This window comes from Kordiimonas lipolytica, from assembly GCF_042651265.1.
GTDB lineage: Bacteria > Pseudomonadota > Alphaproteobacteria > Sphingomonadales > Kordiimonadaceae > Kordiimonas > Kordiimonas lipolytica.
In genome coordinates this window covers 1-57671 of sequence record NZ_JBHSCR010000005.1, presented here as the reverse complement: position 1 = coordinate 57671, position 57671 = coordinate 1, and the positions used below count along the sequence as shown (strand labels likewise).

The following is a 57671-nucleotide window of genomic DNA, read 5'->3' as shown; positions in this document are numbered from 1 at the left end:
TCTTGTTCGATGATTTCCATCACCTTGAGGCCTGCCACACAGCCAAGCGGGGAACCGCCATAAGTGCCGCCAAGGCCACCGGGTGCAGCCGCATCCATGACATGGGCCTTGCCCACAACGCCGCTGATCGGGAAGCCGCCAGCCATGGCTTTGGCCACAGTCATCAGGTCAGGCTCCACGCCGCTGTACTCAGTCGCGAACAGTTTGCCTGTGCGGGCAAAACCGGTCTGGATTTCGTCACAGATCAGCATGATGCCGTGTTCGTCACAAATGCTGCGCAGGCTTTGCATGAAGGATGGGCTGGCCGCATAGAAGCCGCCTTCGCCTTGCACAGGCTCAAGGATGATGGCCGCCACGCGGGATGGCTCGATATCCGCCTTGAAGAGGGCGTCGAGCGCGTTCAGGCTGTCTGCTTCGGTGATGCCGTGATACTCGATCGGGTAGGGCGCGTGGAACACGTCTGACGGGAACGGCCCGAAGCCGATCTTGTATGGTGCCACCTTGCCCGTAAGCGCCATGCCCATCATGGTGCGGCCATGGAAGCCGCCTTTGAAGGCGATGATGCCGGGGCGGCCAGTCGCTGCGCGCGCGATTTTCACCGCGTTTTCAACGGCTTCCGCGCCAGTTGTCAGGAAAATGGATTTCTTCGGCGTGTCGCCAGGCGCTGCCGCATTCAGCTTTTCCGCAAGCGCGATGTAGCTTTCATACGGGTTTACCTGGTAGCAGCTGTGTGAAAATTTATCGAGCTGGTCCTTGACCGCCTCAACAATACGCGGATCGCTGTGGCCGGTGTTGTTCACGGCGATGCCTGTGGCGAAATCGATATAGCGATTGCCTTCAACGTCCCACAGAACCGCGTTCTTGGCGTGCGAGGTGAAGCGGGCGTGCATGGTGCCAACGCCGCGGGCAACGGCGGCCTCGCGGCGCGCCCAAAGGTCTGCGTTACTCATATTAAAGGCCTCCTAACAGACAGTATTTGATTTCAAGATAGTCATCGATGCCGTAGCGCGACCCTTCGCGCCCCAGCCCGCTTTCCTTGACGCCGCCAAAGGGCGCCACTTCGGTTGAGATGATGCCTTCATTGATGCCCACCATGCCGTACTCCAGCGCTTCCATTACCCGGAACACGCGCCCGAGGTCGCGGGCATAGAAATAAGCGGCAAGGCCGTAAGGCGTGTCGTTGGCCTGTGCAACCACTTCAGCTTCGTCCGTGAAGCGATAAACAGGTGCCACCGGGCCGAAAATCTCGGCCTGGGTGATCGCCATGTCGTGGCGAACGTCCCGAAGCACGGTTGGGGCATAGAAGTTGTCGCCGGCATCGTGGCGCATGCCGCCGGTGACTGCTTTGGCTCCGGCTTCAACCGCGCCCTCAACAAGGCCGGTCACTTTCGTGACAGCAGCCGTATTGATCAGCGGCCCACAGGTAACGCCGTCATGGGCACCGTTACCCACCTTCAGCTTTTCCACAGCTGCGGCGAACTTCTCGACAAAGGCGTCATAAACGCCGTCCTGCACATAGAAGCGGTTCGCGCACACGCAGGTTTGCCCTGCATTGCGGTATTTGCTGACCATGGCACCGGCGACAGCGGCGTCGATATCGGCGTCATCAAATACGATGAAAGGTGCGTTGCCGCCCAGTTCCATCGAGGCTTTCTTGACCGTGCTGGCGCACTGCACCAGAAGCTGTTTGCCAACGGCGGTTGAGCCAGTGAAGGAAAACTTGCGGATGGTTGGGTGTGTGGTCAGGATTTCGCCAACCTTTTGCGGTTTTTCTGACGTCACGACCTGCAGCACATTCGCTGGAATGCCGGCTTCAAGTGCGAGCACTTCAAGCGCGATGGCAGACAGCGGCGTGCTTTCAGCAGGGCGCACAATCGCCGTGCAGCCTGCGGCCATTGCAGGCGCCACCTTGCGGGTGATCATCGCCACCGGGAAGTTCCAGGGCGTGATGGCGCTCACGACACCGATCGCCTGCTTGATCACCATGATCCGCTTGTTGGGCAGCGTTGCGGGCACCATGTCGCCGTATACGCGCTTTGCCTCTTCCGCAAACCACTGGATGAAGCTGGCCCCATAGGCCACTTCGCCGCGTGCTTCCGCCAGCGGCTTGCCGCATTCAGCAGTGATGATCTGTGCCAGGTCTTCCTGGTTCGTCATGATCAGGTCGTACCAGCGCATCAGCGCTGCGGCCCGTTCCTTGGCCAGGGCATCGCGCCATGCGGGCAGGGCGACTTCGGCGCGGTCAATCGCGGCCAGCACGTCTGCCTCATTCATGTCCGTCACGCTGGCGATCACATCGCCCGTGGCTGGGTTTGTCACTTCAAAACTTGTGGCCCCGCTTTCACGCAGCAGGGATTTGTTTTCTATATTCAGCATAGTCACCAGATACTCCCATGGAATTCTGGTGAGTGTCGCGCAAGTCGCGATTTTGGGAAATACCCCCTTGGGGGGATGGGTAGACTAAGGACCCAGGTAAGCCTTGAGCGGGTCCTCGCCGGACGCGGTGTCTGTACCCTCAAGGGCCGCAAGGAACAACGAGAACAGCTCGGCATGGGTGCCGATATCCAGCTTGGCATAAATGCGCTTGCGGTGGACCTTCACGGTTTCCATGGAGATATTCAGGCGGTCGGCGACAGACCGTGCAGGGTGGCCGTGCATCAGCATCTGCATGATTTCAAATTCGCGCGGGGTGAGGATGTCGCGGCCAAAAGCTCCAAGGGCAGACTGCAGTTCAGCATGCAGTCGCTTCCCCTTTTCGGTTTCCTTGTGGCCGCCACTGCAACGCGTGGCCAGTAGGCCGCATACAACGGGCGCGATCATGCGCATGTCTTCCAAGTCCTTTTGGGAAAAACGCGGGGCATCAATTGTGCGGGCGAGCGAAAGGGCAACTACATTGCCGTCTTTCAGGCGAGCCATGAAATTGACTTCGTCATTGAGGCCTGATTGCTGGTACCAGGCTTCGAAATACTCACTTTTGTGGAAGTCTGGCGGCGTGATTTCTTCAAGCCCCAACAGGCCGTCTTCCTTGAGGCTGAGCGCGGCCTGATAGAAGGGGTCCAGGATATAGAAGGCGGCGATATAGTCGTCGAAATTATTTTTGCGCCAGTTGTGGCCGGTGTCGTTATGCAGGAACACGGGGCTGCTGTCCGCCCGGTAGATCATCAGGATGACGCTATTTGACCGGAACAGTCCCTTGAGGTGGGCGACAAGTCCAGACAGCGCCTTATCATCATCGCTTTCGCGCAGAATGTCGCCAAGGCACTCATGCCAAAATGTCAGGGCTTTCCGGTCCATAAGTCGTGCACAGTTCCTCTGGTGATGTGGCATGGGGCGAACCCCATGCGCTAACCTAGAGCTGATTTATCGTTTGTGCGACTGACTTTTCAAGCTTTTCGACCATTTCATCCACTTGGGCTTCAGAAATGATGTAGGGCGGGGCCAGAATCACATGGTCGCCCTTGATGCCGTCGATGGTGCCGCCGTTGGGGTAACACATCAGGCCGTGTGTCATGGCCGTCTTTTGTAGTTTGGCCCAAAGCTGCTTTTCAGGTGGGAAGGGTTCCTTTGTTTCCCGGTCCACGACGAATTCGAGCGCCTGCATCAGGCCACGACCACGAATATCACCTACATGGGCATGCTGCCCGAAGCTTTCTTCAAGCCGGGCACGCAGGTAGGCGCCTTGCTTGGCGACATTGGCGATCAAATCCCGGTCGGCAATCTCCTGCTGCACCGCGAGGCCTGCCGCGCAATTGAGCGGGTGGTTCATATAGGTATGGCCATTCGCGATATAGCCGCGCCCGTCCTTTACGGCATTGATGATCTTTTCCGAGATCAGCAGCGCGCTGATCGGCTGGTATCCACCGCCCAGGCCCTTTGCCATAACCAGAAGGTCAGGCAGCACGCTGTCCTGCTCGCAGGCATGGCGCGTGCCGGTTCGGCCCATGCCGCAGAAGACCTCGTCAAGAATCAGCAGGACGCCATACTGGTCGCAAATTTCCCGGATGCGCTTGAAGTAAACGTCATCTGCGGCCACGCAGCCGTTGGTGGCCCCCACGACGGGCTCTGCGATGAAGGCCGCGACGTTTTCCTGCCCAAGTTCGAGGATCTTTGTTTCAAGCTCGTTGGCGACACGCAGGCTGTATGCTGCGGCTGTTTCGCCTTCGCGCCGCTCGCGGTAGGCATAGTGGGGCGCAATCAGGTGTGTGGGCGCAAACATGGGCGTATAAAGCTGCCGCCGCCCTATGTGCCCGCCAACATTGAGCGTACCCAGGGTCATGCCGTGATAGCTTTGCCTGCGGGCGATCATGATGGTGCGCGAGGGCTCGCCCCGGTCCACATGATATTGCCGCGCGATCTTGAGAGCGCCTTCAACCTGCTCCGATCCGCCGCATCCGAAGGTGGCGTATTTCAGGTCACCGGGTGCGCCTTTCGCCAGTACTGCGGCCAGTTCTTCGGTCGGGTCATTGGTATAGAAAACCGAACTTGCGAAGCACAGCTTTTCGGCCTGTTCCTTGATGGCGCTGATGACGCGCTCATTGCTGTGCCCAAGGCAAGAGACGCCCGCGCCTGAAGACCCATCCAGATATTTGTTGCCGTCAGCGTCAAAAACATAAATGCCTTCACCGCGAACTGCCTTGCGGTAAGTCTCCTTGAGAGAACGATGTGCCACAAAACTCATGCAGCTAACCTTTCAAAAACACGCGTCCCGATTTTCTTTTGGGCGCATTTGCTGAAAACACAGTATTCATGATTTTCCGATTTCACACCAGCGGCTGATAAAGAGCGCATAGGTCTTCAGCGTTTGGCGGATGGACTCGATGTCCACGCATTCATCCACACCGTGGATGCGTTGTGCCACGGGGCCATAACAGGTGCCTGCCGTCTTGTTATAGAAATGGAAGGCGCGAAGGTCGGTAGTGCAGGTGGCATAGAAGCGCTCGGGCTCGGCGTTTGTCAGCGCATGATGGCAGCTGGACAGAAGCTTGATGCCCGGGTCCTTGAGGTCAACCAAGTGCCCTTCCGAACGGAAGCCGTGGAAGCGCAGTTTGGGTTTCTTGCCCGCGAAGGCCGCAAGCTTGTTCGTCGCGCCTTCAATGCAGTCATTGACCATCTGCATGATTTCTGATGCCGCCATGCCCGGAGGGAAGCCAATGCGGGCTTCCATTTCGGCGTAGGAAGGCACACTTGATGCCCAGTTGCCACCGTTGAACTTGCCGATGTTCAGATTGAAGGGATGGTCAAACTCGTCATAGGGCGGCGTGCGGTATTTCTCATTAAGCTCGGCTTCAAGATATTGCAGGAAGGGGATCAGAAGCTGAAGTTTCTGGATCGCATTTTCGCCAGCTGACGTGTCCAGCACGTGCACAGGCGTGCCTTCAATTCCAACCTTGAACCACAACACACCCACTTGTCCCGCGAATATCTGCGGGCCGAATGGTTCCGGGATCAGAACAAAGTCACCATCATAGCCGCGCTCAAGGCAGGCCAGCGCGCCGTTGCCGGTGCATTCTTCCTCAACCACTGCCTGGATGGTCAGAGGAGACTGGATATCAAAGCCTGCGTGGCTGATGGCATGCACGGCATAAATCATTGCCGCCACACCCGACTGCATATCGCCGGAGCCGCGACCATAAAGCCAGCCGTCCTTCTCCCAGGGCTCATTCGGGGGTCGGGACCACATGCTGAACGGCGTTGCGTCCACCACATCCAGATGGCCGTTCAGCACCAGCGTTTTGCCGTCCGCGCCAGGGTTGAGGGGAGAGACCAGATTATATTTCTTGTCATAACCCCATTCAACAGGGGCGAACAGGGGATGCTTGCCAAGGCGCTTGACGTCGATCGGTACGCGCTGAACGGGCAGGTTCAGGTCTTTCATCTGGCGTTCGACAACATCCAGAACGCCTTCTTCCTGGTTCAATACGCCATACTGCTTGACCATATCCTTGGTGAAATCGATGACGCGCGGGAAGATGGTGTCGCAGCTCTCGAGGATTTTCTGTTCGGTTGCTGTGATCATTTAAAATCTCCCAATCTCTTCGCCCAGGATAAGGTCAGCATCTGTGGCCTGAACCACTTGTTCGATTGTCAGTCCGTCTGCGATTTCCTTGAGCAGCAGGCCTTCCCGCGTGACATCCATCACTGCCATATCTGTAATGATGCGGGTCACGCACTTTTCCGCGGTCAGTGGCAGGGTGCATTTCTTCAAAATCTTCGAGTTGCCGTGCTTGTCCTGGTGTGTGCACAAAATCAGGATGTTCCTGGTTTTTTGCGCCAGTTCCATGGCGCCACCGATGCCGGGCGAAAATTTTCCAGGGATTTTCCAGTTGGCCAGGTTGCCTTCCTGGTCCACCTCGAACGCGCCCATCACAGACAGGTCCAGTTTGGACCGGCGGATCATGGCAAACGACACAGCGCTATCGAAAAAGGCGGCGCCGGGACGTGAAGTGATATAGGTGCCGCCCGCATCAATCAGCGACGGGTTAGCGGTTTCGTGCGTGGCTTTGGCGCCCGAGCCCAGAATGCCGTTTTCAGAATGGATCATTACGTCCCGTTCGGGTGGCAGATGGTTCACCAGCATGGTTGGCAGACCAATGCCCAGATTGACGGTCTGGCCATCGCAGATTTCCTGCGCCGCGCGTGTCAAAATGCGATCAAGGCTCATAGCGTCCCTCCATCAGGCCATATTCGTTACCGCTTGTGTCAACCTTCACAACCGACGTGACAAAGGCGGAAGGCGTGTGCACCGTCTCGGGCACGATGGTGCCGGGTGTCACCAGGTTGGGGGTTTCTGCGATTACTACGTCAGCCGCCATAGCCATCAGTGGACAGAAGTTCATGGCCGTTGCCCGGTACTGGAGGTTGCCGAAAAGGTCAGCCTGGTGTGCGTGGATAAGGGCGACATCGGCGTAAAGCGCAGATTCTACCTTCACCTTGCGGCCCTGCCATTCGATCACGTCCTTGGGATTGGTGATTTCGCTATGAAGGCCGATATCGGTCAGGAACCCGAAGCTGCCAGACCCTGCGGTGCGGATTTTTTCCGCCAGGATGCCCTGCGGGAAGAAGGATACCTGCAGGCTGCCATCGTTCATCATTTCGACAATTTTCTTGTTCAGCCCGATGTGGGTGGTGATCAGCTTGTCAACCTGACCGGCTTCGATCAGGCGGCTGATGCCAAGACCTTGTTCGTTGGCGTCATTCTTGACCAGTGTAAGCCCTGTCTGACCCTGCCTTAACAGTTCATCCAGCAGGCTGAAAGGGGTACCGGGAGGGCCGAACCCGCCCACCATGACGGTCGCACCATTCGGTACCTGTGAAATCGCCTCTTCGATAGTTGCTTTCTTGCTCATTCGCGTAAAAACTCCAGGCGGTACTTATTCCGCGGGGACAGAGGAATAGGTTCTTTTGCTCTCGATATCGCCTTCGCGGAACATGCATGTGTTTGTAAGGGCAAACACAATTGTAACCGCAGGCACAATCAAGCCAAAGAAGGTGTAGGGCAGGTAGTCCAGCGTCGCGACGCCAAGTACCGACGTGTAGTAAACTCCGCCGAGCCCCCAAGGCACCAGCGGCGACGTGGCGGTGGCGGAATCCTCGCTGACGCGGGAACAAACCTGGGGCAGCAGTTTTTGCGCCCGATATACCGGCACCAGCATCCGGGCCGGAATGATAAGCGCCATGAACTGGCTGGCAGACAGAAGGTTTACGGCAAAGGATGAAAAGACGTGGGTGACCACCAGCCCGCCGGTGGAATGCACCAGGTGGCGGATTTTGGTCAGGATCACTTCCAGCATGCCGGTTTTTTCCATCACGCCGCCCATCGAAAGCGCAATGAAACCAAGCGACACGGTCCACATCATGTTCTGCAGTCCGCCACCCGACAGGATCTTATCCACTTCCGGGATGCCGACCGAAGATTCAAAGCCAAAGTTCATGAACACAAGCATCTGATCCAGTGTGTATCCCTGCAGGCCGGTAGCCAGTGCCATGCCCACAAGGGAGGCGATGATCATGACTGCGAGCCCGCTCATCTTCCGCATGATCAGCACCACGACCAGCACAGGCGGCAACAGCGTTATGGGATTAAGCGAAAAAGTGCCGGAGATGCCGTCCAGGATGGATTGTACCTTGGTGTCATTCACGATAGCGCTACTGTCGAACATGAGCCCCATTACCAGATAGATGACAAGTGCAATCAAAATGGCGGGCACAGTGGTGTAGATCATGCTCTTGATATGGTCGAACAGCTCCGCCTGCGCTACGGCTGATGCGAGATTGGTGGAGTCGGAAAGCGGCGACATCTTGTCCCCGAAGATAGAGCCGGAAATAACAGCGCCCGCTGTATATTCAGGGGGGATGCCAAGCCCCAGCCCAATGCCCATGAAGCCAACGCCGAAGGTTGCTGCTGTTGTCCAGCTGCTGCCGGTAGACAGTGAGCCGATGGAGCAGATCAGGGCGGCGGAAAACAGGAAATAATCGGGGTTCAGAAGCTTTATGCCGAAATAGATCAGCGCAGGGATGGTGCCGGCGGCTGTCCAGCTTGCGATCAGAAGCCCAACCATCATCAGGATCATCATCGGCAGCATTGCCATGTTGCAGCCATAAAGGATGGCGTTCTGGATTTCGTGCCAGCTGTATCCGCTTGCCATGGCGACAATGGTCGCGAAGGCCGTGACGATGATAAGGGTAACCTGCGTGGAGCCGGTGTTTCCCAGAACAAAAACCTGTACGCCAATGGCAACCAGGAGGAACAGCACAACGCTTACAGCACCAATAATGCCTACGCCTCTGCGGTGATTGTCTTCGGTTTCCATCGGGCCTCCTGAATTATGTATCTGCAGTGGTCGTCACCCCCCCCCGCGGCGACTCTGCCGGATATTGGGCATGAATATACACTTGAAGGGTAGGGTATAACAACATATGATAATTTTACATCATATCATGAGTATCTATTATGCCTGAGCTCAATCTTACGTCTCTCAAGTCTCTGACGATCTTCAAAACCCTGTATGAAACCGGGTCTGCCACCAAGGCCGCGAAAGCGCTTGGAATTACGCAGTCTGGCGTCAGCCGGTCGCTCGCGGTGCTGGAGGAAAATCTGGAGCTTTCGCTTTTCATTCGTGACAAGAACAGGCTGGTCGCCAAGCCTGAAGCAGAGGAGCTTTACAAGGCGATTCTGGGTCTGATGTTCAATCTGGATGAGCTGAAGCATAGCATTTTTGCGCTGAGGGAATTTGGCGTGTCGCGCATTCGCATTGCGTCAATTCCTGGGCTGGGTTTTGGTTTTGTCCCACGGTTGGTTGCCAGCATGCTCAAGGACAACGCCAAGCTGAACGTCTATTTCGATATTATGTCGACGCCTGAGGTGGTGCGCGGCGTGGAGGCCGGGCAATTCGATGTCGGCTTTGTCACCATGCCGATATCGAGCGAACAACTGCAGACCGACCGGATCGCACAGACAGAGGCTGTTTGCGTCATGCCACAAGGACATGCCCTTGCGTCAAAGAAAACGGTTTCTGTGGATGATCTGGCGGGCCAGCACATGATTTTTGCCAACCAGCCCAATATTGCTGCGGACAAGGTGCTGAAGCTGATTGAGGAAAGGCAGATCAGCCTGGCCGCTAAGACAGAGGCGAATATCGCCAGCATTTGCAGCCTGGTGGAAAACGGCGTGGGGCTGAGTGTGATGAACCCTATCACGGCAGCGGATTGTGTGGGGGAAGGTACGGTTATCAAGCCATTCAGCCCTAGTATCAGTTATTCGTTCGGGATGGTTTACCAGAAGCGCTGGCGCGACAATCAGATCATAAAATTGGTGCATGCCAACCTTGCTTCCTGAGAGGTGCGCAGGGCACTGGCGCCCCATGGTCCTGTTGGCAAGGCTGTCCTAATTGATGGTAACCCTATGTCCGTGGGTTGCAAAAATATTTTATGCAGCTATAAAAAAATATGTGAGTTAAGAATTTAAAAGAGGGACTGGAGAAAACCATGGTGGGGCTCAGGGAAAGACAGAAAGCGCAGCGCCGTGCACTTATTGAAAAGGCAGCAGCGGACCTGTTCGTTGAGAAAGGGTTTGCCGATACCACAATAGAAGAAATCGCCGAAAGGGCGATGGTGTCGGCTCCAACTGTCTATAATTACTATGGCACAAAGGGCGACCTGTTGCTGGCGCTGGTGGCGCGCGGCGAAGAAGGAATCGAAGAAGCGCAGGATGACTTCTCCAAGCAGACGGGAGATCATACGCCGTCTGAGTTGGTGGCCAAGGTTATCCATTCCAACGTCAACGATACTTTGTCGGCCTTGTCGCGCGAATTGTGGGGCCATGTGGTTGCGTTCGTGGCAACCGCGCCGGACCCAGAGGTAGCGCCGCGGTATCTTGAAACCATTGCAAGCGGGTTGGGGACAGCCATCGAAAGCGTACTGACCAAATATCAGGAACAGGGGAGACTGCGTGCTGGCGTTGATATGCATCAGCTTGCTTTTCTGCTGACGCGGATGGAACGCATTCATTTCCTTAACTTCGTTTATTTGAAGGAAATGACGGTGGAAGAGCTGCACAAGGCCATTGCGGTGGATGTGGCAATGATTGTGGGTGCTTACGAGATTTGAATAACTTTTAGTCAACTAAAAAAATAGTCATAGATAAAAAGATAGTTGACTATAAAAAATTAGCCTGCCATAAATTTGTCAAATGACATCGAAATGGGAGGAATAGCCATGAAGGCTATGGGTACAGTTTCAACATTCGCTTTGCTTTCAACCACAGCCCTGTCCGCAATTGTTGCTCCGGTGGCAACTGCACAGGATACGGCGGCTGAAGAGCTTAATTTTGAGGAAATCATGGTTACGGCGACCCGTCGTAGCCAGTCGGTTCAGGATATCCCCTACAATATCTCTGCGGTTTCTGGCGCTGCTATTGACGCTGCCAAGGTAATTGATGCCTCTGAACTGCTGCGCAACATTCCTGGCGTGGCCGTCAGCGACAAGGGCGCGCGGAACGCGGGCCAGGTGAACGGCATCCGTATCCGTGGCCTGAGCGTGGATAGCGCCAACCGCTCTGACGTACCTGTAACCAGCGCGCCAACGGTTGCCACCTACATCAACGACACGCCGGTGTTCGGCAACATGATGATGAGCGACCTTGAGCGCGTTGAGGTGCTGCGCGGCCCGCAGGGTACGCTCTATGGTTCCGGCTCGCTTGGGGGCGCGGTTCGCTATATCACGAACAAGCCGGTTTTGGGCGAATTCGAAGGGTCTGTTGGCGGTACGCTGACGACCACAGCAGGCTCCAGTAGCCTAAGCTGGAGCGGCGAAGCCATCGCCAACATCCCGCTTGGTGACACGCTGGCGCTTCGCGTGGTGGGCAGCAAGATCGATGCTGCCGGTATTATCGACTATGTGAATGTCTATGAACTGGATGCGAACGGTGCGCCTGTGGTGCCTGGTGATGTTACTGACACCGATGCGGTCTTCACGTCGGTCAAGGATGCCGACACGGTGGATATCGACTTCTTGCGTGTCAGCGCGCTGTTTGCGCCAAGCGATGCCTTTGATGCAGTGCTTACATACACGCGTCAAAGTGACGAAGTGGGGGCTCGCCGTGGCTCCGCAGAGGGTTTCCTGGACGGTTTTGGTGATGAGTATGGTCGCTATGAAGCCGGGTCTGTGCAACTAGAGCCTTCCCACTCGGATCTCGAACTTGCAAGCCTTGAAATGAACATAGATCTCGGCTTCGCGACCCTCACTTCGTCAACCTCCTACTATGAGCGCGATGGCCGTTCCGTCAGCGAGAACACGGGCTTCTATGCCCAGAAAAACTGGCTGTCGGGCTTCTATTATAACTCGCCGCGTCCTCTGGCGCGGGCTGACCGCGGTTATTCCGACGAAGCCTTTATCCAGGAAGCGCGCCTAGTGTCCCAAAGCGACGGACCGTTCAACTGGGTTGCGGGCATCTATTATCACGATCAGGAACAGACCGCTGACCAGATCTCAACGCTGGCGGGCTACAAGGCCTGGGCGTCCACAGTTTTCGGCTGGATGTCTGATGGCTATGGCTACTCCGACATCGATAATGATTTCGATTTCGACAGTGTAACCAAGATCAAGGAAACCGCTCTCTTTGGTGAAGCCACCTATGATGTTTCAGACAGGCTGAGCCTGACTGCCGGCATCCGCTATTTCGATAGCAAGGTCACGGCTGATGCCACCGTTGACCTGCCTTTCTGGAACTCGCTGTTCCCGGCTGCCGTGATCGAGGGCGAGACATCCGGCAAAAAGGATGCGCTGTTTAAATTCAACATGTCCTATGACGTGAACGACGACACCATGATCTATGCAACGGTGTCGGAAGGCTACCGCCGCGGTGGTGCGACAGCTGTTCCGCTCACGGGCAACTTCGCCGAAGATCCAAGATGGCTCTCCTACGGGTCTGACACGACCCGTAACTATGAGATTGGTATCAAGGGTGCGACCAATGATATCCGCTATACAGTCAGCGGCTTCTATGTGGATTGGTCCAACCCGCAGATCAACACTGCGACCAGTAACTGGGGCTTCTTCACTGTTGCAAACGGCGACAGCGCCCGCTCGATCGGGATTGAAGCCGAAGTTGAAGGCTATATCGGCAACGCGCTGCACTATAACCTTGGATACGCCTTCTCTGATGCCAAGCTGACGAGCGACTTCCTGTCGCCGACCGGCAGCCTGATTGCCGAAGATGGCAACCGTCTCACCGGCGTGCCCAAGCATATGCTGAACATCGCGTTTGATTACACCACAGATATCACCAGTGATATTGTGATGGTGGCACGGGTGAATGGCTATGTTCAAAGCAACAGCCAGAACTATATCAACAATGATAGTGAAACCCTGGGCGCAACGCTTGATGGCTTCTCCATCTGGGGCGCGGGCCTGACCTTCACCAAGGGTGATGTTGATGTGACGCTGTTCGCCAAGAACATCTTCAACAACCGCGGCGTTACCGCGGTGTATGGCGAAGCCTACATGGGTACAGACGCAAGCCAGAACTATCTGGGGAGTGGCGCCAAGAGCGAGATCACGCTGCCACGCACCTTCGGCCTTGCGGTCAGATACAACTTCTAAAGCCTCAAGTGGGAAGGGGCTTCCCTTCCCACCCTCAATTGCCGCATGCTTGGGCGCAATATGTGTCCAGGCAGCGGAGAGAGCCCGTGGAAATCATGACCGCACTTCAACAAATAGATGCCCTGATGAAGGAGCGCCGTCTGGCTGAGGCCGGAGACCTGGCAAGCCTTCTGGCAGAGACGCATCCAGCCAACCCCGACGGGTGGCGTCGGTTGGGGCGGGTTCAGGAAGCTTCGGGGGATTTTGACGGTATGTTGGTCAGTTTCCAGAAGGTAACTGAGCTGGCAGGCGATGATCTCCACGCACACCTCAAGGTCGCCCAGGCACTGATCCAGAAGGGCGATCTTGAAGCCGCGACCGCAGAGCTGAACCGGCTTCGTGTCCTGGCGTGGGACGATAGCTATCTTCTGCTGCATGTTGGCCAGCTTTACACACATCTCGCGATTTATGATCTGGCCTATGAATGTTTCGCGCGCTCGGTCGAGCTTGCGCCCACGGATGCCCAAGCCCTCTATAACCTAGCCACGGCGGCTACGGCAGTGGGCAGGCTTGAGGAAGCGCTGGCGCTTTTCGATCAGGTGATCAGCCTGAAGCCAGACGATTATGACGCCTACTATAACCGCGCCACGCTCAGAAAATGGACGCGGCAGGAAAATCATATTGCCGAAATGGAAGGCCTTCTGAAATCCGGTGTGCCCGATATGAAAGGCGCTGTGCAGCTTTTCTATGCGCTGTCGAAGGAATATGAGGATCTTGGCGAACCCGGCCCCAGTTTCGCGCACCTTAGGCGCGGTGCGGACCTGCGCGCATCCATGATGGCCTATCATGTCAGTACTGACACAGATGCGATGGCGGATATCGAACGCGTTTTCGGCGCAGACTTCTTCGAAGCTGGTGTGGCGCGGTCCGATGAACCTGGCCCCATCTTTATTGTTGGGCTGCCGCGCACGGGCACAACGCTGGTGGACCGGATTTTAAGTTCGCACTCAAGCGTTGCCAGCCTTGGTGAAATCCACGACTTCGCACAGTCTCTGATGCGGCATGCGGGCGCGGCCAAGAACAAAACAGATCTGATAGAAAAATCAGCAGAGCTGGATTTCAAAGCCTTGGGTGACGCTTATCTTGCGAGTACCGCAGCCCGCGGTCAGCCCGAAGCCTTCCTGGTGGACAAGACACCGGCGAATTTCCTTTATCTCGGCTTGATCGCACGGGCGCTGCCAAACGCGCGGATCATTCACCTGACGCGGAACCCGATGGACAGCTGTTTCGCCATTTATAAAACGCTGTTCCGCCTTGGCTATCCCTATAGTTACCGCCTTGAAGACCTGGCGGACTATTATGTGGCCTACCATAAGCTGATGGTGCATTGGCACACGATGATGCCGGGGCGCATTCTGGATATTTCCTATGAAGGGCTCATCGCGGATACCGAAGGACATGTTCGGGCAATGCTGGACCATTGCGGCTTGCCGTTCGAAGAGGCCTGCCTGTCGTTTCACAAAAACACAAGCGCTTCTGCAACCGCGAGTGCCGCTCAGGTGCGACAACCGATTTATGCGTCGTCTATCGGGCGCTGGAAAGACCATGCCGAGGGGCTTGCTCCCCTCAAAGCACGTCTTGAGGCTCACGGAGTTGCTTTGTGAGGATAGGCAAAGTCATATCGCTTTCTGTTGCAGCCTTTCTGGGCTTCGTGGGGCTGACATCATGTGCTGCCCAAAGCGACATTAATAGCCTTTTTGGCGGTGCTGCTTTTACCAAACCGCTGGATTATTCAGCATTCGCGCCGCCGGAAGGCGCGCGACCCACGAACCAACTGATTGACGGGCACCTGACCTTTAAAGGAGGGCAGGTGGCCAGCGGTTTTGAAGTGCTGCACGACCCAGACGGGATAACGGGCAACGCTAAAAACCGTGTCAGAAGATTGCCAGCAATGGACATCTGGCTGGTGCAATCTGGTGATGCCATCGTGCCTGTGGTTCGCGGCATCATCAAGTCGCCGCACCCATATTTTGACTTGGTCTTTTCACCCGGTGCGGTGTGGCAGGATGATAGCGACTACAGTCGAATCTCACTGCCCATGGCGTTTATGGAAAAGAATGCCAACTGCATCCATAACGGTGTGCTTACAGCGCGTATCAGTGGCACGGGGCAGCTGTCGAAAGTGCTGCTGCAGGTGGCAAGTGAAACTTGCGGCTATTTAAAATTCAACATGTGGGGCAGCTATGATGCTGCTTGGCAAGGTGTGCCTCCCGCTGGCGCTGATACGGTACGTGAAGCGTATGAAGAAGAAGTCGCGAACAGGATGCCTGTGGCTCCTCTATCCAGGCTTGAAGGTACGGATGCGACCGTGTTTGCCCAAGCAGGCACCATCGATCCTACGGATATGACCGCCTACGGCGTTGTGCATGAAGACACGCATTATGTAGGCGGCTGCGACACGCGCTTTGGAACCTATCCTTATTGCGACAGCATGGTATTGCCGTCCTATTCCTTGGCCAAATCGCTTGCGGGCGGGATTGGCCTGATGCGGCTTGAGAAGCTGTATCCCGGTGCTAGGCATGCCCTGATGCGCCACCATGTTCCGCAGTGCGATAGCCGCCGTTGGCACGGCGTGAGGCTTGAGCATCTCGCCGATATGACAACAGGTAATTACGTCAGCCCGGACGCGCATGTGGACGAGGGATCAAACGGCTATCTGCCTTTCTTCCTTGTGACCACGTCGGCCGAAAAGACCGAGTTTTCCTGCAGCTACTTCCCGCGCAAACGTCGGCCCGGCGAGGCCTGGGTTTATCACACGTCGGATACCTATCTTTTGGGCGTGGCCATGAACGGATTTCTGGGAAAACGTCGCGGGCAGGGCGCGGATTATTATGATGATCTGGTGGCGCCGCTATGGCAGGCCCTTGACCTGGGGCCGCTTACAAAAGAAATCAGGCGTACAGTACGCGCTAACCCTGAGCCCTTCAGCGGTTATGGCATGCTATTTTACAGGGATGATATCGCGCGCCTTGCCACAGCCCTCGCCGGGCGTGACCAGCGCCTTGAAGATGCCCTCGATGCTGACCTTCTTGATGGCGCCATGCAGCGCAACCCGATGGACCGAGGCCTTGAGGCAGGCAGTAGCACGCTTCGCTACAATAACGCCTTCTGGGGCTGGAACGCCAAGGACACGCTTGGCTGCGCAGACGATGCGTGGCTGCCCTTCTTTTCAGGCTATGGCGGCATTACGGTGGTGATGCTGCCCGGAGGCAGCGTCTATTATTATTTCAGTGACGGTTACAACTTTACTTTCTCTGAACCTGTCAAAGAGTTGGCCAAGGTCAGCCAAGTATGTGGAGTAACCGAATGATTGATACCGGCAACAAGACGCGTTTTCCTGTAGCGGCACCTGACGGCCATATTGCGAGCGTGCTGCTGGCCTTCCTGACCACTGCCGGCCTCTTTTATGTGAATATCATGCCGGCGCTGGTGAGCGGTCTTGTTGAAGGGCTTGGTTTTTCGAAACAGGCGGCAGGGCATGTGGCATCTGCAAATGTTTACGGTGCAGCGCTCGGTGCGTTTGGGTCTGTTTTCGCCATCAAGCATTTTCACTGGCGTCCAACCGCGATCACCGCGCTTTTGATGTTGATCGGGCTGGATATCCTGTCCAGTACAATGACAGACTCCACCATCCTGATTGGGGCTCGTTTCATTCATGGCAGCACGGGCGGCTTTCTGGTCGGTATCGGCTTTTCCGTGATCGCCCGGACGCGTGTGCCTGATCGCAGCTTCGGCATGCTGCTTATCGTTCAATACGGGTTGGGTGGCGTGGGATTGATGTTCCTGCCGAAGCTGGTGCCTCTGTACGGGACACAGGTTCTGTTTTATGCGCTGATTGCCTTCAGCCTGGTCACGCTTTTGATGGTGCCCTTCATGGGCACCTATGCGCCAAAGCCGAAAACTGCGCTTTCGAACGACAGCGGCAGCGAGGACAAGGTCTATCTCAAGCCGCTGCTGATGGGGCTTTTTGCGGTCTTCTTTTTTCAGGCGGCAAACATGGGCCTTGCGGCCTATGTCATCGAACTGGGCAAAAGCTATTCGCTGGCGACATCTGACATTTCCACAACATTGGGTATCGCAAACTGGATCGCAGTTGGTGGTGCAGCGCTTGTCTATGTTGTGGGGATCAAGTTTGGTCGCCTGCTGCCGCTGATGGGCGGCATGGTTGTGACGGTTTTGGGCATGTTGATGTTCAAGCTGTCGGCAAGCGAAAGCATGTTCTTCTTAGCCAATGTTATTACGGGCATTACCTGGGCCTTCCTCATTCCTTATCTGCTGGGCATGTGCTCGGCATTCGATGGGCATGGCCGAATGGCAGCGCTTTCGGGCTTTTTCTCCAAGATGGGGTTGGCGTCCGGCCCATTCATCGCCGCGCAGGTGGTGGGGGAAGGCAACTATGACTTGATTATCAATCTGGCCGTTTCCGGCATTGTCCTTTGTACGCTGGCAGCGTTTTTGCCTGCCCGGTTGCTGGACGAAAAGGAAACAGCCCAAAAGGCGCCGGACCAGGGTGTATTAGAGTAGGGAAGGGAACCAACCATGAAACCATTTGCTATTGCGGGGCTGCAGCTTGACCTGAAGCCGTCAGGCAATTTCGATCTTGTTGTGAAGAAAATTCGCACCACACTTGTCCGCTACCCGTGGGTCCAGATGGTGGTCCTGAGCGAGCTTGCCATTTGCGGTGCGGGCACAGGGTCGGCCGAGCCAATGCCGTCCGCCACGGAAGATAAGCTGGCGGCGCTGGCTGCAGACCTCGGTATCTGGCTGGTGACCGGATCGCTTTATGAAAAGGTCGGGGACAAGGTCTATAACACGGCATCTGTCATCAATCCGTCCGGTGACGTGGTTACCCGGTACCGCAAAATGTACCCCTTCCTTCCTTATGAGGCGGGCGTAACTGCCGGCAGTGACATCTGTGTGTTTGACATTCCTGGTGTGGGCCGGTTTGGCCTGTCAATCTGCTATGATATGTGGTTCCCGGAAACCAGTCGCGCGCTGGTGCTTGAAGGCGCGGAAGTCATCATCCACCCGACACTGACCAACACAGCCGACCGCGACGTGGAATGCACCATGGTGCGGGCAACCGCCGCCCAACAGCAGTGTTACATGATTGATATCAATGGTGCGGGCGAGCAGGCCTATGGCCGCTCGGTGATCGCGGGGCCGGACGGCGAAGTGATCCATGCGGCCAGCACGGAAGAAGAGATCATCGTCGTGGAACTGGACCTGGACCGCGTGACCCGCAGCCGGGAGCGTGGCGTGCTGGGCCTTGGTCAGCCGCTCAAGAGCTTCCGTGATGCCGGGCACAGCTTCAAGGGCCCTGAAAGCAGTGATAGCCTGAAGGCCCTGGGGCCGCTTAAAGTGCCAAGCCGCCATGGGTAAAGCGTCGGCTCTTTAGGGTACAGCGGCGTAAGCCCAAGTGACATAGGCGGCAAAAAGCACGAGGAACAGGACGCCCTCAATGCGACTGATCACACGTCCTGTTCTTGCTGCGACATACATCAGGCCTGCAACACCCAGCATCAGCCAGATATCTGTACTGGCAATCCGGCCTTCCATGGGAATAGGGGCGACCACGCTGGTTGCCCCAAGAACGCCAAGTATATTGAATAGGTTGCTGCCCACAATATTGCCGATGACCACGTCGCTGTGTCCGCGATAGGCGGCCACGAAGGCGGTGGCCAGTTCAGGTAGCGATGTCCCGACAGCCACGATCGTCAGGCCGATTACGGCGTCTGGAATGCCCAGGCGTGTGGCGATGCTGGTGGACCCTTCCACCAGGAAATCAGCCCCTACAGGCAAGCAGAAAAGGCCAAAGGCGCAGGCGATGATCGCAGCGGTCAGCGAGAGGCTTGGTGTTCCCACATCTTCTTCGACATGTTCGCGAAAGCGCATTTCTTTCAACAGGTTCGTGCGTTCCGTGCGGTAGGCATAGAAAAGATAGACGCCAAGCGCGAGCAGCATGCCTACGCCGACATACCAGGGCACAGCGCCAAGGAAGCTGCATGCCGCGACGATAAAGCTGGCGATCAGAACGGCCAACATATCACGGGACACTTCACGCTGCCCGCAGGCAACCGGGCTGATGGCCGCGCTGACACCCAAAATCAGAAGAACATTCGCAATGTTGGACCCAACCACATTGCCGAGCGCTAGGTCTGGGACACCGCCGGTCGCGGCCGTTACCGACACGATGAGTTCCGGCAGCGATGTGCCAAACCCCACAATCACCATGCCGATCAGGAGCTTTGATAATTTGAAGCGTTCAGCGAGCGCTACACTGCCGCGCAACAGGCTCTCACCGCCTGCGAACAGAAGGAGGAAACCCCCAGCTATATACAAATACTCCAACCCACAATCCTCCTGGCTGGTATGCCAATCACATCAGGCTGTTCGGTAGCATCACTTAACGCTGTCTGGCCAGTTGTTTTGCTATCTGCCCGACAATTAATGGGGCCAGCCCAAGGCCCAACACGACCTGCAATCCGCTCAGGTCCAGTGGGGAGAGGGAAAGAACGCTCCGCAGAGTGGGTACCAGGCTTGCTGAGGCCAGAAGGCCAAGGCACAAGACGATCGCCAACCATACATAGATGTTGGCCATGACCTGATTCCTGAAAAGCGCGGCCTTGCGGCTGCGCATGTTGAAAACGTGCCAGAGTTGGCCGGTGGCAAGCGTCATGAACGCAACCGTTCCAGCATACTGAGGTGCCTTGTCTGGCTGCGCCAGTGCCCAAAGATAAGCCGTATAGACGCTCGCAGTCATCAACAGGGCATAGCCTACAATTGCCTGCCAGTGGCGCGGCTGCAGCAAGCCTTCATTTTTGGGGCGTGGCGGCCTGTGCAGAATTTCGCTGTCGCCCTTGCCGAAGCCTAGGGCAAGCGCTGGGAAAACGTCCGTCACCAGGTTCAGGAACAGGATTTGAAGTGGCAGTAGCGCCAGCGGAAGCCCCATCAGGATGGATAATGTCACCACCAGTACTTCACTCAAGTTACAGGACAGGAGATAGATCACGAACTTACGGATATTGGAGAAGATCACCCGGCCCTGCTGTACGGCCATGACGATGGAGGCGAAAGCGTCATCGCGCAGGATCATCGCCGCTGCTTCTTTTGCAACTTCGGTGCCGCGCTGTCCCATCGCGATGCCCACATCGGCTTTCTTGAGCGCGGGGGCATCATTGACACCATCGCCTGTCATGGCGACGACGGCGCCATTTTTCTGCAGGAAGTCTATCAGTTCCAGCTTATGGCGTGGGGTCATGCGGGCGAAGATGGCGGTGTTCAGCAAGCGGTCCCGTTCTTCCGTTGTCGCGTCTTCTCGTGGGGCTATGGTGTCGCCTTCAAGGGCAGGGAATGCGCTGCCCTGATGGATGCCGACAGCTTCGGCAATGTTGGTTGCTGTCCGGGCGTTGTCTCCGGTTGCCATCACAACCCGAATGCCTGCGCTTTGCGCGTCCCGTACAGCGGCAGCCGCATCGGCGCGCGGCGGGTCTTCAAGGCAAACAAGGCCGAGAAAGGTCAGTTCCTCATAGCAGGGCTGGTGCAATGCGTCCCCTGTTTTTTCCGCCAGCGCCAACATCCGGTGGCCTTTGCTGGCCATGTCTTCGGCCCGACTAAGCCAGATCTCGCGCTCGCCTTGATCCAGCGGGCTGTTGCTTGTACCTGCCGCCTTTTGGGTGCAGGCAGCCAACACCGCTTCGGGTGCGCCCTTGACCAGAAGCAGTTCCCGTTCGCCATGCTTATGCCGTGTAGCCATCATCCTGAGGTCCGGGTCGAAGGCCTCTTCTTCAATCCGCGGATAGTCTGCCTCCAACGCCTCCACGCCAAAGCCAGCCCCGGTTGCGGCATCGATCAGGGCACGCTCCATTGGGTCGGCAAGGTGGCTGGCATCGTCGCCGCTGAAGCACAGAGCGCAGACGCGAAGGGCTCTTTCGCGGCCCGGAGTGGCGGCAGCTTTGGTATCCCCTTGTGGCCCATCCGGTGTTTCGATGGCGACTACCGTCATGCGGTTTTCGGTTAGCGTGCCTGTCTTGTCGCTGATGATTGTGGTTACAGACCCAAGGGTCTCAACCGCAGACAGGCGCTCGATCAGCGCGTTACGCTCCGCCAGCCGCCACATGCCGCGCGCCAGGGCAAGTGTGGCAACGATGGGCAAGCCTTCTGGAATGGCAGCGACGGCCAGTGCGACACCGGTTTTGATCATCATCAGGCTATCGCGCCCGGCCAAGATGCCGAAAACGATGAGAAGCACCATAAGAATCAGAACGATCCAGAGCAGTTGCTCGGTTAGTTTGCCTAGCCGCCTTTCAAGTGGTGAGACAGAACCCTGGGCCTGTTCTGCGAGATCGGCGATTTGCCCCAGTTCAGTCTGTCGCCCGATAGCTGCGACCCAGCCAGTGGCAGTGCCGCGTGTGATAGAGGTGCCTTTAAATAGCTTGCCAGCCTTGGCTGGTTCCCCAGTTTCACTTCCGCTGACTGATTTGTCGACCGGGACGGATTCGCCAGTCAGCAGCGATTCATCGCTTTGCAGTCGGGTGCTTTCGGCAAGGCTGATATCTGCCGGCACGATATCGCCGGCTTCCAGAAGGACCACGTCGCCTGGCACCAGGGTTTCTGCGGGAATGATGTGTACTTGGCCGTCGCGCCGGACGCGCGCGGTGGTGCGCCCGAGCTGCCTGAGCGCCGCCATCGACCTGTCAGCCTTATGTTCCGCCCAGAAGCCGATGGTGCTGTTGATAATGATAACAACGACAATAGCCAGGCCTTCCGCAAAATCACCAAACGCGAAAGACAGCGCAGATGCAGCCACCAGCAAAAGCGTCAGCAGGCTTTTGAACTGATCGGCAAGGATCAGCCAGAGCGGCTTTGTCTTGCTTTCCTCAAGCCTGTTTGGCCCAAAGGTGGCCTGCAAGGCGGGGATTTCCGCGCTGGAAAGACCATTGGCCAGATTAACTTGCCCTGGCGGTGATTGATCCCTCTGTTCCTGATTCGGTATCGCCGTCGTCCTTTTAGCTACGGAATGTTGGTCTTCAGCTCAGAGGCCTTCAAAGGCGACAAGTAGCAAGCTGACATGGCCATCACCCCACAGTGGCAACATCAGCCGCTGGTAAGCTGGGTGGTCGTGCTCCCTGTCTGCGGGCGCTTCATAAAAAGAGGCCTTGCCGCTTTCCACAGTGGCACTTGATTGTGCCCGAATATATTCGAAAGGAAATGGCAGCTCGACTTCGTCCAGAAACTTTCCGTTCAACGCCTTGGGCTGAACCGCTGTCATCTCTTCGCCGATATAGCAAAAGCGGAACCGTTCAGGGCGTTCGAAAACCTCAATCAATGCCAGCTGGGGCTTGAGGCCCGGAAGGTCTTCAAGCGACAGGTCGTCGGCAAAGGGTATCTCGGCGCTGCCGCGCAAAAGCCCATGCCAGTGATCCTTGACCCGGTCAAGTTCGGCGTCCAGAGTTTGCGGCAATGCAAAGGGTAGTGTTGAGGTTGTCATAAGGGTGCAGTCCTTTTCCCGACAGAAGTGCGATCATTGTTCAGTTGTTTTTTACAGGATAAAGGTGAAGAGGTCACGCGCATTGACTATTATCAATGCCAGAGGCCCCTCTGAAAGCGATTGGTTGCCTGATGAAGAAAATCCTGACCATAACCATGAACCCGGCGCTTGATGTGTCTGCGGATACAGACCGTGTTGAGCCTGTACGCAAACTGCGCTGCGGCCCGGCGCGGCGCGAGGCCGGGGGAGGCGGGGTGAATGTAGCGCGTGTCCTGAAGCGGCTAGACGCGCCAGTTGCAGCCCTTTTTCCAGCAGGTGGATACATCGGCGGGTTACTTGACCATTTGCTGGCGGGCGAAGGACTGGAGCGTTTGGTCGTCCCGATTTCGGGTGAAACGCGGGAAAATTTTACAGCCAGGGAAACCAACACAGGCGACCAGTATCGATTTGTTCTCTCCGGCCCTGAATTGAGCGCCGCAGAGTGCGAGAGCTGTCTTGAACTTTTGGCGCAAAATTTTTCATCGGTAGGCCTGCTGGTTGCTAGCGGCAGTCTGCCGAATGGTGCGCCGGCTGATTTTTACGCCCGGATGGCGGGCATGGCAGCGAAGCAGGATATCCCCTTTATGTTGGACACCTCAGGACCCGCGCTTGCTGGTGCGCTGGGGCCTGGGATCGATATTATCAAGCCCAATCTTAGGGAACTCAGCGACTTGGTTGGTATGGAGCTTGCCGGCGAAGCGTCTCAGATCAGTGCTTGTGAGACGCTGTTGGCTGAGGAGAGAGCAGGGGCTGTTGCCCTGACCCTGGGGCGCGATGGAGGGCTGCTGGTCACAGGAGAAGGTATCTGGCGCGCCAGGGTGCCCGACGTGACCGTAGAAAGTGCGGTCGGTGCGGGGGACAGCTTCATGGCGGGTATGGCCTGGGGGCTGGCAAAAGAGTGGCCGCTTGAGAAAGTTTTTTCCCTGGGGATTGCGGCAGGGACGGCTGCCGTCCTTACGCCAGGCACGGCCCTGTGTCGCGCAGAAGATGTTTGGCACCTTGCCAGTCAGATTACCTTGGAAAAGTTGTAAGCTTCTTGGGAATTACGGCTAATATCCTGGGGCAGTTTTCTAGCGGCTTGTGTGGTCGGAGATAACGTCCTTAGCGGCTTTGAAGGCGCTGACGGCAGCGGGGAAGCCGCAATAAACAGACGCGTGCAGAAGCACTTCCTTGATCTCATCCTCCGAGCAGCCGTTGTTGAGCGCCCCGCGAACGTGCCCCTTGAGTTCACCTGTTGCCCGAAGGGCGGTCAGAAAGGCGATGGTGACCAGACTGCGGTCACGGCGGGAAAGGCTCCCATCGCGGGTCCAGGTGGCGCCCCAACCATGTTCACATACCAGTTCCTGCAGGTCCGCGGTAAAGCTGTCTGCCTTTTCAAAGGCCTCGTCGACGAACGTATCCCCCATGACGTCCCGGCGGATGCGTTCGCCTGCCGTGCGCTTGTCTTCTGTCATCTGTTGCTCCGGTGATTACATGCTGGGCGGCCAGTCTTCCCTGTCCAGATAGACGAGGGCGCGGCCTTCAGCGACCATGTTGCCGTTTTGGTCTTTGCAGGTTGTGGAGAGGTCAATCAGCTTTTTCTCTGGCCTCAGGTTGGTGATTTCCACCGTGGCTTCAAGCGGGCGGCCGATGGCGGCATCGCCTTTGAAGCTGGTTTCCTGCTTGAGATACATGGTGCCGGGGCCAGGCAGCTCCACCCCCAAAAGATAGGAGAACATGCCGCCAATCAGCGGTTCCGGCACGGTGTTGCTGCCTGCGCAGGCGCCGCCCATCTCAAGATAGGTCTTGATGTCTTCGGGTGTGAAAGTGCGTGAAATGCTGTGTGTTGCACCGATGCGGATCATGATGGGCCTCCACTGCGCTCGAATATGCTTTCAATCAGGCAGGTATCCTTGCCTGTTGTGGTGTCTGCAGCCTGCATCCTAAGTGTAACCTGCGCGCCGTCTTCTGCCACAACCTCAGCCCGGAATGCGATCGGCCGGTCAGCATAGGTGGGGGAGGGGAAGACAACCGAATGAGAGAGCTGCCTGCCGCCCGGCACCAGCGTGTCCGCGAGGCCGCGCAAGATAGTGCATAGGAACAAGCCGTGGGCCACGGTGGCGCCAAAACGCGTTGTTGCGGCGAAGGCTGGGTCCACATGAATGGGATTGTCATCGCCCGACAGGTCGGCAAAGCGATTGAACTCGTCCTGCGTCAGGGTGCGAGTTATTTCTGCCACTTGGGACATGAGATACTCCGTTACGGTTTCAGAAGATGCTTTTGAATTTTGCCGGCCGCCGTGCGGGGGAAATCGCCTACGAAAACGAACTCTTTCGGTATCTTGTAGGCGGCCATGTTTTCACGGCAGTAGGCGCGTAGCGTGTCTTGGCTCATTTGCCCCGCACCCTCGCGCAACATCGTGAAGGCGACTCCCACTTCGCCCCATTTTTCGTCCTGTTTGCCGACAACGGCAACCTCGAGGACGGCAGGGTGGTCGCACAGAATGTTTTCAACTTCCGCGGGGTAAACATTTTCCCCGCCTGAAATGAACATCTCCTTGGCGCGCCCGACGATATAGAAGAAGCCGTCTTCATCTGCTTGCGCCAGGTCGCCTGTCCTAAGCCAGCCATCTTCGGTGAAGGCTGTCGCTGTCGCCTCTGGTTTGTTCCAGTAGCCCGGTGTCAGGCCCGGCCCCTTTAGCCACATTTCGCCGACATCGCCTTCAGGCACATCCGTGCCGCTTTCGTCCACAATGCGGACTGCAGTCATGATCTGTGCCTTGCCCACAGAGCCGATCTTTTCTTTCACATGGGCAGGGTCCATCAGGAAAACGGTGGGGCCGGTTTCTGTCATGCCGTAGCCGTTGCATACCACGATGCCGCGGTCCTGATAGAGGGTCACCAGCGCGTCGGACAGGGGCGCGCCGCCGCACCCCCAGTTGCGTACCTTGGTCAGGTCGACCTCCCCGAAACGAGGATGTAGGCTTAAAAGCTGATAAACCGCAGGCACGCCGAAGAATGTGTCCAGGTCGCCGGCTGCAAGCAGGTCGATCACCACTTCTTCATCAAAGGCGGGCAGCACGGTCACGGTGCCGCCGGCGATCAGAGTTGGCAGGGTATAAAGATTTATCCCGGCCGTGTGGAACAGCGGCAGGAAATTGAGCGTACGGTCTTCACTCGTCAGGTTGATGGCCTGCCCGAGGTTGATATAGTTCACAAGCGCCATGCCGTAGGTCTGGACCACCGCCTTGGGCACCCCGGTGGTACCGGATGTGTAAAGCAGATACCAGACGTCATCTGCAGGCCAGGACAGCCTTCCCTTGTGCGGCTCAAAGCTCTCGCGCAGGGCGACAAGGTCATCAGCCGCGTCACTTACCAGCGGCGCCGATTTGGCGACGCCCAGCGCTGTGGCGGTTTCCCGAAAGGCCTCATCAAAAAGCAGGAGCCCAGGCGTGCAGTCGGCGGTCAGTGTCCTAAGTTCATTTGCAGGCATGCGCCAGTTGAGCGGCACAAGGACGGCGCCAAGCTTGCCGCAGGCAAACAGCGTTTCGAAAAAAGCGATACTGTTCTGGCACAAAACCGCCACCCGGTCCCCCGGATTGATGCCCTGCGCAGCCAGGAAACTAGCGGTTTTCGCGGCGTTCTGGTCCAATGCAGAATAGGTGACCGACCGGCCTGAGCCGGGTTCATCCATCGCGACCTTGTCACCGTCAAGTGACGCACGTTTGGCTGTTATGTCAAAAAGGGAAAACATGATGGGTGTCCTATGCGGTGCTTGCCTTTTTTCGGGGGGCTACAAATGCCTTCATTTTTTCAATGCACGACGGTTTGGTGATCGCCTGCAGGAATGCTTGTCTTTCTGCCTCGAGAGCGCGGCTTGCCTGTTCGCACCGGTCTTTGGTCCAGATCAGTTTTTTCGCCTGGGCGAGTGTCTCGGTATCCTGCGAAAGAATGCGGTCGCAGATGGCAACGGTTTGTGTTGGGAAGGCGTCGGCGTCCGCGACTGCGTCAACAATTCCCATCTCGAAAGCCTCACGGGCACTCACGCGCCGGTTCTGTGAAATGATGTCCATCGTCCGGCGCGGGGCAATGATGGTTGGTAGTAGGGCGGTCCAGCCGCCATCCGGGGCAAATCCGACTTCTCCATAATATGGCTGAAGAAAGGCTTTTTCTGCCATCAGGCAAGTGTCTGAAGCAAATAAAAATCCCGCGGCCCCGCCAGTGACAAGGCCTTGTGCCGCAACGAAGATTGGTTGCGGCGCGGTGATCATAGCGACTAATGAGCGGTTCAGCGAGCCTACCAGTTCAGCGGCATAGTCTTGCAGCGCGGCGGAATTTTCCGCCTGCTCAAGAAAACCTGTTATGTCACCACCGGTTGAAAAGCTCCGACCTTCTGCTTTCAGCAGGATCAAATGGGCGCCTGACCCGCATGCCTGGGCGAGGGCGCCTTCGATGGCGCGCATGAAGGGTAAGGTCAGGCTGTTGTGCCGTTCCGCCTTGTTGAGCGTGACAGTGCAAAGGTCTCCATCAATTGAAACGTCAACCTGCGCCATGGTCTAAGAGCCCTTGCTTCCCTTCAGGCCGTAGGTGATCAGGTCGCCCACGGCCGCCGCGATTTCGCTGGCAGATTTCGTTTCGTCCCAAAGACCATAGTTCATGCCAAGGAATACGTTCATGCCGATCAGGGCCCAGGCGCGCTCTTCTTCATGGCCGGCTTCAATTTCGCCTTTTTCCGCAGACATCTTGAGATTGTCCCGGTATGCCTCGGCGAAAACCCTGTAATATTCGCGGTAAGCATCTTCCGCGACAAACTGAGCCTCGCCAATGATGCGGTAGTTGTTCTTGTTGGCACGTGTGAACTCGATAAAGGCTTCAATCCCGCGCCGTTCGGCCGTGATCCTGTCGGGTGCCTTGCCGATTTTTTCGGCAATTGTCGCCCGTGCCAGTTTGCCCATGTAAATCACCAACGCGCGGAACAATTCCTCCTTGCTTTCAAAGTAAACATAGAAGGTCCCAAGGGCGACTTTCGCCCTTTGCGTGATGCTGGTGATCGACGCTTCGTGATAGCCCCGTTCGCCAAATTCTATTTCTGCGGCCTGAATGATCTTCGCCTGCGTCTTGCGACCGCGGGCGGTTCTCGGAGTCTTCAGGTGGTCTAAAAATGAAAGTTGATTCATGTTTCATAATATGGCATAAGCTCGACCGTGTCGCAAGGCAAAACAGGTCGAAAAATCAACTTTTTTGCGCTGCTTTTAACGAGGAACGGATAGCCCATTTATGGCGATGATGACCCTACAGGACGGTGGAAAAATGGCTTATGTGGACAGGGGTTGCGGTCGACCGCTGCTTTTTCTGCATGGCTGGGGAACTGGTTCTGCCTTCTTTCATAAACAGCTGCAGTATCTCGAGTCGGATTTTAGGGTAATCGCGCCTGATTTTCGTGGTCATGGGGCTTCCAGTCCGTTGCCGGAGGATGGCGATATTCATACCCTGGCTAGGGATCTGGGCGCTTTCCTTGATCATCTTGATCTTCAGGACGTCATTGTCTGCGGGTGGTCGATGGGGTCAATGGTGCTGTGGGATTTTCTGGCCACCGTTGGCTGTGACCGCATCTCGCAATATGTCGTGGTCGATATGACCCCCAAGATCAGCAACGATAAGGGGTGGGGCCTAGGGCTTTTGTATCCTGCGCGTCGATATTCCGACATTCGGGGTGGGGAAGAGGGTCGCTCCAATTGGGACAGGACGTGCGAAAGCTTCCTGTCGAAACTTGCTCCAAAAGGCAGCGATCCAGTTGTCGCTGAGTGGGAGCTCAAGGAAGCCAGGCGCTGCGACCCAGCATCGATGTTCCGTCTCTGGAACAGTCTGGTTTCTGAAGATTATCGGGAGGAGGTCTCCTCTCTCGGTATTCCCGCATTACTGATCTATGGCGAGCAAAGCCAGCTTTATGGGCCTGAGACAAGCGCCTGGCTGGATGCTCATTTACCTCAGTCCAGCAAGATTGCTTTCAAGCGTTCGGGGCATGCCCCGCACCTTGATGAGGCTGAGCGGTTCAATAGTGAAATTGTTGCGTTTGCCAATCGGGAAGGGTTGGCGAAGGCACCATGTGATGCCTCTTTCGGGCATGCAAGTTGATTGAAGGTTGGGTTGGCCAAGGGCTGATTTGAAAATGGGAGGATCCAAGGATGGACCAGTTTAAACGGACTAATGGGAAATACAGGAAAAACCGGGCTTTAGCAGCAATGTTGGCGACAGGCGTTGCTGCGTCTGCGCTCAGTGTTCCGGTGGCGGCGCAGGATACCGGTACAGGTGTTCAGCTTGAGGAAATTCAGGTTACCGCGCGTCGGCGCACGGAGTCTCTGCAGGATGTGCCGGTTGCAGTTACCGCCCTTGGCGGTGCGATGCTGGAAGACCAGGGCTTGCAGGATATTGTGGAGGTGGCCAAGTTCGCGCCCAACTTGACGCTTGAAGTATCTCGCGGCACCAACACCACGCTTACCGCCTTCATTCGCGGTATCGGCCAGCAGGACCCGGTTGCGGGCTTTGAGGCTGGTGTTGGCCTTTATGTTGATGACGTATATCTGAACCGTCCGCAGGCTGCCGTTGTAGATATCTACGACGTGGAGCGCATTGAGGTGCTGCGCGGTCCGCAGGGCACGCTTTATGGCCGGAACACAATTGGTGGTGCTGTCAAATATGTGACCAAACGCATTTCCGATGAGCCGGAATTCAACATCAAGGGGTCGATTGGTACCTACGAGCAGCTGGATCTGGTAGTTTCCGCCAGCGCGCCAATTTCTGACACAGTTCGTGTGGGCGGCGCGCTCGCCACCCTGAACCGCGACGGGTTCGGTGAAAACCTCACGATCGAAGGTCTGGACAACTATAACAAGAAGGTTCTTGCGGGTCGCGGCTCAATCGAATTCCTGCCGTCAGACAGTTTCTTCTTCCGCGTCGCGGCTGATTTCGTGGATGACGATTCCGACCCACGCCAAGGGCACCGCCTGATCCCGGGTGTGGCATCGGGCGCACCGGTCCTGGACGATGTCTATGATACCCGCGCGGGTCTTGAGAACCCTGAGCAAAGCGTTAAGGCCTATGGCGGTTCGGCGCTGATGGAATGGACGGCCTCGGACACGCTGACAGTCAAAAACATTCTGGCGTATCGTGAAGATAAATCCAGAAGCCCGATCGACTTCGATAGCCTCGCTGTGGCTGACCTTGACGTGCCGGTTGATTATGAGAATAAGCAATTCTCTGAAGAATTCCAGGTTCTGTATCAGGACGATAAGCTCAGCGGTATCTTCGGCTTCTATTATCTGGATGCGAACGCATTCAACGAGTTTGACGTGATCCTGGACGAGCTTGGCCAGCTGATTGGCCTTCCTGGTCTGAACGCTAATACGCTGGGCGATGTAGATACCAGCACTTGGTCCCTGTTCGCGGACATGACCTATGACGTGTCCGACAAGATCAGCCTGTCATTTGGCGGCCGTTACACCAGCGACAAGCGCACGTCGCAGGTGCTTCGCCGGACGTTTATCGGCGGCGCATCCGAGCGCTTTGGCGGCGATGCCACACTGATTGCGACAACGTCTGACTTCAACGGCAGCGATACTTTCAAAAAGTTCACGCCGCGTGGCTCCATCAGCTGGAAACCGAATGACGATAACAATATCTACCTGAGCTACAGCGAAGGCTTCAAGGGCGGTGGGTTTGACCCGCGCAGCCAGACGACAGCAGCGCCGGACCTTGATGGTGACGGTGATATCGACAGCGAGGATGTCTTCGCGTTCATGTCGTTCGATTCCGAAACGGTCAAAACCTTCGAGCTGGGCTGGAAAGGCTCTGCCTTCGATGGTCGCATGGACTTCAGCATTGCGGGCTTCCTCTCAAACTATACCAATATCCAGATCCCAGGTTCTGTTGGTACGCCTGAAGGTACCTTCATCGGCGTGACATCAAACGCAGGCGATGCGGATGTGAACGGTATCGAGTTTGAAGGCCGTGCTCTGCTCGCAACCGACATGAGCGGTAGCGGCGACAGCCTCAATATGACTTGGGCCATCGGCTATCTGGATGCCCAGTTCAATGAGTTCATTGACGCCTTCGGTGTGGATGTGGCTGATGAGCGTGTGTTCCAGAATACGCCGGAATGGACCGCCAGCGGCTCGTTGAACTATACGCGGCCAATGTCCTTCGGTTCGCGTGACGGTGCGCTGTCGCTGATTACGTCACTTGCTTACCGCAGTGCAGCCAGCCAGTTTGAAACTCCTAACGCGTTTTTGGATCAGCCAGGCTTCGCTCTTTGGGATGCAAGCATTGTCTGGAACGCGGATGATGACGATCTTTCCGTTGGTCTCCACGCGAAGAACATCACCAACAAGCGCTATATCGTGGCTGGCTATAACTTCGTGACAGCAGCCGGTGCGCCAACACTTGGTACCGAAGGCACGCTGACCGCCTTCTATGGCAACCCGTTCACGCTGACAGCCACCATCTCGGTAGGCTTCTAAGGGACCTGAAAACTTCCCTCCAGGGATGGCGGCTTTATTCAACTTCCCGCCGCCATCCCCTTCCTCAAGAATTCCGGGAGAGTGTGTCATGAGTAACCGCCAGCCAGGCGTTCAGAGCAGTGTCAGCACGGGGCCGAAAACCAACCGTGTTGCGGTAATGGCGATGTTGCTTCTGGCCTACACCTTCAATTTCATTGACCGGCAAATCGTTGGAATCCTAGCGATCCCAATCAAGGCAGACCTCGGACTGAGCGACGCCGAACTGGGCCTTATGGGTGGTCTTGCCTTCGCACTTTTCTACACATCGCTTGGGATTCCCGTCGCAATGCTGGCAGACCGGTTCAACAGGTCCTGGATCATGACAGGGGCGCTTTTTGTCTGGAGCCTGATGACGGCCGTTTGTGGCCTGGCGCAGAACTTCTGGCAGCTTTTTGCCGCACGGCTTGGGGTCGGCGTTGGCGAAGCGGGTGGTGTGGCACCGGCCTATTCGCTGATTTCAGATTATTACCCGCAGCATGAGCGCGCCCGGGCGCTCAGCATCTATTCGATCGGTATTCCGGTCGGCAGTGCGCTTGGGATTGTCGCAGGCGCCTATATCGCGACCGAAATCAACTGGCGCGTGGCCTTCTTTGCTGTAGGCATCGCGGGGCTCATTCTTGCGCCGCTGTTCAAGCTGGTGGTCAAGGAACCGCCGCGCGGTCAATTTGACGCTGCCACCAAGCATGGTGAAAAGGCCCCAAGTGTCGTCGATGTGTTTCGTGAAATCGCCGGCAAGCCGACATTCTGGGGGCTTTCCGTGGGTGCGGCATGTTCTTCCATGATGGGATATGGCCTGTTTTTCTGGCTGCCGTCCTTCCTAGTGCGATCCTTTGAAATCTCGGTTCTGGACGCTGGGCTTTCCTATGGGGCGCTTTTGTTTGTTGGCGGCTCCATTGGCATCTATGCAGGGGGCTTCCTCGCTGACCGGTATGGGCAGGCCAACAAGGCGCTTTATGCCCGCATTCCGGCCATCGCTTTTGTCGCAACCATCCCATTCTACTTGATGGGGATCTTATCCACGAACCTTTTGTTTGCAATGCTGGTTCTTGTGGTGCCGACAGCGCTGGGCCTTGCGTGGCTTGGCCCGATCCTGACAGCGATCCAGCATCTGGTGCCGGCCAATATGCGCGCGACGGCCTCGGCCATGTTCCTGTTCATCAATAACCTGCTGGGTATTGGCCTCGGGACGGCGCTTCTTGGCTATCTGTCAGACATATTGCAGAGCAACTTTGGCGAGGAATCGCTGCGCTATTCCATTTTGGCGGGCACGGGCTTTTATGTGGTAGCTGCGGTTCTATTCTTCTTGTCCAGCCGAACGCTGGCGCGCGACTGGTATCAGCCTGCTGAGGCAGCAGGGCAGACAACAAATGGATAATGGCAGGTTGGCGCGCGCTTTGCGGCCATGCAGCAGGTTGAAATCAAGGGAAGGTGGGCGCAGCATACGCGCATACCCCAAATTTGGAGAACACTATCGTGCTTGAAGGAAAGGCCGCACTGGTAACAGGGTCCACAAGTGGTATCGGCTTTGGTATCGCCAACCATCTGGCGGGCAAGGGCGCCAATATCATGCTGAGCGGTTTCGGCGACCCGAATGCCATTGCCGCAATCCAGGATGATCTCAGCAAGCAATATGGCGTTACCGTAGCCTATTCTGGCGCGGACCTGAGCGATCCGGCCGCGGTGGCCGACTTGATGGCTGAAATGGAAAGCACATTCGGCGGCGCCGACATTCTGGTGAATAACGCGGGCATCCAGCATGTGGCCCCGGTGGAGGAGATGCCGGTGGAAAAATGGGACGCGATCATCGCGATCAATCTGAGCGCTTCGTTTCATACGATCCGGGCGGCTGTGCCGCAGATGCGCCGCAAGAGGTGGGGACGGATCATTAATCTCGCCTCCGCCCATGCGCTCGTTGCCTCACCCTACAAGTCGGCTTATGTGGCGGCCAAGCACGGCATCGCCGGGCTGACCAAAACGGTGGCGCTTGAAGTGGCGCAGGAAAATATCACCTGTAATGCCGTTTGCCCGGGCTATGTCATGACCGATCTGGTCCGTGGCCAAATTACGGACACGGCAAAAGCGCGCGGTATTTCCGAGAAACAGGTGATCGAGGACGTCATGCTGGCGGCGCAACCCACCAAGAAATTTGTTTCGATTGAAGAAGTAAGCGAAGTGGTCGGTTTCCTGTGCAAGGATGCCGCCGCTTCGGTGACGGGGGCCATCTTGCCGGTCGACGGCGGCTGGTCCGCGCAATAGCAATTTTGGAGTAAGGTATGAATAAGGTCTATTCTTCGCCGGAAGCTGCGCTTGATGGCTTGCTGTTTGACGGCATGACCATGATGGCCGGCGGTTTCGGGCTTTGCGGTATTCCTGAGAATCTGATCGCTGCCACACACAAGGCAGGCGTGAAAGATCTGACGGTTATTTCCAACAACTGCGGTGTGGACGGCTTTGGCCTTGGCATCTTGCTCGACGCCAAGCAGATCAAGAAGATGATCAGCTCCTATGTTGGCGAGAACAAGGAGTTCGAACGCCAGTATCTGGACGGCGAGCTTGAGCTTGAGTTCAACCCGCAGGGCACGCTGGCGGAACGCATCCGCGCAGGCGGCGCTGGCATTCCGGGTTTCTATACCAAGACAGGCGTTGGCACGCTGATCGCCGAAGGCAAGGAACACAAGGATTTTGATGGCCAGACATACATCATGGAAACCGGCCTTGTGGCTGATGTGTCCATCGTGAAGGCCTGGAAGGCAGACACCGAAGGTAACCTGGTGTTCCGCAAGACAGCCCGCAACTTCAACCCGATGATGGCAACGGCTGGCAAGGTGACGGTTGTTGAGGTTGAGGAACTGGTGGAGCCGGGCGAGATTGACCCGGATCACATCCACACGCCGGGCATCTTCGTGCAGCGCATCATCAAGGGCACGTTTGAAAAGCGGATTGAACAACGTACCGTTCGTGAAAGGGAGGCTGGCTAATGGCTTGGGACAGGAACCAGATGGCGGCGCGTGCTGCCCTTGAGCTTCAGGACGGCTTCTATGTGAACCTGGGGATCGGCATTCCGACGCTGGTGGCCAACTATATCCCCGAAGGCATGCATGTCACGCTGCAGAGCGAGAACGGCATGCTGGGGATGGGCCCATTCCCTTATGAGGACGAGGTGGACGCTGACCTCATTAACGCTGGCAAGCAAACGATCACCGAACTGCCGACCAGCAGCTATTTCTCAAGCGCTGACAGCTTTGGCATGATCCGGGGTGGGCATATCAACCTTTCCATTCTTGGCGCCATGGAAGTGGCGGAGAACGGCGATCTGGCCAACTGGATGATCCCGGGCAAGATGGTCAAGGGCATGGGCGGCGCCATGGACCTTGTGGCTGGCGTTCAGCGCGTGGTGGTGATCATGGATCACACCAACAAGGCGGGGGAACCGAAGCTCCTGAAATCCTGCACGCTGCCGCTGACGGGCACACAGGTTGTGGACCGCATCGTCACCGGCCTTGGCGTGTTCGACGTAACGGAAGGCGGCCTGAAGGTTGTCGAACTGGCGCCCGACGTCACCATGGACGAGGTTCGCGCCAAAACAGAAGCCACCATCGTGGGCTAAGGAAAAGCCGTCCTGTATGAGGCTGCGGTGACCGAGATCAATGGACTACAACGATCACAAACGCGCCATCATGCTTGAATGGTGGCGCGTTTCGGCATAGTATTCGCCCGCTTGATAAGGAAACGGCAGGCAGATGACAGCAACTCTGGTCAAAAAACATGTGGCGATAACAGCGCTTTTTGCGCTGATGTTTCTGCGTTTTGTTGACTTGGCTGTTTTCGATGCTGGACAGGGCGAACCACTTTCACCGCATGCGAAGGCGCACGCCAGTGGGATCGCCCACAGCCACACGCCCGCTGAAGTGGCGGAGCATGACACCATGCACGGGTCTTACGCTCATGTCGGCATTCATACGCTTCTGAACGTCTTTGTTGATGCGGATGCGCCTGAGGTGCTTGCGCTTCAGCAGTTTACACCGCGCTTTGGCTTTTCTGCCAAGGAACAGGCGCGTGCTCAAGCATATCGTCCGCCCATTCCACCTCCTTTGGCCTGATCTTTTCAAATTCTGACACCTGCGCTGGGCTTTCCTGGCGCCCATTGTTGTATTTGATGAGAGTTAGGCATCATGACATTACATAAAAGGGCAGCATGTGCTGCTGTCGGCTTGTTGGCTGGGTTCGCATCTGTTTTTGCGCCGGCCTTGGCCGAAACGCCCATAAGCAAGGACGCTGCGATTGCACGTGTTCTTGACGCATCCCCAAGCCTGGAGGCCGCCCGCGCCCGCATGGCCGAAATGGACGCGGCAATCACCCAGATGGGTGCAAAACTAAACCCCACGATTGGGGCGGAAGTGGAGAATTTCACAGGTAGCGGGCCGTTCACCGGCCTTGACCGGACTGAAATGACCGTCACCTACGCCCAGCAGATCGAGCGTGGCAACAAGCGTAGCCTCAGGACCTCACTGGCCCGCGAGGAAGCAGGCATCAGCGAAGCCGAATGGCATGTTCGCCGCCTTGATCTGGTTCATATGGTTGAGAAAGCATATGTGGAAGCGGTTGCGGCCAAAGCCCGCGTGAACACCCTTGAAGCACAGCTTGTTATCCTGCGGGACATCGAAGCCGCGATACGGAAGCGCGTGGAGGTGGGTAAGGATTCTGACCTAGCGGCCCAGAACGCAAGTATCCGCACGCTGAATGCAGTGAACAGGCTGCAGGAGGCCAAGCGCGAATTGGAGGCCGCCAAGCTTGCGCTGGCTGGCCTTTGGGGGGGCAGCGCCATTGATTTTTTACTGGAAACGGAAGGCATGCTCAGCTTGCCGGATGCAGTGACCCCGGTCACGGCAGAGGCGGTACTGGACGGCCCGGATATGGCAGTATGGTACAAGAAAGAAGAGGCGCGGTCTGCAGCCCTCAGGTTAGAGAAAGCCAATGCGGTGCAGGACCCCACGGTTCGCGTGGGTCTTAGGTATCATCAGATGACCTCCGATGTTGCCGCAGTGGCGAGTGTCTCAATTCCGCTTGCGCTCCATGACACCAACAAGGGGAATATCAGCCGTGCCCGAGCCGCTGTCACTCGCAGCCGGTTCGAACGGTTGGAAGTGGAGCGGCAACTTTCCCGACAGTTGATGATGGCGCACACCCAACAGATGACGGCTTTCCAGACGGCCCGGCAATTGGAAGCCAATTTGAAGGCCGCAGAGGCTGCCGAAATGCTTGTGATGGACCGAATGGCTAAGGGAGCGGCATCTTACCTGGATGTCTTCGCAGCCCAATCGCTTCTGGCTGATATCCAGGCACAGCAGCTTGACGCGGTTACCCGCTTTCATTTGGCGCAGGCAGATATCAATCGCCTGACAGCAACCTATTCCACAGACGTGGTCACGCCTGCCGCCGCACTCGCGCGCGATGAGGGCGACCAAACAGACCGCGAAGGATACTGATATGACACTGAATATTTTGAAGAAACTATCGACCCTTGCCGCAGCTGCACTGATGCTGGCTGCGTGTGGCCAACCCTCCACCGATCAGGGTCAGGAAACTGGCGGGCACGGTGAAGTCGCCGAAGCCCAAGCGCCCAAGGGCCCAAATGGCGGTCGCTTGCTCACAGATGGCGATTTTGGCATTGAAGTAACCATATATGAACGGGGCACGCCGCCGCAGTTCCGGCTGTTCGCCTATGAGGGCGGCAAGCCGGTTTCACCACAGAATGTTGAAGCAAGCATCACGTTGGGGCGTCTGGACGGTGAAGAAAACTTCTTCCCCTTTGAGGCTGAGGGCGATTATCTCACCAGCGATGGTGTGGTAACGGAGCCCCATTCCTTCGATGTGTCCGTTGAGGCCAAATATAAGGGCAGGACGCACCGCTGGACATATGACAATTACGAAGGCCGCACCACCATCAGTGCATCGATGGCGAACCAGATGGGGATCACGGTGGACTCCGCGGGTCCGCAAATCATTGAAAGCACACTTGATCTTCTGGGTCGTGTGGAGTTTGCGCCGGACGCCCAGACCACCCTGCGGGCTCGCTTCCCCGGTGAGATTCTGGAGGTTCGGAAAACCGAAGGCCAGTTGGTTAAGGCGGGTGAAGTGCTCGCCCGCGTTGAGAGCAACGAAAGCCTGCAGCCCTATGATATTACGGCACCGATGGACGGTGTGATCGTAAGCCGCACGGCACAGAAAGGCGATGTTGTTTATGACCGTCCGCTCTTTGTGATCGGCGACCTTACGCGACTGCGTATCGATTTCCACGTCTATCCGGGTGATGTTGCCACGGTGAAACCTGGCCAGAAGGTGATGATTTCTTCCGTGGACGGAAAGCGCCGCGGGGAGACAGAGCTGGAGTTCTATCTGCCGACAGCGGAAAGCGCCACCCAGACGCTGATCATGCATGCGCATCTTCCAAACCCGAATAAGATCTGGATGCCGGGCATGACAGTGAAAGGTAAGGCTATTGTTGAGCGCCGCGAGGTGCCGCTTGCCGTAAAGCCAGAGGCGCTTCAGCGTTTTCGCGATTTCACGGTGGTGTTTGCCAAGGTAGGCGAGGCCTATGAAGTGCGCATGCTTGAGCTTGGCGAACGGACACCTGAGTGGGTTGAAGTGCTTGGCGGTATCAAGCCTGGCCAGGACTATGTCACCGGCAACAGCTTCCTGATCAAGGCAGACGTCGAAAAAGACGGCGCTGCCCACGACCACTAGGCGTCCAGAGGATATATCATGTTAGACAGAATAATATCTTTTGCGATCGCCAAGCGATGGACGGTCCTCGTTCTCGTGCTCGCGGTCGCGGCGCTCGGCGCCTTCAACTTCCAGCGGCTCCTGATTGATGCCGTGCCTGACATCACCAATGTGCAGGTGCAGATCAATACAGAAGCGCCCGGCTATTCGCCGATTGAAGCCGAACAGCGCATCACCTTCCCGATTGAGCAGGCATTTGCCGGCTTGCCGAAGCTTGACTATACCCGCTCGATTTCCCGCTATGGCCTGTCGCAGGTCACTGTAGTGTTCGAAGACGGCACCGATGTCTATCTCGCCCGCCAGTTGGTCAGCGAAAAATTACAAATCGTGAAGGGCGAGTTGCCGCCGGGGGTCGAACCCGAGCCGGGGCCGATCGCCACGGGCCTGGGTGAGATTTACATGTATACAGTCGATGCCTTACCGGGTGCAGTGAACGCGGATGGTGAAGCCTATACACCCACGGATCTGAGAACCATTCATGATTGGGTCGTGCGGCCACAATTGGTGACAGTGAAGGGGGTGACCGAGGTTAACACCATCGGCGGCTTCCAGAAGCAGTTTCACGTTACGCCGTGGCCTGACAAATTGTCAGCATACGGGTTGGGGCTGAGCGATATCATCGATGCACTTGAGCGCAATAACGCCAACGTAGGCGCGGGATATGTCGAACGTGCGGGCGAGCAGTATCTGGTGCGCGTGCCAGGGCAGGCTGACGGGGTTGATGACCTGAAAAAGATCATCATTACCCAGCGGCATGGTGTCTCCATCCGGCTGACGGATGTGGCCAACGTGGCCCTGGGAGAGGAGCTCCGGACCGGCGCCGCCACACAAAGCGGGCATGAAGTGGTGCTGGGCACTGTTTTCATGCTGATCGGCGAGAACAGCCGCATTGTCTCCAAAGCCGTTGATGAAAAGGTGGCGGAAATCAATGAAACGCTGCCCGAAGGTGTCGTGATCAAACCAGCTTATAACCGCACGGTGCTGGTGGACAAAACCATCAATACAGTGGCCAAGAACCTTATCGAAGGGGCGCTTTTGGTCATTGTGATCCTGCTCTTCATGCTTGGTAACGTGCGTGCTGCGCTGATTACCGCACTGGTGATTCCGCTTTCCATGCTTATGACAATCACGGGCATGGTGGAAAACAAGGTGTCCGGAAACCTGATGAGCCTGGGGGCGCTTGATTTCGGCCTGATTGTCGATGGGGCTGTGATTATCGTTGAAAACTGTCTCAGGCGGTTTGCAGAGGAACAGCACAAGCTCGGGCGGTTGCTTTCAAGTGATGAGCGACACGCTTTGGCGGCGGATGCAACGCGTGAAGTGATCAAACCCAGCATCTTCGGCGTGGTCATCATTGCGGTGGTTTACATCCCGATCTTTGCGCTTACCGGCGTGGAAGGAAAGATGTTCCATCCGATGGCCTTCACCGTGGTGATGGCGATCCTGAGCGCGCTTGTGCTTTCCATCACTTTTGTTCCAGCGGCGGTGGCGACCTTCGTGACCGGCAAGGTGCAGGAAAAGGAAAGCGCGGTTGTGCGGGCGTCCAAATCGCTTTATGGGCCGCTTCTGGACTTCGTGCTGAAGGCGCGCCTTCTCGTGGTTGTGGCGGCTGTAGCCCTGTTGGGCGCAACAGGTTATGTGGCCTCCAAAATGGGCTCGGAGTTTATTCCAAGCCTTGATGAGGGTGACATTGCCATGCATGCGCTCCGCATTCCGGGAACCAGCCTCAGCCAGGCTATCGATATGCAGCTAGCGCTTGAAGAGCGGTTGCGCGACTTCCCGGAGGTGGACAAGGTTGTTTCCAAAATCGGCACCGCCGATGTAGCGACAGACCCGATGCCGCCAAACGTGGCTGACACTTTCATCCTGATCAAGGACAGGAAGGAGTGGCCAAACCAGAAGAAGCCGAAGGCCCAATTGATTGAAGAGATCAAGGCCGTGATGGTCACTTTCCCTGGCAACAAGTATGAGTTTACCCAGCCGATCGAGATGCGCTTCAATGAGTTGATTTCTGGTGTTCGGGCGGACCTGGCCGTCAAGGTTTTCGGCGATGATCTGGACACGCTGCTATCGACCGCTAAGGAGATCGAAAGCGTGATGGGCACCATTTCCGGTGCGGCAGACATTCAGGTGGAGCAGGCAACCGGTCTGCCGATCCTGTCCGTTATCCCGAACCGCGAGGCGCTGGCACGCTACGGCCTTTCGGTTGCTGACGTGCAGGATGTGATCTCCACGTCTGTGGGCGGCAGGGTATCAGGCCAGATATTCGAAGGCGATCGCCGTTTCGATATCGTGGTACGCCTGCCTGAAGGTCTGCGCGACAATGTGGCCGCAATCGGTCGCCTGCCTGTGCCATTGCCAGATCATCTGCGGCAAGGGGATGAGGGTGACCTCTCTTTCGTCCCGCTTTCAGAGCTTGCCGTGATCGAAGTGGCGATCGGGCCAAACCAGATCAGCCGCGAAAACGGTAAGCGCCGTGTGGTGGTGACCGCCAACGTGCGGGGCCGTGATCTGGGCAGCTTTGTGGAAGCAGTGCGGGCAACAATCGCTCGTGACGTTGATGTGCCAGCTGGCTATTGGGTCACATACGGCGGCACGTTTGAGCAGCTGATTTCAGCGGCTGAGCGGCTTCGTATCGTCGTCCCGGCGGCGCTTCTCCTGATCCTGGGGCTTCTCTATACGCTCTTTGGCCGTTGGCGGGATGTGTTTATCGTCTCAAGCGGTATCCCGCTCGCACTTACGGGTGGGGTGGCGGCCCTGTTCCTCAGGGACATGCCCTTTTCCATTTCTGCGGCCGTTGGTTTCATCGCGCTTTCGGGGGTGGCGGTTCTAAACGGCGTGGTGATGGTGTCTTTCATCCGTAGCCTGTTGGATGAGGGCAAGGCATTTGCCGAGGCCATCAGGGAAGGGGCGCTTGCGCGCCTTCGACCGGTGATGATGACAGCCCTTGTTGCCAGCCTTGGTTTCGTGCCAATGGCGCTCAATGTCGGGATTGGCAGCGAGGTTCAGCGTCCGCTTGCCACAGTGGTGATCGGCGGTATCATCTCCTCGACGCTGCTGACGCTTGTGGTATTGCCAGTGCTCTACAGTCTGTTCGGCAGCGTCAGGCGAAAGCACGGCGACGCTGAAGCATTGAGTAACAAGGCTTAAGGAAAGTGAGGGGCGGCTGTGTTTCAGTCGCCTCTTTCATTTAGGCCGCAGCAGTGAACCAAATGCTCGCTTTAGCCCAACAGGGGATTTTTATTGAATATTCGTTCAATTTAAAAAAAAGATACACATTCATGGCCTAGAGGCTCCATGAGGTTGGCGGTTCCCAAGTCAATCCAATCAGCATAGGAACCAGGGCGCTTGTCGATGAGCAGAATTTCCCGAGAGCAAGACAATGTCAATTCGCGGGGCAAGGCGTCAATCCGAAACATGAAACATGTCTTCTCTGCCGTTCTTGTGTTCGTGGCGGTGGCGAGCCTTCAAGGCACAGTGGTGGCTTACCGCGCAGGGCTTAGTGAGGCAGCAGCTACGCACGCGGCATATCTTGTAGCTGCTTATTTTGCGGGGCTTTTGGGCGGCGCGGTTTTGGCTCCCAGGCTGATCAGATATTCGGGCCATGTGACACTTTTTGTGCGGGCGGCGCTGGTTGCCTCCGTCGCACTTTGTGGGTACGCCTATTTCCATACGTTCTGGGCCTGGTGTTTACTGCAGTTGGTCACGGGTGCAGCTGTTGCCTGCCACTATGTGGTTGTCGAAAGCTGGTTCAATCTGGAATCCAGCCCGCAAAGCAGGGCCCGGGTTTTCAGCCTTTATATGGTGTGTTGGTTTATAGGCGCTGGCCTGGCGCCGCTCCTGATGAGCATAAGCTGGCTGCATGGGGATACGATCTTCTTCTTGATGGCAGCGGCAGTGGTGGGCGCCGGCAGCATGCTTCACTTTGGTAAACAGGCGCCAACCGAACTTGACCATAGCCAGCGAATGCCCTTGGGCGCGGTGCTTGCGGCGAGCCGGGTCGGCTTTATGGGAACCTTAGTTGTTGGCGTAAGCTTCGGTGCCGTGTTTGGGCTGACAGCCGCATTCGCGCAATCCCTTGGTTGGAGCGAGTGGCACGTCAGCCTTTTTGTCGCGGCTTTCATTGTTGGTGGCGGCGCCTTCCAATATCCCCTGGGGCATCTTTCTGACGTGATCGGAAGAGAGCGGGTCTTTATGGCCTGCGCCTTGTCGGCAGGTGTCAGTGCATTTTGCCTGCTGCTGCCACTTTCATTCCCCGTCATGCTGGCTTTTGCTACCCTGTTTGGTGGATGCTCATTGCCACTTTACGCGTTGTCTGTGTCGCTTGTGCATGACCGGCTTGAAGACAAGGACCGCCTGGCCGCAAGTGGCGGACTGTTGCTTCTTAACGGCAAAGGGTCGTTTCTGGGGCCGCTTCTTATCGGGGTATTGGCGGGACTGTGGGGGCAGTATGCCGTCTTCATCATGCTGGGCGCAGGGCACCTGCTTTTGTTCCTGACATGCCTGACACACAGGTTTGCAGGCGAGCGATTACCTTCAGCGCAGTAATGATTTGACCCAGCCATAGGCGCTGTGGCAGCAAGACACTTCATGATAATGCAAAGGGACAAACGTGCCTAAGGTTGGAATGCAGCCCATTCGGCGTCAGCAACTGATTGACGCGACCATTCGTACTATTGCCAGTGTTGGCTATGCGGATACCACCGTGGGACGGATTGCAAAGGAAGCGGGTCTGTCCGTGGGCATCATCTCGCACTATTTCGGTGGCAAGCAGGCTCTTCTTGAAGCTACGATGGCTCGGGTGCTGTTTGAACTGCATGACGCATTCCTCAATCGTCTTCAGAATGCTGTAACGCCGCGTGAACGGTTGTCCGCCATCGTCGCAACCAATTTCGATGACGAACAATATGAACCTCAGATTGTTCGGGCTTGGCTGGCCTTTTGGGCGCAGGTTCCTTTTTCACCGGAATTGAAGCGGCTTCAGCGCATCTATAACAGGCGTCTTCTTTCAAATCTTCGGTGTGAATTGAAGGCGCTTGTCATGCCCGAGGCCGTCGCCCCAGGAGCCGAGATTTTTGCCTCCCTGATCGATGGGTTTTGGCTCCGGTCTGCGACCAGCAGCAAGGCGCCACTTCTGGATGAGATTCGCCTACAAGTCGAATCAAGTTTTGATCGATATATCCACGCGTGGTCTTAACCGGTCACCTGCCTAAAATCTTACCTCTAATACGCATTGATCCGAGTGTAGATGCCGCCTTCAACAAGCCATTTCAAGGGTTTGATGGGGCTTTCCAAGTTTTTCTGAACTCTCATGAAAGTGTCACTAAAGCGTAATTCTTTCAGCGCATTAACACGCCTGCGACATTTTTATTGAACATCCATTCAATAAAAATAGAGAACAATTTTAAACACTCAAAGGCTCAGGAATATGACACTCAAATTAAATAAATTCGCACTGCTCGGCGCATGCAGCATCCTTGCTGTATCCGCGGCAGCTACTGCGGAAGAAGCAGCAACCGAAGCTGCTTATGACGCATCATCGGATTTCGAGGAAATCATCGTCTCAGCCCGCAAAACCACTTTTGCGAACAACGCGACAGACCCGGTTATGCTTGATCAGGAACCAGACGCCGCCAGCGTTCTGTCCGTGATCGACAACCTGCCAGGTATTTTCGTTTCTGAAGGCGGCACCTTCGGGTCTGATGATTGGTCCACAAGCCTTTCTGTTCGTGGCTTTACCGTGAGTCTCTCAGAGCAGCAGATCGGCATGACCATTGACGGCCTGCCGAACGGCAATTCCAACTATGGCGGCGGTGCGAAAGCCAACCGTTATATCGACAGCGAAAACCTGGCGCGTGCCATCGTTTCCCAGGGTACGGCTGATATCGCCTCGCCGTCCCACGAAGCCCTTGGCGGCACCATCGATTTCCAGACCAGCAACCCGCTTGAAGAGCGCCGTTTCTGGGCGGGTCTGAGCTTCGGCGAAAACAATGCCGAGCGTTATTTCTTCCGCTATGACACTGGCGAGTTCGCTGAGGGTACCAGCGCCTACTTCAGCTATTCGACCCAGTCGAACGACGCATGGATCGGTAACGCAGGCGGCACCGAGCGCGATCATTTCGCAGCCAAGATCGTGTCCGAGCAGGACGAATGGACCTTCACGGGCCGTCTTTCCTGGGATGATACCTGGGAAAACAACTATCAGCGTATTTCCATCGCACAGTTCGAAGAAGACCCAGATTGGGACCGCCTGACCGATACAGTCACAGGTGTTCCGTATGTTGACCAGGTTTACCGTCCGGGCTGGGGCACGCTGCGGGAAAACTGGTTCGCTTATGTCAAAGCTGAATACAAGGGCGAAAATCTGGACTTCACCGTAGCACCATATTTCCACGACAATTGGGGCCGTGGTGACTGGACGCCTCCTTACCTGGTGGCCGTATCCGGCGGCGACGTGCAGTCCAATGGCGCCATCTATGGCGGCAGCATCGCAGGTGCCTATACCTTCACCGACAATGGCGGCAACCCGCTCGCGCCAAATGCTGACTGTACAGCCACGCTGACCTTCCCATATGGCGGCGGCTCGCCAGCCAACAACCCGGCTTGTTATGATGCGACAGCGATCCCTGTTGGGTCCTACCGCCACACTAACTATGGCAAGCAACGCTTTGGCGTAACGGCTGACATGGCTTACCGCATGGGCGAAAACAACACGCTGCGCGCTGGTCTGTGGTGGGAAGATAACACCCGCGACGAATACCGCACCTGGCACGAACGCACCAATATTCTGGCTGGTGTCGAGTTTGATGAAACTGAATACTGGCGCCAGTATGACCGTACATTCCAGACCGACACGATCATGCTTTATGCTGAAGACACGTTCGAGATCGGCGACCTGACACTGCGCGGTGGCATCAAGAAATTCTTTGTGGACCTCTCCCGCGAGGATAATTTCGGCAACGAAGCCCAGCAGGAACTGGATAGCGATTCTGACATCCTGATCACCGCCGGTGTGGTTTATAACGCCACAGACAACCTGGAAGTCTTCGGTGGCTTCAGCCAGAACTTCGCCGCCATCAAGGACAATGTGATTGAAGGTCGTGCCAGCGCCTCCAACCCGAATATTCCGGACCTTCAAGGCGAAACAGCCGACAACTTCGATATCGGTATCCGTTATTCCAACGAGTGGCTGCGGGCAACGCTGACCGGTTACTATATCAAGTTCAACAACCGCATCACTTTCGTATCTGCGGGCGACGGCACCAGCGGTATCGATTATCTGGAAGAAGGCGAAGGTACTTACCTCAACGTAGGCGGCATCAAGTCCAAGGGTATTGAAGCCAGCATCTCCGCTGATTTCGCTGACTATTGGAACTTCTACAGCTCACTGACCCTCAACAACAGTGAGTATAGCGACACGACCGCCGATGTTGTCGAAGGCAACAAGGTTGCGCTGGCACCTGAGTTCCAGCTGGTTGGCACGCTTTCTTACGCAAACGAAGGCCTGCGCGCAGGTATCTCTGCCAAACATGTGGGCAGCCGCTTCGGCGATTTCGCCAACACGCAAGAGCTGGATAGCTTCACGCTGGTTGACGCATGGGTCGGCTATTCGCTGGACGAGGGTGTGATCCCAGGCGTTCAGGCGGTGGATGTGAGCCTGAATGTGACCAACCTTCTGGATAAGAACTATCTGGGCGGCGGTACGCCGGGTTCTTACTTCATCGGTGCTGACCGTCAGGTTACTGCAAACCTGACCTTGAAGTTCTAGCATTCCCAACGGCGCACTACGGTGAACCAACTGGCAGGTGGCTCCGGCCGCCTGCCGCTTTTTCTGAGAATATGACGACGGAGCAGTGAATTGACCACTAGACGCGATACACTGAAGCTGATGGGGGCCGCGGGCGCGGCGCTGATGGTTGGCCTGCCGGACGCTGGCGCTTTCGCCAAAACGGGGGCAGCAGGCAAGCGCCTGTCCCGCATTCTTTTTGGCTCATGCGCCCATCAGGACAAGGCCCAACCGATCTGGGAGCCAATCCAGGACCTGGACCCTGATCTGTTCGTGATGCTGGGCGATAATATTTACGGCGATACACGCGATATGGCGCTGCTAGCGGATAAATACCGACGTCTGGCGGCCAAAGAGGGCTTCGCGAAGCTGCGCCGGAAGACGCCGGTGATTGCCACATGGGACGACCATGATTATGGCGAAAACGACGCGGGCCGCGAATACCCCATGAAAGAGCAGTCGAAAGACCTGTTCCTGAAATTCTGGGGGGATGAAGGCGGCGCCCGTCGCCGGGATGACGATGGCATCTACCATTCCTATGAATATGGTCCCGCGCATGAGCGTGTGCAGGTGATCCTGTTGGACCTCCGCTGGAACCGTACGCCGATCAGGCACGTCAGTGAGGCTGAAGCCAAACGGCGCGACCAGATGGCGCTCGGGCCCTATGTGCCGGTGACGGATGCGGGGGCGACCATGCTTGGGGAAAAGCAGTGGTCTTGGCTTGAGGGCGAGCTCAGGAAACCCGCGAAGCTGCGTATCATTGGCTCAAGCCTGCAGTTCATCTCCACTTTCCCGGGGTGGGAGGCCTGGAGCCTGTTCCCGAATGAGCGCCAGCGCATGATTGACCTGATTGGCAAAACGCGGGCGAACGGCGTGCTGTTCATCAGCGGTGATACTCACTGGGCTGAAATTTCGCGCCAGGACGATCACGCGCCTTACCCCCTATATGATTTCACCTCCTCAGGCCTCACACAGACCTGGCATAACATGAGCCCAAATGCCTACCGGCTGCCGGGCTGCATGTACACGAAAGTGAATTTCGGCGTGATCGAGATTGACTGGAATGTGCCTGATCCGCTGATTGTCCTGCAGGCGCGGGACGCGGATGGCAAACCTGTATTTGAAAAATCTCTGCTGCTCAGTCACCTTTCCCCGTCCTGACGGCTCCGGGGCTCTAGAGCCTTTGAGCCATCCCTCCCTCAGGTAGCGTGGCTGAACCTTCCAAGTGGCAGGCTTGGCGGGGCAATTGCCCCGCCATTTTTTCGTCCTGCAGCTTATCTCGCGGCCTCAAGGGGCGTGTCCATCATGCTGGTGATCGGCGCACCGGCTTTCACGGAAGGGTGGTCGCTCTCGAAGGTGTATCCCAGGAAACGGGCGGCAGTAGCGGCAATCTGGTTGGTTGTTACCTCATGTCGGCCTTCAACTTCGCCCAGTGCGGGTGTGTCGGGCCCGATAGCGGCCATCCAGATGGCGTCGTCGCCCTTGAAATCGCTGATGGCTTCTGCGCCATCTTCTTTGGTGTAGGGGAAGCGACCGTGATGGCGCCATGCGTCGAGGCTGTCGCTGCCGCGGCCATGGTCTGTGGTGATCAGCAGTGTGGTTTTGCCGCGGTATCGGTCATCCGATTGCAGCCAGGTCCACAGCTCTGCGATTGCGGTGTCCGTGCGGTGGGCGGCCATCGCATATTGATCATAGTGGCCGTCGTGGGCGAAGTCGTCCGTTTCCCCCAGCGCGATATAGACGAAGCGCATCTTTTCGCGCTTCAGCGCCGCGCGGGCATAGCCCATGGTGAAGGCGTCCAGACGCACGGTATCCCAGGGACTAGGAACCTCGCCCTGCAGTTTGTTGAGGAACGCAACCTTTTCGTCACCGCTAGCGGGATAATCCTCAAAGCCGGCGTTTACGGGAATGCCTGCGCGTTCCTCATTCAGGATGTAGGGGAATACGTCCCATGAACCGAACGCTTCTACCTTGCCGTCGTTCTCCGGCTTGGCGGCCAGCCATTCCGGCAGCGTGCGGTTCGGGTTCAGGATTTTATCGTTACTGGTGATACGCGCGTCATCCGCAATGCCCGTCAGGATTTCCGAATAGCCGGGGTAGGAGAAATGGAAACGGTTGGTCAACCGCCCCACGCTGCCCTTGTTGCGGTTGCCATAAAGCTGGCCTTCACGCACAAGTGTCGACCAAAAGAAAGGCATCAGGGCCTGCCGCCGGGCCTCAGGTGTTTCCGCGCCGAATTGTGCCTTGAATGCCTCATGGTGCTTCTTGTGGGCAATATAGGCTTCCTGGTCGAAGAAGGCTTCATCCACGCCGGTGAAAACCTCCTGCCAGCGAAGGCCGTCGATGGTGATCAGGATTACGGTTTCTGTTTTCGTTTCAGCACTGGCGGGAAGCCAGCCTAAAAGCAGGATTGTGACAATGGTAAGTAGATTTTTCATGGAACTGCCTCGTTACTGGTCGGGCCGGATGTGGCCTAGAATACAGGGCAATCTTCCACATCCACATGACAGGAGTTTTGCAGTGCCGTTTATTTTTGAACGAGTGCTCAATAAAAAATGACCGGGATAAAAGGTGTGTTGGCAGGTGTTTATACAGTGCCAGAATCAGGGGTTTTTTACGGGAAGTATAACAGCTGTAACACACGCCTCATACACCTCAAGTGCACCTCTGACTAAATTCTACTGAAAATTAAACCCAATAAAATCAATAGGTTGTTTGTTTTGTGGCAAGAAAAGTGATCTCGCCTCTTGCCAAGTCTGACATGGTGTTATACATAACTAATACACCGGCACGATAAAACGCCCAAACAGACACTCAAGCCACTCCAAGCACGGCACAAGAGGCAAGGGCAAAAAACAAGAGCCAAAAGGCTCAGCGAGGAACGCCGGTACGGGACAAGAGGTGAAAACACCCGGCCCGAGTGACGACAGCAAAGAACAGAAGCGAGAGATAATCTCGACAGCGAGGAAAACGAGCAGGGGGCCGGACAAAAATATAAAGACCCGGCCCCCGCCCCACCAAGAGCCGAAAAGGCCAAGGGGTAAATGCTCAAAACTGACGACAGCATAACGATAACAAGACGATAACAACAAACTCCGGGAAAACCGGATATGCGAGGAGAAACAAAAATGTCGATGAGATCCCAACATCACCTGAAACGCGAACATCGCCGCAGCCGCCGACTGGCGCGCGAGGCGAGTGTTCTCAAGCGCACCGCACAATCCGTGCACATCCAGCTCTTTGCAGCTGCAGCGTAAGAAAGGGGAGCACGTATGACGCCGGATTGGACGGACGATCAGCCGATCTACCGGCAGCTGAAGGACAAAGTGGTCACGGCCATCATGGAGGGCTCCCTCGTTGAGGGCGAAGCCCTTCCTTCCGTAAGGAATGTAGCCGTGGAAATGCAAATTAATCCTATCACTGCCTCAAAAGCCTATCAGGAGCTTGTCATGGACGGACTGGTTGAGAAAAAGCGCGGACTGGGAATGTTCGTGGTTGAAGGTGCACGCGACAAGCTGATGGAAGCCGAGCGCGAGCGCTTCATTAATGAAGAATGGCCCCGCGTGATGGACACCATCCGCCGCCTGGGTCTTGATACAGAAGAGCTGCTCAAAAGCAGCCGCAGTCACTAGAGGAGGGCCAAATGACAGACTATGTAATTGAAGCAAGAGGCCTTTCCAAAAGCTTTGGCGATTTCCAGGCGCTTCGGAGCGTGGACTTCAAGGTGCCGCTCGGTCGTATTCTGGGTGTTATCGGCGCGAACGGCGCGGGCAAAACTACTATGCTGAATGCTGTACTCGGCCTTTCGTCCTATGATGGTGAGCTGAGCGTGCTCGGCCTCGATCCATCGAAGGACCGCGACGCGCTGATGCAGGATGTCTGCTTCATCGCCGATGTGGCGACTTTGCCGAAATGGATGAAGGTTGTGGAGGTCCTTGACTATGTCGAGGCCGTTCACCCCAAGTTCAACCGGGCCAAAGCCATGGACTTCCTGAGCCGCACGAAAGTGCCGCTTGAGCGCAAGGTGCGGGCCCTGTCAAAAGGCATGACCGTTCAGGTGCATCTGGCGGTGGTGATGAGCATTGACGCCAAGCTGTTGGTTCTGGACGAGCCGACGCTGGGGCTTGATATCATCTTCCGCAAGCAGTTCTATCAAAGCCTGCTCGAAGAATATTTCGATGAGGAGCGGACGGTTATCATCACCACCCACCAGGTGGAAGAGGTGGAGCATATCCTCTCTGATGTGATGTTCATCAAGGACGGCGATATCGTGCTTGAATCCGATATGGACGAGCTGACACAGCAGTTCATCGAGGTGATGGTAAGCCCAGGTAAAGAGGAAGAAGCAATGAAGCTTGGTCCGATTGCAAAGGGCTCAACCTTCGGCAAATCCACGTGCGTATATAAAAATATTGACCGCGAAACGCTGGCCAAACTGGGCGAAACGCGCCGCCTGGGCCTTGCGGATATTTTCGTGGCGACCATGACAGGAGAGGCATAATGAATACGTTCACAGCCCTCATTAAACGCGAACTTCTGGACGGCAAGAACGGCTACATCCGGGTGCCGGCGATCCTTGGGGCCTTGTCGGTCTTCCTGGTGATCGTATCGACCATCGGTTTTGGGGCCACCATCGAATTCGACGGTGTGTTCGACAGTCATCCTGAAATCAGGAACTTCGGCGAAGCCATCGATATGGCAGCCAACAGTGACAAGGGCGAGCATGAACTGCCAGCTGCTATTACCCTGAGCTACTGGGTGATGGGTGGCATCAGTTGGGTGGCTCTGCCGTTCGTGGTGTTCTTCTCGCTTCTGTCTGCGCTTTATGAAGAGCGCCGGGACCGGTCGATCCTGTTCTGGAAATCCATGCCTGTGGCCGATTGGCAGGAAGTGTTGGCAAAGCTGATAACGCCCGTTGTGGTTGCGCCGCTGGTGTTCCTGGGTGTTGCGGTGGCCGCGCAGATAGTGATTGCCTTGTTCCTCAGCCTTGTTGTGCTGTTTCAGGGCGGACCGGTGCTGGAAATGTGGCCGCTGGGCCTGATGTTTGGCACATGGTCGCTGTTTATTGTGCACTATATCATGTCAACGCTTTGGGCGTTGCCGCTGCTGGCCTGGGTGCTGTTTGTGTCCTCCTACGCCTCGCGTCTACCCTTTATGTGGGCGGTGCTGCCACCGGCTGTTGTTGCCGCTGTTGAAGCCATCCTGTTTGAAACCACAAACTTCCTTGAGTGGTTCGGCACCCATATGGGTGGTTGGCAGGTTCGCTATGGCAACCCGCATGTGGATATCGATGGCCCGAGTGACTTTCTGAACCTTGTGTTCGGCGAAACCTGGGAAGCCTTGTCTTACACGCTCGCAAACGGCCAATTCTGGCTGGGCCTGGTGATTGCAGGCGGCTTCGTCTATGGCGCGATCGAGATGCGCAAACGCGCAATCTAAAGAAACCCATCTCAACTCTCCCAAGAACCTGAGATAAGGAAAGGGCCGCTCCCCGGAGCGGCCCTTTTTCTTACTTGCGCTACCGGGTCAGTCCAGAAGCATCGTCATTGAGCCGATGTCCTCAAGCGTCAGGCCGATGAGGAACACACTGTTGCCGTCGCCGGTGTCAATCAAAAGCCCGACCTTGCCGCCAATGGCTGTCTCAGTCGCTGCTGCCGCAACACTTTCGGCATCGGTGAAGTCTGTCACTGTGGCCGTCAGCCTTAGTTCATCCTCAGTCACGCTGAAATCGGTGACCGTATCGTTGCCCGAGGACGCCCCGAAGGCAAATACGTCGGCGCCGCTCCCACCCGTGAACAGGTCGTCACCGCCACCGCCCCAAAGGGTGTCGTTGCCATCGCCGCCATCCACTGTGTCGTTGCCCGTGCCGCTATAGAGATCATCATCGCCGTCGCCGCCCAGAACAAAGTCGTTGCCGTCGGACGCGAAAATCATGTCGTCTCCATCGCCGCCATCGATCACGTCATCGCTGCCGCCCTCGCTGCCACGGCCACCATAGACCTTGTCGTTACCGCCGCCGGCGTTCACCCGGTCGCTGCCGTCGCCGCCGCCCACGGTGTCCGCGCCGTCCGCGCCGATGATCAGGTCGTCACCGTCTCCACCCCAAAGGCTGTTGGCCGCAAGCTCATCGGATGCCTCTTCGCCAAGGCTGAAGGTGCCGTCGCCGGAGCTGTCGTCCCAAGCCCCGCCGATCAGTGTGTCGTCGCCGTCACCGCCATAGAGGATATCACTGCCTTCGTCGTCGCCGTCATCTTCGCCCTTGCGGCGGTTGCCGCCAACGATGAGATCATTACCCTTGCCGCCGCCGATCACATCGTTGCCGCGGCCGCCTGCGAGCCGGTCATTGCCGGTGTCGGTCGCGCCAGCCCAGATGTGGTCGTCGCCGTCGCCTGCTTCGAGGTTATCGTCGCCGTCGCCGCCAGTGATGGTGTCGTCGCCTTCTGATCCCTCAATGGTGTCGTCATCGTCCGAGCCTTTATGGCGGCGATTGGTACCCGAAGAGTTGCCAGGGTTGCTTTCATCCACCCCGTCTTCGTCGTTGCCGTGGCCATTGTCGTCATCGTCATCGTCATCGTCATCGTCATCGTCATGGTCTCTGTCGGCATCGCCATCGCCATCGTCATCGTTATCGTTATCGTTATCGTCATGGTCGGTGTCGTCGCCATTGCTGCCGCCTGAATTGCCCGGATTGTCTTCGTCTAAGCCATCCTCATCATTCCCGTGGCCCTTGTCATGATCGCCATCATCGCCGTCGTCTGCATCATCCTCATTGCCTCCGGGCAGGGTGTCGTCGTCGTTGCCGCCACCCGCGTCAGAGACTTGAAAGGATGCGGCAAATCCCAAAGAAGACAGGCCTTTAGTTGTAAAATTAAATGCATTTCCGGCATTGTCTGCGCCATAGATGCGGATCGTATATTCACCTGAGGCATAATAGTCCGGAATAGTGAAGGTGTGGGTGGCGCTGTTCGTGTCGTTGAAACTCATTGAAACGATCTGTTCCGATGGGGAGATTAGCATCACAGTAAAATATTTGATGCCTGACTTGTCATCTCCCAGTTCCACGCCCAAGGTTACATCTCTGTCCCCGGTTGAGAAATCAATAACAGGATCTTCAATGGCAAGATGGACCAGGTACGGGCTCTCTGTATCAGGGTCAGAGCCGATGATGGTTACGGTTGAATTGAATCCAAGGTTTTCTAGGCTTTCAGCGGAATAGGCTCTTGTGTTTCCTGCCGTGTCTGTAACCGAGAGGGTGACGCGATAGTCACCGTTTTCCACGTTTCCAGGAAGATCGAGTGTTAGGGAGCCCTCACTGGCGTTAGAATTGCGACCGGTAACAATCTGCCCTTCTTCTGTTCGGATGTATATCCAGATCATCTCAATGTCTGATAAAGCGTCTTCGACAGCATAGTTGATGGTAACTTGCGTGTCCCCGGTCGACCAATCGACCAAGGGGTCTTGAATTTCGAAAGCAACTAGGTCTGGAGGGGTACCATCACTTGCGGTGTTGATTACTTCTACAGAGCTTGTAAATCCCAGTGCCTGTAAATCTTCGGAAAAGAGATTCTTCGAATTGCCTGTCTTGTCGAACAAATCCAAGCGAAAATAGTATGTGCCGCTTGGGAAAGTGTCCGGAAAATTCAAAGTTATTGTTCCAGATTCGGTGCGCAAATGGCCCTGAACATTCAATTTTAAGCCATCATCATTGTAAATGTATAGGGTTGCAGCGGATACGCCGGATAAGTCGTCCGACAACGTCAGTCTGACAGTGGCTGACTGGTCACCGTCTGAAATGTTCACGACGGGATCAAGGATCGTCAGGTCTTCGAGTTCAGGCGGGGTTATATCCTCTTCGGCATTCACCACCGTTACGGCCACTTCAAACAGGCTTGATAGGTCAGCGCCATCATAGGTGCGGGCGTTGCCTGCGGTGTCGGTTACCACCACTTCCGTGACCTTATATTCGCCCTCGGGCTTGTCGTCGGCGATCGTAAACGTCAGTTCGCCGGATGCGGCGCCCAGCATTTTTACCATTGTGCCGCCCTCCGGGTCTGTCACCGTCACGCGGATGGACGCCACTTCGCTGTCGGCATCAGAGGCGGCCAGCAACACCGTTACACTGTTGTCGCCTTCGCCCCGGTCAACGATGGGGTCCTTGATGGAAATGCTATCGAGTATAGGAAGGGTTGTGTCCAGAACCGCTTCGTCAGACATAGGTCACCTGTTGTCGCAAAGGTGCGCTGCCAACACACCTGGCTTCAATTCGGCGGTATTGGAAAAGTCTCATCTGCCAATGAGTACATTCCGGTTGGCTCCGCCACCTCATGCGACTCATTGTGTCTTATATACGTTTAAGGGCTTGTTTACGAAAAAAGACCTTTTTACAATAACTTGTGTAAATTTTTAGAGATCACGCAAACAAAAGGCCGCCCAATCTGGACGGCCTTTCAGTCTGCAGCGTCCTTCAACCAATTAGCCCTGATGCAAGTGCTTCATGAAGTCCTGTACGCTGGCGCGCAGGTCGGCACCTTGCTGTTGCAGGCTTGAGACCTTCTCGGTTACCGCACTGGCGGCACCCTGCGTCCGTGATGTGGCGTCCCCCATATGGTCAAAATCGCTAATCACACCGCTTGTTGCCTCAGCGGCCTGCGCGGCGCTGTGGCTGATTTCCTGCGCTGCGGCAGCCTGCTGGCTGACGGTGCCGGAAACTTCGCCCGCGATCTCGTCCACTTCCTTGATGCGGCCGCTGATTTTCTCGAATGCGGAAACGGCATCCGTGGTTGCGCCCTGAAGCTCGTTGATCTGTTGGCTGATCTCATCCGTTGCCCGGGCTGTCTGGGTTGCCAGCGCCTTCACCTCGGACGCCACAACGGCGAAGCCCTTGCCTGCTTCGCCCGCACGCGCGGCCTCAATGGTGGCGTTAAGCGCCAGCAGGTTTGTCTGGCTTGCGATGTCGTTGATCAGTTTGATCACTTCGCTGATCTTCTTGCCGGATTCGTTCAGCGTGGCAATCAGGCGGGAAGCGTCATTGGCCTCCTCAAGCGCCTTTGCTGTCACTTCTGCGGCGCGGCCCATCTGTTCGCTGACATTGCCGACAGAAGCCGAGATTTCTTCGGTCGCACCCGCGACCGCGTTGACACTTGAGCCGGCATGGCGTGCTTTTTGTTCCGCATGCTGCATGCCGTCCACGGTTTCCTGCGTGGCGCCATTCATGGTGGCCGCAGCGCTCTCCAGCTCGTCTGCGGTGCCGCCCAGCCGGTCAATGGCCGCCAGCACCGACGTTTCGAATTGCTGCGACAGGTCGCGGCTGTTTTTCTCTTGTGTTTCTTGGTTCAACATACAACTCCCCTTCAAGCGTCAGGCCCGTAAGGCTCACGTCTGGTTATTCTTATTTTCAGGAAAATCCCCAATCCTGATCGGATCACACCCTAGGCGAAATCGACCCACAGTTAAACCCTGAATAACTGCGACGGTGTTCTTGAATGTGGGGGCTTATTCGGTGGAGCTGATGGTGCCGTCCGGCAGTTCCAGGGTCTCGAACATGAACTCTGGCGCAACGATGCAGCTCACGAGCGACCAGCCGCCATTGCTGCGCGCCCGTTGCCAGTGGTCCGCTGGCACCAGGATTTGCGGCCGTTCGCCAGCCAGTATGTCGGTGCCAAGGGTCTGGGGTTGCGCGGTGTTTTTGTCGCGGCCGATCTCGAGCGTCAAAGGGGCCCCGGCGTGCCAGCACCAAAGTTCATCTGCGTCTATTCGGTGCCAAAGGGCAAAGTCCTGTTGGTCCAGCAGATAATAGATGGCGGAGCAGTGGCCCCGCTTGTCGCCGTTTGCAGCATTCCTGTAGGTGCGGCGGAAATAGCCGCCTTCGGGGTGGGGCTTCAGCCCAAGCTCGTTGATAATGTCCTGTGCGCTTGTCACACTGTTTCCTGTCTTGCGGCTTTACTTGTCTGCCGGGCGGCTTTCGATATGCAGGTCGAGTGTCTCGAAGGTAAACTCGGGGCTGACGACGCTCGAAAACAGCGTCCAGTCGCCGGTGCTGCGAATGCGCTGCCAGGTATTGCCGGGGATAACCAGTTGCGGCTTGTGCCCTGCAACGACGTCCATGCCCATTGTGTGGCTTTCGTCTGCAACCGTATTTGCGCCCATCTCTATAATCGCCGGGGCGCCGCCGTGCCAGAACCATAGCTCGTCTGCGTCCACCCTGTGCCACAAGGCGAAGCTCTTTTGTTCGATCAGATAATAGATGGAAGACGCATAGGCGCGCCCATCCACCCTTCGGTCGTGGCAATAGGTGCGGCGATAGTAACCGCCTTCAGGGTGAGGCGAGAGGTTCAGCTTCTCAATAATTTCTGCGGCAGTGGTCATGCTTTCCCCATTTCATAGAGCGCGATGGCGGCTGCATTGGATACATTCAGGCTTTCCACCTTACCTGTCATAGGGATTTTGGCAATGGCGTCGCAATGTTTGCGTACCAGCGGTCTCAGGCCTTTGCCCTCTGATCCCATGACAATGACGACATTGTCGCCCATGGATATATTGCCGATCTCCGTGTCTGTATGCCCGTCCAGTCCCACATGCCAGTAGCCCATGTCCTTCAGGGCCTCTAGCGCCTGCGCCAGATTGGCGGCGCGGACCCAGGGCAAGGTCTCCAGCCCGCCGGCGGCAGCGCGCGCGAGCACACCGGATTCACCGGGGCTGTTTCGGTCCTGGGTTATCAGGGCACGCGCACCAAGCGCGGCGGCAGAACGCAGGCAGGCCCCCACATTATGCGGGTCAGTGACCTGATCAAGCATCAGGATGATGTTCTTCTCGCCAGCGGTGGGCTCCAGGTCCAGAAGGTCCAGGCCGGGCAGGGGGCGCACTTCCAACAGAATCCCCTGATGCGGGGAATCGGCCGGGACCGCACTCCTGAGCACGCTATCGTCTTCTATTATGTCCACATGCAGGTTCGGACGTATCGCTGCCAAGCCCGATGCCTGAACAGCCTTTGGCGTGCCAACAAGGCGAATACATTCGCGCTTCTGGTTCCTGAGCGCTTCTTCGACCGCATGGCGACCGAAAAGGAAAAAACCGTTCTTGTGTTTTGGTGTCAGCGCGGGGCCTGATTGCCTTGGCCGGCCTTCGCCGTGGGGGCGCGGGCCCTGATGCTCTGTCCGCTGCCCGCTCGTGTGTCGTGTCTTGCCTTTGGGTGTCCGGCGGTCCGGATTCTTTTTAAAGTCTTTCTTGGCCATCGCCTGTGTGCTTCCTGACATGGGCGGCAGGTGAATTACCCGCCGGAAACGTGGAGATTGTTGCGTGTCACTTATGCTAAAGTGAGGGAATTATAAAGACCTAACAAAAAAATACGAATTGTTCCGAAGTTGCTGTTGACATGCGAATTTATATGCGCATATTGCCCCTCACCGCGACGCCAGTTCGGAGTGGGATTTTGTCCCGAGTATCGCTGGCGGACTAGAATATACGTGGAGGGGTTGGGGAGCGGTCAAACCCATCAGACTGTAAATCTGACGCTTCGGCTTCACAGGTTCGAATCCTGTCCCCTCCACCACTTATCCTTCCTTGTACAAAGCGCCTCCGGGTGCTGCGCGCGGGAAGGCTTGTCGTGTTCGAGAGGAGCCGCTGGCTTGTGCGGGTGTAGCTCAATGGTAGAGCAGAAGCCTTCCAAGCTTACGACGAGGGTTCGATTCCCTTCACCCGCTCCAATTAAGTCCCTCTCGGGCGACATCATCATGTGACTTCCCGGGTGGGTGTCACGGGGTTAAATGGAAAGCTCGCCTGAGTGTGAACAAAGGCGTGATTGCTTGCAAAGGTAGACGGGCAATGGCTAAAGAAAAGTTTGAACGTAATAAGCCGCACTGCAACATCGGTACTATTGGTCACGTTGACCATGGTAAGACGACGTT

At 56.5% G+C, this 57671-nt stretch carries 49 protein-coding genes, 2 tRNA genes and 1 pseudogene (1 of these 52 running past the window's edge); 29 read left to right on the top strand and 23 right to left on the bottom strand.

What is annotated here, in order from left to right; all coding sequences use genetic code 11:
• The 8 genes from gabT to nhaC all read right to left on the bottom strand — a co-directional run.
• A protein-coding gene (gene gabT / locus ACFO5Q_RS08030; RefSeq protein ID WP_068152391.1) for a 4-aminobutyrate--2-oxoglutarate transaminase crosses the window boundary here: on the bottom strand, nucleotides 1–950 show its 5' portion. It extends 334 nt beyond the left edge of the window; 950 of the gene's 1284 nt are visible here — the first part of the coding sequence; it begins with the start codon at nucleotides 948–950; the stop codon falls past the left edge of the window.
• Nucleotide 951: 1 nt separating this feature from the next.
• Complete coding sequence (locus ACFO5Q_RS08025; RefSeq protein ID WP_068152393.1) at nucleotides 952–2376, bottom strand: NAD-dependent succinate-semialdehyde dehydrogenase; 1425 nt, start codon at nucleotides 2374–2376, stop codon at nucleotides 952–954.
• An 84-nt stretch (nucleotides 2377–2460) separates the two neighbouring features.
• Nucleotides 2461–3294: a helix-turn-helix transcriptional regulator gene (locus ACFO5Q_RS08020; protein ID WP_068152396.1), complete on the bottom strand. Its 834-nt coding sequence runs from the start codon at nucleotides 3292–3294 to the stop codon at nucleotides 2461–2463.
• Between the two features lie 55 nt (nucleotides 3295–3349).
• The gene (locus tag ACFO5Q_RS08015; protein ID WP_068152398.1) at nucleotides 3350–4678 is read right to left on the bottom strand and encodes an aspartate aminotransferase family protein; all 1329 of its coding nucleotides are present in this window, start codon (nucleotides 4676–4678) and stop codon (nucleotides 3350–3352) included.
• A 66-nt stretch (nucleotides 4679–4744) separates the two neighbouring features.
• Nucleotides 4745–6016, bottom strand: a complete 1272-nt coding sequence (locus tag ACFO5Q_RS08010) for an ArgE/DapE family deacylase (protein ID WP_068152406.1) — start codon at nucleotides 6014–6016, stop codon at nucleotides 4745–4747.
• Nucleotides 6017–6661 carry a 3-oxoacid CoA-transferase subunit B gene (locus ACFO5Q_RS08005; protein WP_068152407.1) on the bottom strand — a complete coding sequence of 215 codons (645 nt, stop codon included), beginning with the start codon at nucleotides 6659–6661 and terminating at the stop codon, nucleotides 6017–6019.
• Entirely contained in the window at nucleotides 6651–7346 is a 696-nt protein-coding gene (locus ACFO5Q_RS08000) for a CoA transferase subunit A (RefSeq protein ID WP_068152409.1), read from the bottom strand. Before ACFO5Q_RS08000 ends, ACFO5Q_RS08005 begins: the two co-directional genes overlap by 11 nt.
• A 24-nt stretch (nucleotides 7347–7370) precedes the next feature.
• Nucleotides 7371–8810 carry a Na+/H+ antiporter NhaC gene (gene nhaC / locus ACFO5Q_RS07995; protein ID WP_068152410.1) on the bottom strand — a complete coding sequence of 480 codons (1440 nt, stop codon included), beginning with the start codon at nucleotides 8808–8810 and terminating at the stop codon, nucleotides 7371–7373.
• 140 nt (nucleotides 8811–8950) lie between these two features.
• On the opposite strand from nhaC, the gene ACFO5Q_RS07990 reads away from it, so the two are divergent.
• The 7 genes from ACFO5Q_RS07990 to ACFO5Q_RS07960 all read left to right on the top strand — a co-directional run bounded on the left by ACFO5Q_RS07990 (nucleotide 8951) and on the right by ACFO5Q_RS07960 (nucleotide 18519).
• On the top strand, nucleotides 8951–9835 hold the full coding sequence (locus ACFO5Q_RS07990; RefSeq protein ID WP_068152413.1) for a LysR family transcriptional regulator: 885 nt from the start codon (nucleotides 8951–8953) through the stop codon (nucleotides 9833–9835).
• 149 nt (nucleotides 9836–9984) lie between these two features.
• Nucleotides 9985–10605, top strand: a complete 621-nt coding sequence (locus tag ACFO5Q_RS07985) for a TetR/AcrR family transcriptional regulator (protein ID WP_068152416.1) — start codon at nucleotides 9985–9987, stop codon at nucleotides 10603–10605.
• Between the two features lie 108 nt (nucleotides 10606–10713).
• Entirely contained in the window at nucleotides 10714–13098 is a 2385-nt protein-coding gene (locus ACFO5Q_RS07980) for a TonB-dependent receptor (protein WP_068152419.1), read from the top strand.
• A 95-nt stretch (nucleotides 13099–13193) separates the two neighbouring features.
• Entirely contained in the window at nucleotides 13194–14741 is a 1548-nt protein-coding gene (locus ACFO5Q_RS07975; protein WP_156432064.1) for a tetratricopeptide repeat-containing sulfotransferase family protein, read from the top strand.
• Nucleotides 14738–16447, top strand: coding sequence for a serine hydrolase family protein (locus tag ACFO5Q_RS07970; protein ID WP_068152423.1), 1710 nt, complete (start codon nucleotides 14738–14740; stop codon nucleotides 16445–16447). The genes ACFO5Q_RS07975 and ACFO5Q_RS07970 overlap by 4 nt, the downstream gene beginning before the upstream one ends.
• Nucleotides 16444–17661 carry an MFS transporter gene (locus ACFO5Q_RS07965; RefSeq protein ID WP_068152426.1) on the top strand — a complete coding sequence of 406 codons (1218 nt, stop codon included), beginning with the start codon at nucleotides 16444–16446 and terminating at the stop codon, nucleotides 17659–17661. The genes ACFO5Q_RS07970 and ACFO5Q_RS07965 overlap by 4 nt, the downstream gene beginning before the upstream one ends.
• A 15-nt stretch (nucleotides 17662–17676) precedes the next feature.
• Complete coding sequence (locus ACFO5Q_RS07960; protein WP_068152429.1) at nucleotides 17677–18519, top strand: carbon-nitrogen hydrolase family protein; 843 nt, start codon at nucleotides 17677–17679, stop codon at nucleotides 18517–18519.
• A 12-nt stretch (nucleotides 18520–18531) separates the two neighbouring features.
• Here ACFO5Q_RS07960 and ACFO5Q_RS07955 read toward each other — a convergent pair whose 3' ends face one another.
• From ACFO5Q_RS07955 to ACFO5Q_RS07945, 3 genes are all read right to left on the bottom strand, one after another.
• Nucleotides 18532–19479, bottom strand: a complete 948-nt coding sequence (locus ACFO5Q_RS07955) for a calcium/sodium antiporter (RefSeq protein WP_197421302.1) — start codon at nucleotides 19477–19479, stop codon at nucleotides 18532–18534.
• Nucleotides 19480–19543: 64 nt separating this feature from the next.
• Nucleotides 19544–22084, bottom strand: a complete 2541-nt coding sequence (locus ACFO5Q_RS07950) for a cation-translocating P-type ATPase (RefSeq protein ID WP_269448994.1) — start codon at nucleotides 22082–22084, stop codon at nucleotides 19544–19546.
• Between the two features lie 87 nt (nucleotides 22085–22171).
• The gene (locus ACFO5Q_RS07945) at nucleotides 22172–22627 is read right to left on the bottom strand and encodes a hypothetical protein (RefSeq protein WP_068152437.1); all 456 of its coding nucleotides are present in this window, start codon (nucleotides 22625–22627) and stop codon (nucleotides 22172–22174) included.
• Nucleotides 22628–22722: 95 nt separating this feature from the next.
• Here ACFO5Q_RS07945 and ACFO5Q_RS07940 point away from each other — a divergent pair, with 95 nt between their 5' ends.
• A complete protein-coding gene (locus tag ACFO5Q_RS07940; RefSeq protein WP_197421303.1) occupies nucleotides 22723–23697 on the top strand; it encodes a 1-phosphofructokinase family hexose kinase in 975 nt (324 codons plus the stop codon).
• Between the two features lie 39 nt (nucleotides 23698–23736).
• On the opposite strand, the gene ACFO5Q_RS07935 is transcribed toward ACFO5Q_RS07940, so the two are convergent.
• Genes ACFO5Q_RS07935 through ACFO5Q_RS07910 form a run of 6 tightly spaced genes read right to left on the bottom strand, consistent with a single transcriptional unit; the run spans nucleotide 23737 to nucleotide 27821 of the window.
• On the bottom strand, nucleotides 23737–24120 hold the full coding sequence (locus ACFO5Q_RS07935; RefSeq protein ID WP_068152440.1) for a carboxymuconolactone decarboxylase family protein: 384 nt from the start codon (nucleotides 24118–24120) through the stop codon (nucleotides 23737–23739).
• A gap of 15 nt (nucleotides 24121–24135) precedes the next feature.
• A complete protein-coding gene (locus ACFO5Q_RS07930) occupies nucleotides 24136–24510 on the bottom strand; it encodes a hotdog family protein (RefSeq protein WP_068152443.1) in 375 nt (124 codons plus the stop codon).
• A complete protein-coding gene (locus ACFO5Q_RS07925) occupies nucleotides 24507–24893 on the bottom strand; it encodes a MaoC family dehydratase (RefSeq protein ID WP_068152447.1) in 387 nt (128 codons plus the stop codon). The genes ACFO5Q_RS07930 and ACFO5Q_RS07925 overlap by 4 nt, the downstream gene beginning before the upstream one ends.
• 11 nt (nucleotides 24894–24904) lie before the next feature.
• A complete protein-coding gene (locus tag ACFO5Q_RS07920) occupies nucleotides 24905–26398 on the bottom strand; it encodes an acyl-CoA synthetase (RefSeq protein WP_068152450.1) in 1494 nt (497 codons plus the stop codon).
• A gap of 10 nt (nucleotides 26399–26408) precedes the next feature.
• Nucleotides 26409–27197 carry an enoyl-CoA hydratase/isomerase family protein gene (locus tag ACFO5Q_RS07915; RefSeq protein ID WP_068152452.1) on the bottom strand — a complete coding sequence of 263 codons (789 nt, stop codon included), beginning with the start codon at nucleotides 27195–27197 and terminating at the stop codon, nucleotides 26409–26411.
• A gap of 3 nt (nucleotides 27198–27200) precedes the next feature.
• Nucleotides 27201–27821, bottom strand: a complete 621-nt coding sequence (locus ACFO5Q_RS07910; RefSeq protein WP_068152454.1) for a TetR/AcrR family transcriptional regulator — start codon at nucleotides 27819–27821, stop codon at nucleotides 27201–27203.
• Between the two features lie 100 nt (nucleotides 27822–27921).
• Here ACFO5Q_RS07910 and ACFO5Q_RS07905 point away from each other — a divergent pair, with 100 nt between their 5' ends.
• From ACFO5Q_RS07905 to ACFO5Q_RS07840, 14 genes are all read left to right on the top strand, one after another.
• Entirely contained in the window at nucleotides 27922–28779 is an 858-nt protein-coding gene (locus tag ACFO5Q_RS07905; protein ID WP_068152458.1) for an alpha/beta fold hydrolase, read from the top strand.
• A gap of 50 nt (nucleotides 28780–28829) precedes the next feature.
• A complete protein-coding gene (locus tag ACFO5Q_RS07900; RefSeq protein WP_068152461.1) occupies nucleotides 28830–31160 on the top strand; it encodes a TonB-dependent receptor in 2331 nt (776 codons plus the stop codon).
• 88 nt (nucleotides 31161–31248) lie between these two features.
• Nucleotides 31249–32574: a spinster family MFS transporter gene (locus tag ACFO5Q_RS07895; protein ID WP_082720076.1), complete on the top strand. Its 1326-nt coding sequence runs from the start codon at nucleotides 31249–31251 to the stop codon at nucleotides 32572–32574.
• A 98-nt stretch (nucleotides 32575–32672) separates the two neighbouring features.
• Complete coding sequence (locus ACFO5Q_RS07890; RefSeq protein ID WP_068152462.1) at nucleotides 32673–33455, top strand: 3-hydroxybutyrate dehydrogenase; 783 nt, start codon at nucleotides 32673–32675, stop codon at nucleotides 33453–33455.
• 17 nt (nucleotides 33456–33472) lie between these two features.
• The gene (locus tag ACFO5Q_RS07885; protein WP_380084322.1) at nucleotides 33473–34177 is read left to right on the top strand and encodes a CoA transferase subunit A; all 705 of its coding nucleotides are present in this window, start codon (nucleotides 33473–33475) and stop codon (nucleotides 34175–34177) included.
• Complete coding sequence (locus ACFO5Q_RS07880) at nucleotides 34177–34806, top strand: CoA transferase subunit B (protein WP_068152467.1); 630 nt, start codon at nucleotides 34177–34179, stop codon at nucleotides 34804–34806. The genes ACFO5Q_RS07885 and ACFO5Q_RS07880 overlap by 1 nt, the downstream gene beginning before the upstream one ends.
• Nucleotides 34807–34939: 133 nt before the next feature.
• Nucleotides 34940–35299 carry a hypothetical protein gene (locus ACFO5Q_RS07875; protein WP_068152470.1) on the top strand — a complete coding sequence of 120 codons (360 nt, stop codon included), beginning with the start codon at nucleotides 34940–34942 and terminating at the stop codon, nucleotides 35297–35299.
• Nucleotides 35300–35371: 72 nt separating this feature from the next.
• Nucleotides 35372–36685 (top strand): TolC family protein, encoded by a 1314-nt coding sequence (locus tag ACFO5Q_RS07870; RefSeq protein WP_082720077.1) that lies wholly within the window; start codon nucleotides 35372–35374, stop codon nucleotides 36683–36685.
• A 1-nt stretch (nucleotide 36686) separates the two neighbouring features.
• Nucleotides 36687–37943, top strand: coding sequence for an efflux RND transporter periplasmic adaptor subunit (locus tag ACFO5Q_RS07865; protein WP_068152477.1), 1257 nt, complete (start codon nucleotides 36687–36689; stop codon nucleotides 37941–37943).
• Between the two features lie 18 nt (nucleotides 37944–37961).
• Complete coding sequence (locus tag ACFO5Q_RS07860) at nucleotides 37962–41132, top strand: efflux RND transporter permease subunit (RefSeq protein ID WP_068152480.1); 3171 nt, start codon at nucleotides 37962–37964, stop codon at nucleotides 41130–41132.
• Between the two features lie 204 nt (nucleotides 41133–41336).
• Nucleotides 41337–42530: an MFS transporter gene (locus ACFO5Q_RS07855; RefSeq protein WP_068152483.1), complete on the top strand. Its 1194-nt coding sequence runs from the start codon at nucleotides 41337–41339 to the stop codon at nucleotides 42528–42530.
• Nucleotides 42531–42594: 64 nt separating this feature from the next.
• Entirely contained in the window at nucleotides 42595–43179 is a 585-nt protein-coding gene (betI, locus tag ACFO5Q_RS07850) for a choline-binding transcriptional repressor BetI (protein ID WP_068152485.1), read from the top strand.
• A gap of 231 nt (nucleotides 43180–43410) precedes the next feature.
• Nucleotides 43411–45750: a TonB-dependent receptor domain-containing protein gene (locus ACFO5Q_RS07845; RefSeq protein WP_068152488.1), complete on the top strand. Its 2340-nt coding sequence runs from the start codon at nucleotides 43411–43413 to the stop codon at nucleotides 45748–45750.
• 90 nt (nucleotides 45751–45840) lie between these two features.
• A complete protein-coding gene (locus ACFO5Q_RS07840) occupies nucleotides 45841–46929 on the top strand; it encodes an alkaline phosphatase D family protein (protein ID WP_197421305.1) in 1089 nt (362 codons plus the stop codon).
• 113 nt (nucleotides 46930–47042) lie between these two features.
• Here ACFO5Q_RS07840 and ACFO5Q_RS07835 read toward each other — a convergent pair whose 3' ends face one another.
• On the bottom strand, nucleotides 47043–48206 hold the full coding sequence (locus tag ACFO5Q_RS07835) for an alkaline phosphatase family protein (protein ID WP_082720078.1): 1164 nt from the start codon (nucleotides 48204–48206) through the stop codon (nucleotides 47043–47045).
• 690 nt (nucleotides 48207–48896) lie between these two features.
• On the opposite strand from ACFO5Q_RS07835, the gene ACFO5Q_RS07830 reads away from it, so the two are divergent.
• The 4 genes from ACFO5Q_RS07830 to ACFO5Q_RS07815 are packed head-to-tail and all read left to right on the top strand — an operon-like array spanning nucleotide 48897 to nucleotide 51207.
• A complete protein-coding gene (locus tag ACFO5Q_RS07830) occupies nucleotides 48897–49025 on the top strand; it encodes a hypothetical protein (protein WP_269448992.1) in 129 nt (42 codons plus the stop codon).
• A gap of 15 nt (nucleotides 49026–49040) precedes the next feature.
• Nucleotides 49041–49400, top strand: a complete 360-nt coding sequence (locus ACFO5Q_RS07825; protein WP_068152497.1) for a GntR family transcriptional regulator — start codon at nucleotides 49041–49043, stop codon at nucleotides 49398–49400.
• Nucleotides 49401–49411: 11 nt separating this feature from the next.
• Nucleotides 49412–50269 carry an ABC transporter ATP-binding protein gene (locus ACFO5Q_RS07820; RefSeq protein ID WP_068152499.1) on the top strand — a complete coding sequence of 286 codons (858 nt, stop codon included), beginning with the start codon at nucleotides 49412–49414 and terminating at the stop codon, nucleotides 50267–50269.
• Nucleotides 50269–51207, top strand: a complete 939-nt coding sequence (locus ACFO5Q_RS07815; RefSeq protein ID WP_068152503.1) for a hypothetical protein — start codon at nucleotides 50269–50271, stop codon at nucleotides 51205–51207. Before ACFO5Q_RS07820 ends, ACFO5Q_RS07815 begins: the two co-directional genes overlap by 1 nt.
• A gap of 87 nt (nucleotides 51208–51294) precedes the next feature.
• Here ACFO5Q_RS07815 and ACFO5Q_RS07810 read toward each other — a convergent pair whose 3' ends face one another.
• The 5 genes from ACFO5Q_RS07810 to rlmB form a co-directional block, all read right to left on the bottom strand.
• Complete coding sequence (locus ACFO5Q_RS07810; protein ID WP_068152506.1) at nucleotides 51295–53982, bottom strand: calcium-binding protein; 2688 nt, start codon at nucleotides 53980–53982, stop codon at nucleotides 51295–51297.
• A 258-nt stretch (nucleotides 53983–54240) separates the two neighbouring features.
• Entirely contained in the window at nucleotides 54241–55107 is an 867-nt protein-coding gene (locus ACFO5Q_RS07805; protein WP_068152509.1) for a methyl-accepting chemotaxis protein, read from the bottom strand.
• 153 nt (nucleotides 55108–55260) lie between these two features.
• Entirely contained in the window at nucleotides 55261–55686 is a 426-nt protein-coding gene (locus tag ACFO5Q_RS07800; protein ID WP_068152513.1) for a cupin domain-containing protein, read from the bottom strand.
• Nucleotides 55687–55707: 21 nt separating this feature from the next.
• Nucleotides 55708–56133 carry a cupin domain-containing protein gene (locus tag ACFO5Q_RS07795; protein ID WP_068152517.1) on the bottom strand — a complete coding sequence of 142 codons (426 nt, stop codon included), beginning with the start codon at nucleotides 56131–56133 and terminating at the stop codon, nucleotides 55708–55710.
• A complete protein-coding gene (gene rlmB, locus ACFO5Q_RS07790; protein ID WP_082720079.1) occupies nucleotides 56130–56999 on the bottom strand; it encodes a 23S rRNA (guanosine(2251)-2'-O)-methyltransferase RlmB in 870 nt (289 codons plus the stop codon). Before rlmB ends, ACFO5Q_RS07795 begins: the two co-directional genes overlap by 4 nt.
• A 233-nt stretch (nucleotides 57000–57232) precedes the next feature.
• Between rlmB and ACFO5Q_RS07785 the strand changes: the two genes are divergently transcribed.
• From ACFO5Q_RS07785 to ACFO5Q_RS07775, 3 genes and pseudogenes are all read left to right on the top strand, one after another.
• Nucleotides 57233–57316, top strand: a tRNA-Tyr gene (locus ACFO5Q_RS07785).
• Between the two features lie 80 nt (nucleotides 57317–57396).
• Nucleotides 57397–57470 (top strand) — tRNA-Gly (locus ACFO5Q_RS07780).
• Between the two features lie 118 nt (nucleotides 57471–57588).
• Nucleotides 57589–57671 (top strand): annotated as a pseudogene (locus tag ACFO5Q_RS07775) (GTP-binding protein); the annotation flags it as partial.

Coding starts and splice junctions, on each gene's coding strand:
- ACFO5Q_RS08025 (WP_068152393.1), bottom strand. CDS start 2,376: ATGCTGAATATAGAAAACAAATCCCTGCTGCGTGAAAGCGGGGCCACA.
- ACFO5Q_RS08020 (WP_068152396.1), bottom strand. CDS start 3,294: ATGGACCGGAAAGCCCTGACATTTTGGCATGAGTGCCTTGGCGACATT.
- ACFO5Q_RS08015 (WP_068152398.1), bottom strand. CDS start 4,678: ATGAGTTTTGTGGCACATCGTTCTCTCAAGGAGACTTACCGCAAGGCA.
- ACFO5Q_RS08010 (WP_068152406.1), bottom strand. CDS start 6,016: ATGATCACAGCAACCGAACAGAAAATCCTCGAGAGCTGCGACACCATC.
- ACFO5Q_RS08005 (WP_068152407.1), bottom strand. CDS start 6,661: ATGAGCCTTGATCGCATTTTGACACGCGCGGCGCAGGAAATCTGCGAT.
- ACFO5Q_RS08000 (WP_068152409.1), bottom strand. CDS start 7,346: ATGAGCAAGAAAGCAACTATCGAAGAGGCGATTTCACAGGTACCGAAT.
- nhaC (WP_068152410.1), bottom strand. CDS start 8,810: ATGGAAACCGAAGACAATCACCGCAGAGGCGTAGGCATTATTGGTGCT.
- ACFO5Q_RS07990 (WP_068152413.1), top strand. CDS start 8,951: ATGCCTGAGCTCAATCTTACGTCTCTCAAGTCTCTGACGATCTTCAAA.
- ACFO5Q_RS07985 (WP_068152416.1), top strand. CDS start 9,985: ATGGTGGGGCTCAGGGAAAGACAGAAAGCGCAGCGCCGTGCACTTATT.
- ACFO5Q_RS07980 (WP_068152419.1), top strand. CDS start 10,714: ATGAAGGCTATGGGTACAGTTTCAACATTCGCTTTGCTTTCAACCACA.
- ACFO5Q_RS07975 (WP_156432064.1), top strand. CDS start 13,194: ATGACCGCACTTCAACAAATAGATGCCCTGATGAAGGAGCGCCGTCTG.
- ACFO5Q_RS07965 (WP_068152426.1), top strand. CDS start 16,444: ATGATTGATACCGGCAACAAGACGCGTTTTCCTGTAGCGGCACCTGAC.
- ACFO5Q_RS07960 (WP_068152429.1), top strand. CDS start 17,677: ATGAAACCATTTGCTATTGCGGGGCTGCAGCTTGACCTGAAGCCGTCA.
- ACFO5Q_RS07945 (WP_068152437.1), bottom strand. CDS start 22,627: ATGACAACCTCAACACTACCCTTTGCATTGCCGCAAACTCTGGACGCC.
- ACFO5Q_RS07940 (WP_197421303.1), top strand. CDS start 22,723: ATGCCAGAGGCCCCTCTGAAAGCGATTGGTTGCCTGATGAAGAAAATC.
- ACFO5Q_RS07935 (WP_068152440.1), bottom strand. CDS start 24,120: ATGACAGAAGACAAGCGCACGGCAGGCGAACGCATCCGCCGGGACGTC.
- ACFO5Q_RS07930 (WP_068152443.1), bottom strand. CDS start 24,510: ATGATCCGCATCGGTGCAACACACAGCATTTCACGCACTTTCACACCC.
- ACFO5Q_RS07925 (WP_068152447.1), bottom strand. CDS start 24,893: ATGTCCCAAGTGGCAGAAATAACTCGCACCCTGACGCAGGACGAGTTC.
- ACFO5Q_RS07920 (WP_068152450.1), bottom strand. CDS start 26,398: ATGTTTTCCCTTTTTGACATAACAGCCAAACGTGCGTCACTTGACGGT.
- ACFO5Q_RS07915 (WP_068152452.1), bottom strand. CDS start 27,197: ATGGCGCAGGTTGACGTTTCAATTGATGGAGACCTTTGCACTGTCACG.
- ACFO5Q_RS07910 (WP_068152454.1), bottom strand. CDS start 27,821: ATGAATCAACTTTCATTTTTAGACCACCTGAAGACTCCGAGAACCGCC.
- ACFO5Q_RS07905 (WP_068152458.1), top strand. CDS start 27,922: ATGGCGATGATGACCCTACAGGACGGTGGAAAAATGGCTTATGTGGAC.
- ACFO5Q_RS07900 (WP_068152461.1), top strand. CDS start 28,830: ATGGACCAGTTTAAACGGACTAATGGGAAATACAGGAAAAACCGGGCT.
- ACFO5Q_RS07895 (WP_082720076.1), top strand. CDS start 31,249: ATGAGTAACCGCCAGCCAGGCGTTCAGAGCAGTGTCAGCACGGGGCCG.
- ACFO5Q_RS07885 (WP_380084322.1), top strand. CDS start 33,473: ATGAATAAGGTCTATTCTTCGCCGGAAGCTGCGCTTGATGGCTTGCTG.
- ACFO5Q_RS07880 (WP_068152467.1), top strand. CDS start 34,177: ATGGCTTGGGACAGGAACCAGATGGCGGCGCGTGCTGCCCTTGAGCTT.
- ACFO5Q_RS07875 (WP_068152470.1), top strand. CDS start 34,940: ATGACAGCAACTCTGGTCAAAAAACATGTGGCGATAACAGCGCTTTTT.
- ACFO5Q_RS07870 (WP_082720077.1), top strand. CDS start 35,372: ATGACATTACATAAAAGGGCAGCATGTGCTGCTGTCGGCTTGTTGGCT.
- ACFO5Q_RS07865 (WP_068152477.1), top strand. CDS start 36,687: ATGACACTGAATATTTTGAAGAAACTATCGACCCTTGCCGCAGCTGCA.
- ACFO5Q_RS07860 (WP_068152480.1), top strand. CDS start 37,962: ATGTTAGACAGAATAATATCTTTTGCGATCGCCAAGCGATGGACGGTC.
- ACFO5Q_RS07855 (WP_068152483.1), top strand. CDS start 41,337: ATGAGCAGAATTTCCCGAGAGCAAGACAATGTCAATTCGCGGGGCAAG.
- ACFO5Q_RS07845 (WP_068152488.1), top strand. CDS start 43,411: ATGACACTCAAATTAAATAAATTCGCACTGCTCGGCGCATGCAGCATC.
- ACFO5Q_RS07835 (WP_082720078.1), bottom strand. CDS start 48,206: ATGAAAAATCTACTTACCATTGTCACAATCCTGCTTTTAGGCTGGCTT.
- ACFO5Q_RS07830 (WP_269448992.1), top strand. CDS start 48,897: ATGTCGATGAGATCCCAACATCACCTGAAACGCGAACATCGCCGCAGC.
- ACFO5Q_RS07825 (WP_068152497.1), top strand. CDS start 49,041: ATGACGCCGGATTGGACGGACGATCAGCCGATCTACCGGCAGCTGAAG.
- ACFO5Q_RS07820 (WP_068152499.1), top strand. CDS start 49,412: ATGACAGACTATGTAATTGAAGCAAGAGGCCTTTCCAAAAGCTTTGGC.
- ACFO5Q_RS07815 (WP_068152503.1), top strand. CDS start 50,269: ATGAATACGTTCACAGCCCTCATTAAACGCGAACTTCTGGACGGCAAG.
- ACFO5Q_RS07810 (WP_068152506.1), bottom strand. CDS start 53,982: ATGTCTGACGAAGCGGTTCTGGACACAACCCTTCCTATACTCGATAGC.
- ACFO5Q_RS07805 (WP_068152509.1), bottom strand. CDS start 55,107: ATGTTGAACCAAGAAACACAAGAGAAAAACAGCCGCGACCTGTCGCAG.
- ACFO5Q_RS07795 (WP_068152517.1), bottom strand. CDS start 56,133: ATGACCACTGCCGCAGAAATTATTGAGAAGCTGAACCTCTCGCCTCAC.
- rlmB (WP_082720079.1), bottom strand. CDS start 56,999: ATGGCCAAGAAAGACTTTAAAAAGAATCCGGACCGCCGGACACCCAAA.